Annotated in this window: 50 protein-coding genes (2 of these 50 only partly in view); 24 read left to right on the forward strand and 26 right to left on the reverse strand. The window is 59.4% G+C overall.

The window, feature by feature from the left end; all coding sequences use genetic code 11:
• The 5 genes from ftsZ to AC2FLO_RS08670 form a co-directional block, all read left to right on the forward strand.
• A protein-coding gene (gene ftsZ, locus AC2FLO_RS08650) for a cell division protein FtsZ (RefSeq protein WP_267363882.1) crosses the window boundary here: on the forward strand, positions 1-127 show its final stretch. 1478 nt of this gene lie to the left of the window's left edge; only the last 127 of its 1605 coding nucleotides appear in the window; the start codon falls outside the window, past its left edge; the stop codon is at positions 125-127.
• A gap of 213 nt (positions 128-340) precedes the next feature.
• Positions 341-1261: a UDP-3-O-acyl-N-acetylglucosamine deacetylase gene (lpxC, locus tag AC2FLO_RS08655; RefSeq protein ID WP_496752663.1), complete on the forward strand. Its 921-nt coding sequence runs from the start codon at positions 341-343 to the stop codon at positions 1259-1261.
• 126 nt (positions 1262-1387) lie between these two features.
• Positions 1388-2251, forward strand: coding sequence for an outer membrane protein assembly factor BamD (locus AC2FLO_RS08660; RefSeq protein ID WP_267363885.1), 864 nt, complete (start codon positions 1388-1390; stop codon positions 2249-2251).
• Between the two features lie 36 nt (positions 2252-2287).
• Positions 2288-3937: a DNA repair protein RecN gene (gene recN, locus AC2FLO_RS08665; protein ID WP_496752661.1), complete on the forward strand. Its 1650-nt coding sequence runs from the start codon at positions 2288-2290 to the stop codon at positions 3935-3937.
• Between the two features lie 99 nt (positions 3938-4036).
• Positions 4037-5722, forward strand: a complete 1686-nt coding sequence (locus AC2FLO_RS08670; RefSeq protein ID WP_496752660.1) for a chloride channel protein — start codon at positions 4037-4039, stop codon at positions 5720-5722.
• Between the two features lie 59 nt (positions 5723-5781).
• On the opposite strand, the gene AC2FLO_RS08675 is transcribed toward AC2FLO_RS08670, so the two are convergent.
• The 4 genes from AC2FLO_RS08675 to cobS all read right to left on the reverse strand — a co-directional run bounded on the left by AC2FLO_RS08675 (position 5782) and on the right by cobS (position 11045).
• A complete protein-coding gene (locus tag AC2FLO_RS08675; RefSeq protein ID WP_496752658.1) occupies positions 5782-6123 on the reverse strand; it encodes a DUF427 domain-containing protein in 342 nt (113 codons plus the stop codon).
• A 63-nt stretch (positions 6124-6186) separates the two neighbouring features.
• Positions 6187-7977 (reverse strand): aminopeptidase P family protein, encoded by a 1791-nt coding sequence (locus AC2FLO_RS08680; protein ID WP_496752656.1) that lies wholly within the window; start codon positions 7975-7977, stop codon positions 6187-6189.
• A gap of 81 nt (positions 7978-8058) precedes the next feature.
• Positions 8059-9936 carry a cobaltochelatase subunit CobT gene (cobT, locus tag AC2FLO_RS08685; protein ID WP_496752654.1) on the reverse strand — a complete coding sequence of 626 codons (1878 nt, stop codon included), beginning with the start codon at positions 9934-9936 and terminating at the stop codon, positions 8059-8061.
• A gap of 122 nt (positions 9937-10058) precedes the next feature.
• The gene (gene cobS, locus AC2FLO_RS08690; RefSeq protein WP_209504507.1) at positions 10059-11045 is read right to left on the reverse strand and encodes a cobaltochelatase subunit CobS; all 987 of its coding nucleotides are present in this window, start codon (positions 11043-11045) and stop codon (positions 10059-10061) included.
• A gap of 447 nt (positions 11046-11492) precedes the next feature.
• Here cobS and AC2FLO_RS08695 point away from each other — a divergent pair, with 447 nt between their 5' ends.
• On the forward strand, positions 11493-12383 hold the full coding sequence (locus AC2FLO_RS08695) for a Hint domain-containing protein (protein ID WP_496752651.1): 891 nt from the start codon (positions 11493-11495) through the stop codon (positions 12381-12383).
• A gap of 157 nt (positions 12384-12540) precedes the next feature.
• On the opposite strand, the gene AC2FLO_RS08700 is transcribed toward AC2FLO_RS08695, so the two are convergent.
• The 3 genes from AC2FLO_RS08700 to AC2FLO_RS08710 form a co-directional block, all read right to left on the reverse strand.
• Positions 12541-13329, reverse strand: a complete 789-nt coding sequence (locus AC2FLO_RS08700; protein ID WP_496752649.1) for a hypothetical protein — start codon at positions 13327-13329, stop codon at positions 12541-12543.
• Between the two features lie 101 nt (positions 13330-13430).
• Positions 13431-13979: an NYN domain-containing protein gene (locus AC2FLO_RS08705; protein ID WP_496752647.1), complete on the reverse strand. Its 549-nt coding sequence runs from the start codon at positions 13977-13979 to the stop codon at positions 13431-13433.
• Positions 13980-14111: 132 nt separating this feature from the next.
• Positions 14112-14738, reverse strand: a complete 627-nt coding sequence (locus AC2FLO_RS08710) for a DnaJ domain-containing protein (RefSeq protein WP_267365905.1) — start codon at positions 14736-14738, stop codon at positions 14112-14114.
• A 106-nt stretch (positions 14739-14844) separates the two neighbouring features.
• On the opposite strand from AC2FLO_RS08710, the gene AC2FLO_RS08715 reads away from it, so the two are divergent.
• Positions 14845-15099 carry a BolA family protein gene (locus AC2FLO_RS08715; RefSeq protein ID WP_267365906.1) on the forward strand — a complete coding sequence of 85 codons (255 nt, stop codon included), beginning with the start codon at positions 14845-14847 and terminating at the stop codon, positions 15097-15099.
• A 9-nt stretch (positions 15100-15108) separates the two neighbouring features.
• Here the strand turns inward: AC2FLO_RS08715 and AC2FLO_RS08720 are convergent, their stop codons facing one another.
• The 7 genes from AC2FLO_RS08720 to pepN all read right to left on the reverse strand — a co-directional run bounded on the left by AC2FLO_RS08720 (position 15109) and on the right by pepN (position 24222).
• On the reverse strand, positions 15109-16185 hold the full coding sequence (locus AC2FLO_RS08720; RefSeq protein ID WP_496752644.1) for a PLP-dependent cysteine synthase family protein: 1077 nt from the start codon (positions 16183-16185) through the stop codon (positions 15109-15111).
• A gap of 161 nt (positions 16186-16346) precedes the next feature.
• Positions 16347-16778: a DUF4177 domain-containing protein gene (locus tag AC2FLO_RS08725; protein WP_496752642.1), complete on the reverse strand. Its 432-nt coding sequence runs from the start codon at positions 16776-16778 to the stop codon at positions 16347-16349.
• A gap of 80 nt (positions 16779-16858) precedes the next feature.
• The gene (pepT, locus tag AC2FLO_RS08730; protein WP_496752640.1) at positions 16859-18115 is read right to left on the reverse strand and encodes a peptidase T; all 1257 of its coding nucleotides are present in this window, start codon (positions 18113-18115) and stop codon (positions 16859-16861) included.
• A 147-nt stretch (positions 18116-18262) separates the two neighbouring features.
• On the reverse strand, positions 18263-19774 hold the full coding sequence (gene gatB / locus AC2FLO_RS08735) for an Asp-tRNA(Asn)/Glu-tRNA(Gln) amidotransferase subunit GatB (protein WP_496752639.1): 1512 nt from the start codon (positions 19772-19774) through the stop codon (positions 18263-18265).
• 81 nt (positions 19775-19855) lie between these two features.
• Positions 19856-21115 carry a hypothetical protein gene (locus AC2FLO_RS08740; RefSeq protein WP_496752637.1) on the reverse strand — a complete coding sequence of 420 codons (1260 nt, stop codon included), beginning with the start codon at positions 21113-21115 and terminating at the stop codon, positions 19856-19858.
• 129 nt (positions 21116-21244) lie between these two features.
• A complete protein-coding gene (locus AC2FLO_RS08745; RefSeq protein WP_267364279.1) occupies positions 21245-21673 on the reverse strand; it encodes a hypothetical protein in 429 nt (142 codons plus the stop codon).
• Positions 21670-24222 carry an aminopeptidase N gene (gene pepN, locus AC2FLO_RS08750; RefSeq protein ID WP_496752635.1) on the reverse strand — a complete coding sequence of 851 codons (2553 nt, stop codon included), beginning with the start codon at positions 24220-24222 and terminating at the stop codon, positions 21670-21672. Before pepN ends, AC2FLO_RS08745 begins: the two co-directional genes overlap by 4 nt.
• A 207-nt stretch (positions 24223-24429) precedes the next feature.
• Between pepN and AC2FLO_RS08755 the strand changes: the two genes are divergently transcribed.
• The 3 genes from AC2FLO_RS08755 to AC2FLO_RS08765 all read left to right on the forward strand — a co-directional run bounded on the left by AC2FLO_RS08755 (position 24430) and on the right by AC2FLO_RS08765 (position 28050).
• A complete protein-coding gene (locus AC2FLO_RS08755; RefSeq protein WP_496752634.1) occupies positions 24430-26565 on the forward strand; it encodes a malate synthase G in 2136 nt (711 codons plus the stop codon).
• 57 nt (positions 26566-26622) lie between these two features.
• Entirely contained in the window at positions 26623-27048 is a 426-nt protein-coding gene (locus tag AC2FLO_RS08760; RefSeq protein ID WP_480481817.1) for a GlcG/HbpS family heme-binding protein, read from the forward strand.
• Between the two features lie 222 nt (positions 27049-27270).
• Positions 27271-28050, forward strand: a complete 780-nt coding sequence (locus AC2FLO_RS08765; RefSeq protein WP_267364284.1) for a gamma-glutamyl-gamma-aminobutyrate hydrolase family protein — start codon at positions 27271-27273, stop codon at positions 28048-28050.
• Positions 28051-28109: 59 nt separating this feature from the next.
• On the opposite strand, the gene AC2FLO_RS08770 is transcribed toward AC2FLO_RS08765, so the two are convergent.
• Together AC2FLO_RS08770 and AC2FLO_RS08775 are read right to left on the reverse strand one after the other, a co-directional pair.
• Positions 28110-30350 (reverse strand): xanthine dehydrogenase family protein molybdopterin-binding subunit, encoded by a 2241-nt coding sequence (locus AC2FLO_RS08770; protein WP_496752632.1) that lies wholly within the window; start codon positions 30348-30350, stop codon positions 28110-28112.
• Positions 30351-30353: 3 nt separating this feature from the next.
• Positions 30354-30818: a (2Fe-2S)-binding protein gene (locus AC2FLO_RS08775; RefSeq protein ID WP_480583107.1), complete on the reverse strand. Its 465-nt coding sequence runs from the start codon at positions 30816-30818 to the stop codon at positions 30354-30356.
• Between the two features lie 98 nt (positions 30819-30916).
• Between AC2FLO_RS08775 and AC2FLO_RS08780 the strand changes: the two genes are divergently transcribed.
• Complete coding sequence (locus tag AC2FLO_RS08780; RefSeq protein WP_496752630.1) at positions 30917-31495, forward strand: TetR/AcrR family transcriptional regulator; 579 nt, start codon at positions 30917-30919, stop codon at positions 31493-31495.
• Here AC2FLO_RS08780 and kynU read toward each other — a convergent pair.
• Positions 31488-32681, reverse strand: coding sequence for a kynureninase (gene kynU / locus AC2FLO_RS08785; protein WP_480583112.1), 1194 nt, complete (start codon positions 32679-32681; stop codon positions 31488-31490). The two genes, AC2FLO_RS08780 and kynU, sit on opposite strands and share 8 nt — an antisense overlap.
• 172 nt (positions 32682-32853) lie before the next feature.
• On the opposite strand from kynU, the gene AC2FLO_RS08790 reads away from it, so the two are divergent.
• From AC2FLO_RS08790 to AC2FLO_RS08815, 6 genes are all read left to right on the forward strand, one after another.
• Positions 32854-33303 (forward strand): methyltransferase family protein, encoded by a 450-nt coding sequence (locus AC2FLO_RS08790; RefSeq protein WP_496752628.1) that lies wholly within the window; start codon positions 32854-32856, stop codon positions 33301-33303.
• A gap of 129 nt (positions 33304-33432) precedes the next feature.
• Positions 33433-35004 carry a Re/Si-specific NAD(P)(+) transhydrogenase subunit alpha gene (locus AC2FLO_RS08795; protein ID WP_267364292.1) on the forward strand — a complete coding sequence of 524 codons (1572 nt, stop codon included), beginning with the start codon at positions 33433-33435 and terminating at the stop codon, positions 35002-35004.
• 13 nt (positions 35005-35017) lie between these two features.
• The gene (locus AC2FLO_RS08800; RefSeq protein WP_496752626.1) at positions 35018-36472 is read left to right on the forward strand and encodes an NAD(P)(+) transhydrogenase (Re/Si-specific) subunit beta; all 1455 of its coding nucleotides are present in this window, start codon (positions 35018-35020) and stop codon (positions 36470-36472) included.
• A 155-nt stretch (positions 36473-36627) separates the two neighbouring features.
• The gene (locus tag AC2FLO_RS08805; RefSeq protein WP_496752624.1) at positions 36628-36984 is read left to right on the forward strand and encodes a VOC family protein; all 357 of its coding nucleotides are present in this window, start codon (positions 36628-36630) and stop codon (positions 36982-36984) included.
• A 109-nt stretch (positions 36985-37093) separates the two neighbouring features.
• Positions 37094-38371 (forward strand): DUF3422 family protein, encoded by a 1278-nt coding sequence (locus AC2FLO_RS08810; protein ID WP_496752623.1) that lies wholly within the window; start codon positions 37094-37096, stop codon positions 38369-38371.
• Positions 38372-38478: 107 nt separating this feature from the next.
• Positions 38479-39576 carry an MFS transporter gene (locus AC2FLO_RS08815; RefSeq protein WP_496752622.1) on the forward strand — a complete coding sequence of 366 codons (1098 nt, stop codon included), beginning with the start codon at positions 38479-38481 and terminating at the stop codon, positions 39574-39576.
• Between the two features lie 6 nt (positions 39577-39582).
• On the opposite strand, the gene AC2FLO_RS08820 is transcribed toward AC2FLO_RS08815, so the two are convergent.
• From AC2FLO_RS08820 to AC2FLO_RS08830, 3 genes are all read right to left on the reverse strand, one after another.
• Positions 39583-40563 (reverse strand): ABC transporter permease, encoded by a 981-nt coding sequence (locus tag AC2FLO_RS08820; RefSeq protein WP_267366742.1) that lies wholly within the window; start codon positions 40561-40563, stop codon positions 39583-39585.
• Positions 40556-41563 (reverse strand): ABC transporter permease, encoded by a 1008-nt coding sequence (locus tag AC2FLO_RS08825; protein WP_209504480.1) that lies wholly within the window; start codon positions 41561-41563, stop codon positions 40556-40558. The genes AC2FLO_RS08820 and AC2FLO_RS08825 overlap by 8 nt, the downstream gene beginning before the upstream one ends.
• A 93-nt stretch (positions 41564-41656) precedes the next feature.
• Entirely contained in the window at positions 41657-43363 is a 1707-nt protein-coding gene (locus tag AC2FLO_RS08830) for a peptide ABC transporter substrate-binding protein (RefSeq protein WP_496752621.1), read from the reverse strand.
• Between the two features lie 285 nt (positions 43364-43648).
• Between AC2FLO_RS08830 and AC2FLO_RS08835 the strand changes: the two genes are divergently transcribed.
• Genes AC2FLO_RS08835 through AC2FLO_RS08855 form a run of 5 tightly spaced genes read left to right on the forward strand, consistent with a single transcriptional unit; the run spans position 43649 to position 50215 of the window.
• Positions 43649-45469 (forward strand): ABC transporter ATP-binding protein, encoded by a 1821-nt coding sequence (locus AC2FLO_RS08835; protein ID WP_496752619.1) that lies wholly within the window; start codon positions 43649-43651, stop codon positions 45467-45469.
• 4 nt (positions 45470-45473) lie between these two features.
• Positions 45474-46640 (forward strand): acetylornithine deacetylase, encoded by a 1167-nt coding sequence (argE, locus tag AC2FLO_RS08840; protein ID WP_496752618.1) that lies wholly within the window; start codon positions 45474-45476, stop codon positions 46638-46640.
• Between the two features lie 43 nt (positions 46641-46683).
• Complete coding sequence (locus tag AC2FLO_RS08845; RefSeq protein WP_496752617.1) at positions 46684-47850, forward strand: M20 aminoacylase family protein; 1167 nt, start codon at positions 46684-46686, stop codon at positions 47848-47850.
• A 15-nt stretch (positions 47851-47865) separates the two neighbouring features.
• Positions 47866-49029: a M20 aminoacylase family protein gene (locus tag AC2FLO_RS08850; protein ID WP_496752616.1), complete on the forward strand. Its 1164-nt coding sequence runs from the start codon at positions 47866-47868 to the stop codon at positions 49027-49029.
• A gap of 22 nt (positions 49030-49051) precedes the next feature.
• The gene (locus AC2FLO_RS08855; protein WP_496752614.1) at positions 49052-50215 is read left to right on the forward strand and encodes a M20 aminoacylase family protein; all 1164 of its coding nucleotides are present in this window, start codon (positions 49052-49054) and stop codon (positions 50213-50215) included.
• Positions 50216-50257: 42 nt separating this feature from the next.
• Here the strand turns inward: AC2FLO_RS08855 and AC2FLO_RS08860 are convergent, their stop codons facing one another.
• Both AC2FLO_RS08860 and moaA read right to left on the reverse strand, forming a co-directional pair.
• Positions 50258-51580, reverse strand: a complete 1323-nt coding sequence (locus AC2FLO_RS08860) for a 3-deoxy-D-manno-octulosonic acid transferase (RefSeq protein WP_496752612.1) — start codon at positions 51578-51580, stop codon at positions 50258-50260.
• Positions 51581-51583: 3 nt separating this feature from the next.
• Positions 51584-52591 carry a GTP 3',8-cyclase MoaA gene (gene moaA / locus AC2FLO_RS08865; protein ID WP_267362895.1) on the reverse strand — a complete coding sequence of 336 codons (1008 nt, stop codon included), beginning with the start codon at positions 52589-52591 and terminating at the stop codon, positions 51584-51586.
• Positions 52592-52681: 90 nt separating this feature from the next.
• Between moaA and AC2FLO_RS08870 the strand changes: the two genes are divergently transcribed.
• The gene (locus tag AC2FLO_RS08870) at positions 52682-53113 is read left to right on the forward strand and encodes a hypothetical protein (protein WP_496752610.1); all 432 of its coding nucleotides are present in this window, start codon (positions 52682-52684) and stop codon (positions 53111-53113) included.
• Here AC2FLO_RS08870 and AC2FLO_RS08875 read toward each other — a convergent pair.
• From AC2FLO_RS08875 to glmU, 4 genes are read right to left on the reverse strand one after another with little or no spacing between them, the layout of a single operon-like run.
• Positions 53101-53787 carry a DNA alkylation repair protein gene (locus tag AC2FLO_RS08875; RefSeq protein ID WP_496752608.1) on the reverse strand — a complete coding sequence of 229 codons (687 nt, stop codon included), beginning with the start codon at positions 53785-53787 and terminating at the stop codon, positions 53101-53103. The genes AC2FLO_RS08870 and AC2FLO_RS08875 overlap by 13 nt on opposite strands.
• The gene (locus tag AC2FLO_RS08880) at positions 53781-54335 is read right to left on the reverse strand and encodes a pyridoxamine 5'-phosphate oxidase family protein (protein ID WP_496752606.1); all 555 of its coding nucleotides are present in this window, start codon (positions 54333-54335) and stop codon (positions 53781-53783) included. Before AC2FLO_RS08880 ends, AC2FLO_RS08875 begins: the two co-directional genes overlap by 7 nt.
• Positions 54336-54338: 3 nt before the next feature.
• The gene (gene glmS, locus AC2FLO_RS08885; protein ID WP_496752604.1) at positions 54339-56162 is read right to left on the reverse strand and encodes a glutamine--fructose-6-phosphate transaminase (isomerizing); all 1824 of its coding nucleotides are present in this window, start codon (positions 56160-56162) and stop codon (positions 54339-54341) included.
• A gap of 3 nt (positions 56163-56165) precedes the next feature.
• The gene (glmU, locus tag AC2FLO_RS08890) at positions 56166-57518 is read right to left on the reverse strand and encodes a bifunctional UDP-N-acetylglucosamine diphosphorylase/glucosamine-1-phosphate N-acetyltransferase GlmU (protein WP_496752602.1); all 1353 of its coding nucleotides are present in this window, start codon (positions 57516-57518) and stop codon (positions 56166-56168) included.
• A 134-nt stretch (positions 57519-57652) separates the two neighbouring features.
• Here glmU and AC2FLO_RS08895 point away from each other — a divergent pair, with 134 nt between their 5' ends.
• Positions 57653-57671 carry the start of an HAD-IA family hydrolase gene (locus AC2FLO_RS08895; RefSeq protein WP_480583157.1) on the forward strand. 653 nt of this gene lie beyond the right edge of the window, so 19 of the gene's 672 nt are visible here — the first part of the coding sequence; it begins with the start codon at positions 57653-57655; the stop codon falls past the right edge of the window.

The raw sequence follows: 57671 nt of genomic DNA on the forward strand, positions 1-57671 counted from the left end.
GGCCCAACCGCCGCGTCAGCAGCCCGTTCTGCGCCAGTCCGAAGCCACGGCACCGATTCACGATGAGGCCGACCCGGATCAGGATCGTATCGAAATTCCGGCCTTCCTGCGCCGTCAGGCCAACTGATCGCGGTAACAAAATCCACTCATGGGGTCGCCATTTGGCGGCCCTAATTCGTTTTAAAACAGTGGCTTACGAATAGGTAAGCAGGGTTTTGCCGATCTGTTACATACATGTTTCATTCGGTTACAAAGAGTGAGTTGAGCCTTGACGCGGGCTTCCTTAACTGAGTGTCCAACACAGCCCCAGAAGGCTGGACACCACTCGCCGAGGCCCATTTTGCAACATACGCTCAAATCTCCGGTCACGTTTAAAGGCGTCGGGCTGCACAGCGGCAAGCCTGCGACCATGATCCTGAAACCGGCTGCAGCTGGTCATGGCATCTGGTTCAAACGGACGGATATCCATCTGGGCGATGCGATGATCCCGGCGATCTATCACGTGGTCGAACGGACCCCGCTTTGCACCCGTCTGGTGAATGACGCCGGGGTGTCGGTATCCACCATCGAACATATCATGGCCGCTCTGGCTGGGTGCGGTGTTCACAACGCACTGATTGAAATCGACGGCCCCGAAGTGCCGATCATGGACGGGTCTTCGATCGATTTCGTGCGCGGTATCATGGCCCGAGGCGTGCGCCGTCAGGCCAGCCCGGTGCTGGCCTATGAGGTGCTGAAGACCGTCACCGCCTCGCGTGAAGGGGCCAGCGCAAGCATCGCGCCCGCGGATGGGCTAATCATCGACTTTCACATCGATTTCGAAGACAGCGCAATCGGCAGCCAGACCAAGACACTGGATATGCGCAACGGGTCTTTCGCGCGCGAACTCAGCGATTGCCGCACGTTCTGCCGCCGCATTGATGTCGAAGCCATGCGCAAAAACGGGTTGGCCCTTGGCGGTACCCTGGATAACGCTGTGGTGGTGCAGGGCAGTGAGGTGCTGACACCGGGCGGGTTCCGCCGCGCCGACGAAGCCGTGCGCCACAAGATGCTGGATGCTCTGGGTGACCTCTACCTGGCAGGTGGGCCGATTCTGGGCCATTTCACGGGCGACAAGTCGGGTCATTCGCTGACCAACACATTGCTGCGCAATCTGTTTGAAACACCCGGTGCGGTGCGTCCGGTTCTGTGCACACCGGAACAGGCCGCGCGTCTGCCGGGGCAGGGCCTGATCGTAAACGAAATTCCCGAAGTCGCCTGATCAGATCAACTCTGACGACATTTGCGCCAGATGTTGCATAAGGCGTTTTGCACCGGAATTTTCTGTGCTAGACCATGGCTCAATTCGGGGCGAACCCTCTTAAGTAAGACGACAAGGATGGGCGGTATGGTTGGCAGCAAGGCGGCAGTCAGATTCGCAGGCGCGGTTCTTCTGGCAGCAGTTTTGACGGCATGTGGAAACGCAGGCGGCCTTTTTGGCAACAAGGGCGCGGACCGGGATCAGAATCTGGAAGGGTTCACACCAGAACAGATCTATACCCGTGGCGAATACGAACTGTCGCAGAATCGCTCGGATGACGCGGCCTGGTATTTCTCCGAGGTCGAGCGTCTGTATCCCTATTCCGACTGGGCCAAGCGCGCGCTGATCATGCAGGCGTTCTCATTCCATTCCGACAAGAACTACGAAGAAAGCCGGGCCGCGGCCCAGCGGTATATCGACTTCTATCCAACGGACGAAGATGCGGCCTATGCCCAGTATCTGCTGGCGCTCAGCTATTATGACCAGATTGACGAGGTCGGGCGCGATCAGGGGCTGACCTTTCAGGCGCTGCAATCGCTGCGCACCGTGATCGAGGTTTATCCCGACAGCGAATATGCCACCTCGGCAGTGTTGAAATTCGATCTGGCCTTTGACCATCTGGCCGGCAAAGAGATGGAGATCGGACGATACTACCTGCGTCAGGATCACTTTGTCGCCGCCATCAACCGCTTCCGCGTCGTGGTCGAGGATTTCCAGACCACATCCCACACCGCCGAAGCGCTTTATCGTCTGGTCGAGGCTTATCTGTCCCTCGGCCTGCTGGACGAGGCGCAAACCGCTGGTGCCATCCTTGGCTACAACTACCAATCTTCGGAATGGTATGACGATGCCTACAAGCTGCTGACCTCACGCGGGCTCCAGCTCAAGAGCCGTGGCAACAACTGGCTCAGCACGATCTATCGTCAGACCATCAAGGGTGAGTGGTTGTAATCGCCATGGCATTAGGCTTGGGACGCTGAAGACCCGATGCTGCGCGCCCTTGATATCCGCGACATGCTGATCATCGACCGGCTGGAACTCAGTTTTCAGCCGGGCCTGAATGCGTTGACCGGCGAAACCGGCGCGGGCAAATCGATCCTTCTGGATTCTCTGGGGTTTGTTCTGGGCTGGCGCGGGCGGGCCGAACTGGTGCGACAGGGTGCGGCGCAGGGCGAGGTTGTGGCCGAGTTCGAGCTTTCCGCCGATCATCCCGCACATGCGATTTTGGCCGAAGCGGGCTTGCCGGGCGGGGATGAGCTGATCCTGCGCCGGATCAACACCGCCGAGGGGCGCAAGACCGCCTGGGTCAATGACCGTCGCTGCTCGGGCGATGTGCTGCGGGCGCTATCGGGAACCCTGATCGAACTGCATGGCCAGCATGATGACCGCGGGTTGCTGAACCCGCGTGGCCACCGGGCCATGCTGGACGATTTCGCCGGGGTTTCGGACCGGCTGACATCCGTTCGTACCGCCTGGACCGACATGTCACGCGCCCGCAAGGCACTGGCCGAGACCGAGGCCGCTCTGGCTGCCGTCCGAAGTGAGGAAGATTTCCTGCGCCACGCGGTTGCCGAGCTGGATCAGCTTGATCCTCAGCCCGGTGAGGATGCCGAACTTGATGCCCGTCGCCGCATGATGCAGGGGGCCGAGCGTATCCGCGATGATGTCGCCCGCGCCTATGCCATGCTGACCGGGGACGGTGCCGAAGGGGCGATGTCCGACGCTATCCGCTGGCTGGAAGGTGTGTCCGGCAACGCAGGTGGTCAGCTGGACGAACCGATTGCCGCGCTGGGGCGCGCGATGATTGAACTGGGCGAGGCGCAGGATGGCGTGAACACCTGCCTTCAGGCGCTGGACTTCAACCCCTCGGAACTGGAACAGGCCGAGGAACGCCTGTTTGCCATCCGCGCACTGGCTCGCAAACACGACGTGGCCCCGGATGATCTGGGCGCGTTTGCCGACACTCTGCGCACCCGCCTCAACCAGTTGGAAGCAGGCGACGCCGACCTGGCGGACAGACGTGCCGCCGTGGAGGCGGCACAAAAGGCTTATGATAATGCCGCCACCGACCTCAGCGCGGCCCGCGCAGCTGCTGCAGGGCGGCTGGACGCTGCCGTCATGGCGGAACTGGCCCCGCTCAAGATGGAACGCGCTGTGTTCCGGACCGAACTCACCCCGGCTGAACCCGGCCCCGAAGGGACCGACGCGGTGGCCTTTTCCGTGGCCACCAACCCGGGCGCGCCTGCGGGGCCGCTGAACAAGATCGCCTCGGGGGGTGAACTCAGCCGCTTCCTGCTGGCGCTCAAAGTGTGCCTGTCGGGCGATGACAGCGCCCGCACGATGATCTTTGACGAGATTGACCGCGGCGTGGGCGGGGCCACTGCCGACGCGGTCGGGCGCAGGCTGGCGTCATTGGCACAGGGCGGGCAGGTGCTGGTTGTCACCCATTCCCCGCAGGTCGCTGCCCGTGCGGCGCATCACTGGCGGGTGCAGAAACAGGTCACGGACGGGCAAACCCTGTCCACCGTCATCCCTCTGGCCCAACCCGACCGGGTGGACGAGATTGCGCGCATGGTGGCGGGCGACACCATCACGGACGAGGCCCGCGCCGCCGCCCGGGCCCTGCTGCAGGCCTGATGCGCCCGTGGCACGAATTGGCTTCACACTGTCGCTATCTCACTTTTATTAGGGTGCTCCGTGGCTTACTAAGGGTTACGTGATGATCCCCGAGGGCCAATGACCCAGTCGACCCGCACCGTTCTGCGCAACCAGTTCAATCAGGCTCTGGCCGCGATCAAGGATGCGTGGCGGGTGATGCTGCGCCGGGGACCAAGCCAGATCCAGTTCTGGTTCATCGCGCTGGTCATCGGTATTGCCGCCGGTTTCATGGCGCTTGGGTTCCGCAAGGCCATCCGCGCGTTGCAGGCCTATCTCTATGACACCGACGACGTTCTGCTGCTGCACAGCCATGCCGAGAAACTGCCGTGGTTCATGATCCTGATCATCCCGATCATCGGTGGGCTGGTTGTGGGTCTGATCCTGAACCGGTTTACCAATGACGGGCGCGTCAGGTCCGTCGCTGATGTGATCGAAGGGTCCGCCATCACCGACGGGCGGGTCGAGGTCAAGGCCGGAATTGCCTCGTTCTTTGCCTCGCTGATCACGCTCAGTTCGGGCGGGTCAACGGGCCGCGAAGGCCCCGTGGTGCATATGGCCGGGGTGATTTCCACCTGGGTAAGCAACCGCATCCATGCCGACGGGATCACGGGCCGCGACTTACTGGGCTGTGCTGTCGCCGCCGCCGTATCAGCCAGCTTCAACGCCCCCATCGCCGGGGCCCTGTTCGCGCTCGAGGTCGTGCTGCGCCACTTCGCCGTGCATGCCTTTGCCCCGATCGTCATCGCCTCGGTCGCTGGAACGGTGATCAACCGGTTGGAATATGGCGACGTTACCGAGTTCACGCTGGAAACGCCCGGATCGCTGCAATTTTATGTCGAACTTCCCGCCTTCCTGATCCTCGGCCTGATCTGCGGCTTTGTCGCGCTGCTGTTGATGCGGTCGATCTTCTTTGCTGAAGATATCGGCAGCCATATCCAGAACCGCCTGTCCATTCCGGGCTGGCTGCGCCCGGCCGTGTCCGGCGGGATGCTGGGGCTAATGGCGATCTGGTTCCCGCATATCATCGGTGTCGGCTATCAGACCACGATCCGCGCCCTGACCGGTGATCTGGTGCTGACTACCGCGATCCTGTTTGCGGTGACCAAGACAGTGGCTGTGGCGATCACCATGGGCGGGCGCATGGGGGGCGGGGTGTTTTCACCGTCCCTGATGATCGGCGCGCTGACCGGGCTGGCGTTCGGACTGATCGCCACTGGGCTGCTGCCGGATGTGTCCGGCACGCATACGCTTTATGCCTTTGCCGGAATGGGCGCGGTGGCTGCTGCCGTTCTGGGTGCCCCGATCTCGACCACTCTGATCGTCTTTGAACTGACCGGAGACTGGCAGATCGGCCTTGCCGTGATGGTGACTGTATCCATATCCACCGCATTGGCGTCGCGCCTTGTGGACCGGTCGTTCTTCCTGACCCAGCTGGAACGCCGCGATGTCCACCTGGCCGCCGGGCCGCAGGCTTATCTGCTGGCGATGCTGCGCGCCGGGGCGGTGATGCGCCCCATCGGGGATGACCGCTCAATCACTGCGGACGAGGCGCGCGCCCTGATCGAACAGGGCCTGTGCATTCAGGCCAGCGCCACGCTTGAGGCCGCGATGCCTTATTTCGACCGCGATGACATACCCTGCATTCCGGTTATCGTTCTGGAACAGGACGGGTCCGAGACACCCGTCGGCGCGCTCTACCATGTCGACGCGCTCAAGGCGTACAACCGGGCCCTTGCAGCCACCGCGGCCGAGGAACATTCATAAGGCTCCCGCGACCGGGACAAGCGTTCCCGAAGCCTCCGCTGAAACCCTGTCCGGCTCCTTTAGATCTGCTCCACCTTCACCGAGTCTACCGGATAAAACGCCAGATACCCCTTGATCTCGGCCAAGGCGGAAATCGGGTCCTCATAGCTCCAGACCGCGTTTTCGGTCACCGAGGATTTGTTGACGATGGAAAAATGCGTCGCGTCACCCTTGCCGGCGCAATTCGTCACCTTGTCGGTCTGGTCCAGAAACGCCATCGCAACATCGCCGCGCGGAAAGTAAATCACCGGAGCTTTGTCGCCTTCGTGCAGTTCCAGCGCGTTGTTCGTTTCGCCCAGAATCGCACCGCCCGAACGGACAGTCCATTTGCCCGGTGCTTTTTGGATCGTGATCTCAGTCATCTCTGGTCCTTCCGTCGACGTATTGGGGCCTCTCCTCTGCCCGTTCTATGTAACAGGCGGGTGTCAGATCGGCGCAGTTGCGGCATCCAACCACAGTTGCGCGTCATGTCCCAGCCTTGGGCGGATTTTTTCCGCGACGTCGCGATGATAGGCGTTCAGCCAGCCGCGCTCGTCAGGCGTCAACATATCCACCATGATCAGCCTGCGGTCAATTGGCACAAATGTCAGGGTGCGCCAGCACAGCATCGCGCGTTCCGCATCGCCACCGGGCAGGGCCGGGGCTTCTTCCACAACCACAAGGTTTTCGATGCGGATGCCAAAGGCCCCTTCGCGGTAATATCCCGGCTCATTCGACAGGATCATGCCGGGTTGCAGCGGGACATGGCTGACCTTCGACAGGCGCTGAGGCCCCTCATGCACGCTCAGATAGGCCCCGACGCCGTGTCCGACACCATGGTTGAAATCCTGCCCCGCCGCCCATAGCGGCGTGCGGGCCACGCATTCGATATCGCGCCCGGCCAGCCCTGCGGGCCAGCGCAGCATCGACATGGCAATCATGCCCTTCAGCACGCGGGTGAAGCAGGTCTTTTCCTCCGCCCCGACAGAGCCGATGGCAAGCGTCCGCGTGATATCGGTGGTGCCATCCAGATATTGTCCGCCACTGTCCAGCACCAGCAGATGACCGTCCTGCAACCGGCTGTCGGTCTCGTCCGTCACGCGGTAATGCATGATCGCGCCGTTCGGACCCGTCCCGGCAATGGTATCGAACGAGATATCCTGCAACACATTGTCCCTACGGCGGTTTTCTTCCAGCCGCGTGACCACCTGCGTCTCGGACAGGCTGCCGGGGGGCTGTGCGTCCAGCCAGCACAGGGTTTCGACCACCGCCACCGCATCGCGCAAATGCGCCTCGGCGCTGCCCGCGATTTCGGCCGCGTTCTTGCAGGCCTTGGGCAGGGCACAGGGGTCGCCGCCATCCACCATGGCATCGCCCAACGCGTCCGCCACGATCTGCGGCACCGTGCTCAGGTCCACCTGTACCATACCGTCCAGCGCTGCCACCGCGTCCAGAAACTCCGTAGGGTGGCGCACCGTCACCTTCGGGTCCAGATGATCCTGCACGTTCAACAGTTTTGCCGCAGCCATGAACAGATCGACCCGGCCATCGTCATGCAGGATCGCAAACCCGTGGGCCACCGGATTATAGGCGATATCCGACCCCCGAATGTTCAGCAGCCACATGATCGAATCCGGCAATGTAATCACAGCGGCCTTTCGTCCGGCCTGCCGCAGGTCTGCGGCCAGTCGGGTAATCTTGCTGTCAGCGGTTTCGCCCGCAAACTCGATCGGATGCGCCTTGACCGCCTGCATCGGCGGTTCAGGCTGATCCACCCAAATGCGGTCCACCAGATTGTCGCAGCGCACCAGTTCGATGCCTGTGCCCTCAAGCTCGCCAAGCGTGGACGAGATTTGCCCTGCCGCGTGCAACCACGGATCAAAGCCCACCTTACCACCACCGGGCAACTGCGCTTTCAGCCATGTACTCAGGCTGATGTCAGGCCACGGCACCGGCGTGAACACATCCGCAACCTGCGCCTTGACCTGCGTGCGATACCGCCCGTCAATGAACACACCGGCCATGCCGGTCAGCGCAGCACAGAACCCGGCCGATCCCGTAAATCCGGTCAACCAGGCCAGACGCTCATCCCGCGGGGCCACATACTCGCCCTGATGCGCATCCGCGCGCGGGATCAGAAACCCGTCCAACCCTTCGCGCGCCAGCTCCGCGCGCAACGCAGCCAGACGCGGCGGCCCCTGCTCGGGCCGCGCGGTCACCTCAAAGGATTGGAACATACTACACCTCCCTCAGCCGGGCGGTCGATATCGCCGCCTTTTCATCTTTTGGGAAATACTCCCGCCGGAGGCAAGGCCAGCTTAGCCGACCTTCTTCATCCCCATCACCCGCGCCCGCGCGCGCGGATCACTGTCGAACAGGGCCGCCAGTTGTTCCGTCATCGCACCGGCCAGCTGTTCCACATCGGTGATCGTCACCGCACGGTCGTAATACCGGGTCACATCATGACCGATGCCAATCGCCAGCAGCTCGACCATCTTGCGCTTCTCCACCATGGCAATCACATCGCGCAGGTGCTTTTCCAGATAGTTGGCGGGGTTCACGCTCAAGGTTGAATCATCAACCGGAGCCCCATCCGAAATCACCATCAGAATCTTGCGCTGCTCGCGCCGCGCGATCATCCGGCGATGCGCCCATTCCAGCGCCTCACCGTCAATGTTTTCCTTCAGCAGGCCCTCTTTCATCATCAGGCCCAGATTGGGCCGCGCCCGCCGCCACGGCGCATCGGCGCCCTTGTAGATGATGTGGCGCAGGTCGTTCAGACGGCCAGGTTGCTGCGGGCGGCCATCGTTCAGCCATGCCTCGCGCGCCTGACCGCCTTTCCACGCCCGCGTGGTAAAGCCCAATATCTCGACCTTCACATTGCAGCGTTCCAGCGTACGCGCCAGAACATCGGCACAGATGGCCGCGATCGAGATCGGACGCCCCCGCATCGACCCCGAATTGTCCAGCAGCAGCGTCACCACCGTGTCGCGGAACTCGGTGTCTTTTTCGACCTTGAAACTCAGCGGAGTGGTGGGGTTCGCGACCACACGTGCCAATCGGCCCGCGTCCAGAATGCCTTCCTCGCGGTCGAACTCCCAGCTGCGGTTCTGCTGCGCCTGCAACCGACGTTGCAGCTTGTTGGCCAAACGGCTCACTGCGCCTTTCAGCGGTTCAAGCTGCTGATCCAAATAGGCCCGCAGACGTTCCAGCTCGGCCGGTTCCGCCAAATCCTCAGCGGCAATCTCTTCATCATGCGTGCTCAGATAGACCTTGTAATCCGGGTCGGCCTCGGATGCGGGCGGCGGGGCAGGCGGCTCCAGCGGCGCTTCGCCATCAGGCATCTCGGCCTCGTCACCAAGCTCATCCTCGGCCATCTCGTCCATCGAGACCTGCGCCTGAGATTGATCCTGCTGCTCTTCCTGCGTCTGCTCAGGCGTCGCATCCGCGTCCTGCTCGTCCTGATCATCCTGACCGGTGCTGTCGGGATCGGGTTGTTCCTCGGCGTCGTCCTCGGCCTGATCCTCCTGCTCGTCGTCCAACTCGTCGGGGTCATCACCCAGCTGGTCGCCATAGCCCAGATCCTTGATCATCTGGCGCGCGAATTTGGCAAACTCCGCCTGATCCGACAGCACGTCATCAAGGTTCTCCAACACGCCACCGGCCTGTTCCTCGATGAACCCGCGCCACAGGTTCATGATGTTCTCGGCCGCAGGCGGCAGATCGCGCCCGGTGGCCAGATGCCGGATCAGATATCCCGCCGCCACCGACAAGGGCGCATCGGCAGGCTGCTTGCACTGGTCATATCCGCGCCGAATCGCCTCATGCCCGATCTTGACGTCGATATTGCTGGCAGTGCCGGGCATGTCCCGCGCGCCCATCGCCTCGCAACGCGCCGTTTCCATCGCCTCGTACAAGTCCCGCGCCATATCCCCCGGAGGCGCATAGCGCGCATGGGTTGCGTCATCATGATACCGGCGCTGCAACGCCAAAGCGTCCGCCGTGCCGCGCGCAAGCAGAACCTCTTCCCGCGTCATACGCCGAGACACCTGCGGCAGCCGCATCGACTCGCCCGACAGGCCCGACGGATCGACGGTGTACGAGATGTTCAGCTCAGGATCATCGGCCATGACCTTGGTGGCCTCGGCCAAGGCCTTCTTGAAGGGATCGGCAGGGTTGTCGTTCTTCTGTGCCATGTCCTTAAGCCCTCATCAAAGTGACCTGCCCGGCGCGGAAAACAGTAACGGATCCGACTTCATCTGGCCAAAAAATATCCCCGCCGGAGGCATTGCGCCCGGAACGGGCGCAATCCGGGCGCTTAGCCCAAGCTCGCACTCGCCGCGCTTTCCGGCAATTCCTCGTCAAAACAGCGCTGATAGAACTCGGCCACGGTCTGACGTTCCAACTCGTCGCATTTGTTCAGGAACGACAGGCGGAAAGCATAGCCCACGTTGCGGAAGATCTCGGCATTCTGCGCCCAGTTGATCACGGTTCGCGGGCTCATGACGGTGGACAGATCGCCATTCATAAAGGCGGTCCGGGTCAGGTCGGCCACGGTGACCATCTGGCTGACGGTTTTGCGGCCCTCGGCGGTGTTGTAATGCGGCGCCTTCGACAGCACGATCATCGTCTCGGCGTCATGGCTCAGATAGTTCAGGGTCGAGACCAGCGACCAGCGGTCCATCTGCGCCTGGTTGATCTGCTGCGTGCCGTGATACAGGCCCGTGGTATCGCCCAAACCCACGGTGTTTGCGGTGGCAAACAGGCGGAAACACGGGTTCGGCGTGATGATCTCATTCTGGTCCAGCAGGGTCAGTTTACCGTCATGTTCCAGCACCCGCTGGATCACGAACATCACATCCGCACGGCCCGCGTCATATTCGTCGAACACGATGGCGACGGGGTTGCGCAGGGCCCAGGGCAGAATGCCCTCGTGGAATTCGGTCACCTGCTTGCCGTCGCGCAGTTTGATCGCGTCCTTGCCGATCAGGTCGATCCGGCTGATGTGGCTGTCCAGGTTCACGCGCACGGCGGGCCAGTTCAGACGGGCGGCGACCTGCTCGATATGGGTCGATTTGCCGGTGCCGTGATAGCCCTGAATCATCACTCGGCGATTATGGGCAAAACCTGCCAGGATCGCCAATGTCGTCTCGGGGTCAAACTTGTAGGTCGGGTCGATGACGGGCACTCGGTCGGTGGCTTCGGCAAACCCTTTGACCTTCATATCCGTCTCAATGCCAAATACGTCACGGACCGAGATATCTTCGGTGGGTTTTGCGTTTACATCGATCGATCCGTCAGCCATTCGCCTTGTCCTTATCCTTTGGCCCGTATTGCCGGGTTTGAACCCGTGTGTGGTGCAACATATTGCGGGCAAGGGCAAGGGAAAGCCGCCCGCTCGGAAAGGTGAGCAGGTTTTTCTTTCAAACTGGCCCTATTGACGCGCGGGTGATCCTCAACTGCGACGGGTACAAGGCACAGATCACGCTGGGCTCCTCAATGACAGCGCGGCCTGATCGGATGCAGATGCCGAACCATGTGTCCGAAATGCTGCATGCAGGTGGGCATTCGGCAAACTATATGTTGTGTAAAGTGACCTTATCAGACATATAAAATGGTCTTATGGGGCGTTTTATTAGTGATCGGGTGTTGGTGACGCAGGAATGCCAAGCGCAGGCCCTTCCGGGATGTTGCTCTGTGTCGAATGACAGGTCGACTTTGGAAATTGCCCGCAAAGCCGAGGTGAATCCCGGTGGCATTTAACGCTCTTCTCCACACCGTCAATACGACGGGTCAGAACGATCTCATTGTCCAGAACACGACGCAACCCGCGATCATCAGCGGGTCGATGGTGTCGTTTGACGGCGGCGCGACCTTCCAACCCTACACCTATCTTGGCCAAGGAAACTATCGCGGAACCGGGGAATCCGGAGAGTTTATTCAGGTCGGTGGGCAGATCTACGCCTGGGATGCCAATAACCCAACCGGTCCGATGACCACGGGCAACTGGAAGATCACCCCGAATGATCTGAACCCAACCGATCCGCCCTGTTTTGTTTCGGGCACCCTGATCGAAACGGATTGCGGCCCGCGCCCGGTCGAGGATTTGGCTGTGGGCGACCGGGTTTGCGTGGCCGGTGGGACCACGCTGCCCATCGAATGGATCGGCAAACGAACACTCAGCGCGCAAATCCTGCGCATCCGGCCCCAATACAACCCGGTTTGCATCCGGCGCGATGCGTTGGGTAAGGGTCTTCCCGACAGGGATCTTTACCTTTCTCCGCAACACCGCGTTGTGCTGGGGGGCTGGCGGGCCGAGCTTTATTTTGGTGCACCAAGCGTGTTCTGCGCGGCCATTCATCTGGTCAACGGTGATACCATCCGGCAGGTGACGACGGATGAGGCGGTGACATACTACCATATCGCCTGCGCCGAACATGTGATCCTTACCTCGCACGGTCTGCAAAGCGAAAGCCTGTTTCCGGGCGACATGGCGCTGAAATCGCTGCACCGCGACGATGTCGAGGAACTGCGCGCGCTCTTTCCGGGGTTGCTTTCAGACGCAGGACCGCCCCCCCAAACGCGCCTAAGCTGCCTGACCGGGCGCGAGGCACGCGCGTTGCGAGACGTTTTCGCAGATTAGTCCCGCGTTGCGGAAATCGTGGCGCCACTGATAGGCGCGCGTGCCCTGACCATACCTCGCTGTTGGACGCTATGGTGCAGTAGTTGCTAATCAGGGACCAATCAAACATGGATTGACGTCTTCATCCGCCGGGGATCACACCGGCATGGCACAGGTTTCAAGACCCGCTCATCCCACCCATTGCCCAATCGGCATGGGTCTCGATAACACTGGCCACGGACAGTGCCTTTTCCGCGATATCCTTCGGAGTGTCCTCGGCGAACGCGATGCGGGTCATCCTGTCGTGCATCGCTTCCGAGGTGTAAAACTCAAAGGCCCGCGTATTGCCGGGGCTGTTCCAGAATGCGGTAATCCAGATCGAGTCCCGCCCCGGAATACAATATGCACACCAATCGCGCCACAGACGCAGCACCAATTCGGTATCCGGGCTTGCGGCGACCTGTTCGAACAGCGACTCCAGCGGCCATCCTGCCAGGGCGAAAATGCAAAGCGTATCGTCAAGACAGCCGCGTTCCCGTGCCATCTCGCGTTTCAGATATGCACGCTGGAACCGGTCCAGAACCTGCCATTCCTCGGGTGACCAGTTCTCTGGGTTGCCGGTTTCATACCGGTTCAGGCTCACCTCCAGCCCAACGCTGGCGGGGTCTTCGTCCACGGCCAGAATCTCAAGGATCCGGGGCAGCAGGTAACCCCATGTGTCGCGGGCTATCCCCGCAGGATCACAAGCGGCAAAGAACCAGTCCTGAACGTAATGCAGGGGAAGCTCGGCAATGGGCGGCGTGAAGAAATCGGCCTCAATGTCGGCGTCCATGCAGCAGCCCTTACAAACCTCGATACTGGTCGGCTTTGGATAGGTGAAAACCCTGTAGGCTTCGCTGACGATGTCAGAAAACGGATGATCCGGCGGGATCTTGGCTTTTGGCGGTTTCTGCTCTTTGCGTGCCACGGTGCTTGCATCCAACACGGTTATTTCGGGGCAGGGGCCCGTCGGTATCACTCCTGAACGCTACGAAACCCGGATCGTTGCGTAAAGCTGTGGACGCGTGGTCAAAGCGAAAACCAAAGCTCGTCCTTGCGAAAACCACCTTTCACAAGGCGATCCGCTTTCAACACATCCGGAAACTCGTCCTCCCAGTCACGGAACCTGTCATTTGTCACGATACGCGCCCTGCTGTCCCGCGCCGCCTGCAAGATCAATGGGTCTGCCGGCGTGCCTTTGGGCGCAACCATGACCCGCTTGGCCCGCAAGCCCAGGGCGCGGCTCAGCGCCCGGTCGTTCATGTATTCCCCTTCAACCTTGTACCCGACATTCGCATCGAACACGACGCCCGGTTTGAACCCGGCTTGCTTCAGACTGGCCAGAACCTGCCGCAACGTCGCCAGATCCGGGGCGCCGTCTTTCCAGTGCATCACGTTCGAACCGTCCACGATGATCCACGTGCTGGCCCTGCGCCAGTCGAACCATGCCCGGATCAGAAGGATCGTACTGGCGAACACACAAAGCAGGGACAAAAGGAACAGCCAGTCCATCTCGGTTGGATAGAACTGCGCCACGACCAGCCCGCAAAGCGAGGCAAGCAACAGTAAGAAAGGCATACGCACAGTGGATGCTCCGGGAAAAGCTCTGGTTCTATTCCCTGCCACTATCGCGGGAATTGAAACAGGTTTCCAGACAGCATCCTCACAATCGTTTCAAACTGTGTAAACAACTGGCGATTGAAGGCGGCCTTACTTGAAATTCCGGCTGTCCTTGATCTGGTCCCAGGCCCAGACGACCTCTTGCAACTGCTCTTCCTGCGACCGGTCGCCGCCGTTCATGTCCGGGTGCAACACCTTGATCAGCTTCTTGTACGCTTTGCGCACTTCGGTCTTTGACCAGCTGTCATTGGCCTCCAGAATCTCGATCGCGCGGCGTTCAGTAGGGGGCAGGCGACGTCCACCACCACCCGAGGTGCGCCCCTTGTTCTGCGTGCTGTTGGCGCCCAGAACCTGATGCGGGTCCTCAATGCCCAGACGGGCCCAGGCGCGCGCCTCCGGGTCTCCCATCGGCTTGGTCTCACGTTCCCAAACCTTGTCCTTCGAGCGTTGCGCGTTCAGCTCGGCCTCGGTGGTGCCGTCGAAGAAATTCCATTTCTGGTTATACTCGCGCACGTGCTGCTGGCAGAACCAGAAATAGTCATCCAGCACATCCGGTGCCTTGGGAGCGCGGAACTTGCCCGGCTCGTCACACCCGTCGTGATCGCAGATCCGGACCGAGGTCTCGGACGCGCCCGACATGCCCCGGCGCCCACGCGGGTTCTTTTTCTTGGCGCTGGAAACGGACATATCGAATCCGAAGGGGTCTGATTTCGCCATGCTCTATCCTCACGAACGCATCTTTTCGACTCGGAGGCAGCAGTTTAGTCTAAGCAGCCGAAAGTAGAAGAGGGGAGCGGCAAAAATTTTGCCGCTGAGCAAAAAAATGAGCGTGACCGACGAAATCCGAACCTGCCTGCAAGCCGCCTTTGACCCGCATGAACTTGACGTGATCGATGACAGCGAAAGCCATCGCGGCCATGCAGGCCACAGGGAAGGCGGCGAAAGCCATTTCAACGTCCGCATCCGCGCCGCCGCATTCGCCGGTCAATCCCGTGTCGCCCGCCACCGGGCCGTGCACAAGGCGCTGGGCGACATCGTGCCCCGCATCCACGCGCTGGCCCTGGATATCGGAACCTGACGCTGCGCCCTATTCTGCGCTCATCTGCGCGGATGGGGTCGAGGCCGAGATCGCATATTCCTCATCCGTCATGACGTCTTCGATCCCCTCGAACAGAGGCGTCGACAGGTAACGCTCGCCCGTATCCGGCAGCATCACCAGCATGACCGATCCCGGCGCTGCGGTTTCGGCCAGTTTCATCGCCACCGCAAAGGTCGACCCGCCCGAGATCCCGGTGAATATCCCCTCTTCCGAGGCAAGGCGGCGCGACCACTCAATCCCTTGCGGCCCTGGAATAGGGACCAGCTGGTCGTAATAGGAATTGTCGATGGCTTCCTGAAGGACCCATGGAATGAAATCCGGTGTCCAACCCTGAATCGGGTGCGGCTCGAAATTGGGGTGGCTTTCGGTGGGCTGGTGATCGTCGTTGCGCGTATTCACATAGCCTGACGACACGATGGCGGCATTAGCCGGTTCGGTCAGGATGATTTTCGTATCGGGCCGCTCTTTGCGCAACATGCGTGACACTCCGGCGACCGTGCCGCCGGTGCCATAGCCCGTCACCCAGTAATCCAGCTGCTTGCCTTCGAAATCCGCAAGGATTTCCCGCGCGGTCGTATTCTCGTGAATATCGGCATTGGCGGCAGTCTCGAACTGGCTGGCCAGAAACCACCCGTTTTCCTCGGCCAGTTCCTTGGCCTTGGTATACATGCCGAACCCCTTTTGTGCCTTGGGGGTCAGAACAACCTTCGCGCCCAGAAAGCGCATCAGCTTGCGCCGCTCGACCGAAAAGCTTTCGGCCATCGTCACGACCAGCGGATATCCCTTGGCCGCACAGACCATGGCAAGCCCGATCCCGGTATTGCCCGACGTCGCCTCGACAACCGTCTGGCCGGGTTTCAGCCGCCCATCCCGTTCTGCCGCCTCGATGATGTTTAGCGCCAGCCTGTCCTTGACCGACCCCGCCGGATTGAACGCTTCGAACTTCACATAAACGGTCACATGTTCCGGCGCGATCCGGTTGACCCGGATACAGGGCGTATCGCCGACTGTATCAAGGATGCTGTCATACAGGCGTGCCCGCCCCTGTGTCCGCCGAATACCCATTTCAAAGTCCCTCCCGGTTGTCCGGCTAACATGCCACAGATTTCGCTGGGTTGATAAGCACATATCGCGCCCGCAGCGCCAAACCTGCCCGCAGGACAGCTGCTCAATCTCCGGTCGACAGCGTGTTTCAGGTGTGACCGCGGGTCAAACCTTGATCCGTCTCAGGCGTCTTTCTTGTCGCCCGCGGTATCCGTATCCTGGTCAACCTGTTCCCGGCTTTTCAACGACAAGGGCGGCTCATTCGCGTCTTCCGAAATTGGTTTCGGCGCGGCCACCACACCGGGGCCGCGGATCGGTTGGGCCAACGGGGTGTCGTCAAACTCGGGCACGTCTCCGATCACCGACGCATCGACTTCCTCGGCCACGACCCGCCGAAACACCAGCACATTGCGCCAGTTTGTGGTCGATCCGGTCAGGCCCGAGCGTTCCTCGCTGGGCAGCAGCTCGGCGCGCTGGTATTCCCAGCCGTCCTGCGCCATCTGGTTCAGAACCTGTTCGACCGAGACCGCAAAGCGGCCCTCGGCCGTTTTCACGCCCTTGGCTTTCACGCCCTTTTGCGGCGCGGGGACGACCTTGTATTCAAAAAGCTGCATCAAGTGTTCCTAAATACCTGTTCGCGCCAACTTACCACGCTGACCCCCGGGTGAAAGAGCCGTCGCCCGACCGGCGGTTATCAGCCCTGATTATTGCCGCCAGCCTGTGCCGCCTTGGTCACAACCGACAGACACAGCTCGGTCGCCACTGCCATGTCCTGTACCGAAATCCACTCCAGCGGCCCGTGAATGCACTGCATTCCGGTGAACAGGTTGGGGCAGGGGGTACCGAACTCGGTCAGGCGCGACCCGTCGGTGCCGCCGCGGATCGGCACCGACAGCGGCTCGATCCCCAGCTCGCGACAGGCGTCACGCGCCAGATCAACCGGTGTCATGTCGTTTTCCAGCCAATAGCGCATGTTCCGGTATTGGTGGCTGATGTCGCAGGTGATGGTCGCACGCGGTTCCGTGGCCTGCACCGCGGCACAGACCTGCCGTACGATGTCACGTTGCGCCTCAAGTCCCTCCATCTCGAAATCGCGCAGGATCAGCTTGATTTCCATCTCGGACGATCCACCGCTCATGTCGGTGACATGAATGAACCCGTCGCGGCCATCGGTTGTTTCGGGTGTCATGGTGGCCTGCGGCAAGGTCTGCACGATCTTCGCCGCCAGATGGGCTGCGTTCACCATCTTGTCCTTGGCCAGTCCGGGGTGGATTGATACCCCCTCGATCCGGATCACGGCACGGTCGGCCGAAAAGCTTTCATATTCGATCTCGCCCACTTCGGCACCGTCCAGAGTATAGGCGAAATCCGCCCCCAGATCCTTGGGCAGCTGTTCGGTAACGCCGCGCCCGATCTCTTCATCCGGGGTAAAGGCAATGCGGATAGGCCCGTGCGGGATATCCGGGTTTTCGATCAGATGCCGGGCCACAGTCATCAGGATCGACACCCCGGCCTTGTCATCCGCGCCCAGCAGGGTGGTGCCCGATGCCGTGATCAGATCATGTCCGATCTTTTCGGCCAGATAGGGGTTTTCGTCCGGGGACAGCACCAGATCCGGGTCGTCCGGAAATGAAATGTCGCCACCGTTGTACCCCTTGATCACCCGCGGCTTGACGCCCGTTGCATTGAACTGGGGGGCCGTATCCACATGCGCCAGAAAGCCTACCGTCGGGCCGGGTGCGGTGCCGGGGATGGTCGCGATGACCACGCTGTCACCTGTCAGCGTCACATCGCTGGCGCCGATCTCGGTCAGTTCCTGCTTCAGCAGGTTCAGCATGTCGAACTGTATCTGTGTGCTCGGCGTGGTCGCCGAGGTCTCGTCGCTCTGACTGCTGATCGCCGCGTAACGCACCAGCCGATCTTCGAGTTCCTGATCAAATCTGTTCTGCATGATACCTCACCTCTCTGGGTCGGAAGAAAGGGTGCAATCACAGGCGAAGTCAAGCCGATGAGCTGACCCCATTTCTTAAGAAATCGTGGAAATCTCATTGTACAAACCTGACAGTTGCCACTGGCAGGCTTGTACAAATTGTAAGGTTCAGGAACTCAGCTTCTTGCTGACCAAATCGTTAACGGCCTTCGGGTTGGCCTTGCCGCCGGTCGCTTTCATCACCTGACCCACGAACCACCCCGCCAGTTTCGGGTTCACCTTGGCCTTCTCGACCTGTGCCGGATTGGCCGCGATGATCTCGTCCAAAGCGGCCTCGATCGCGCCGGTGTCGGTGACCTGTTTCATTCCGCGATCCTCGACGATCTGCGCCGGATCACCGCCTTCGGTATAGACGATTTCAAACAGGTCCTTGGCGATCTTGCCCGAGATAGCATCAGAGGAAATCAGGTCGATGATCCCACCCAGCTGCGCCGGTGATACGGGCGACTCGGTGATGTCGTGGTCTTCTTTCTTCAGACGACCGAACAGTTCGTTGATCACCCAGTTTGCGGCCAGCTTGCCATTGCGACCCTGCGCGACCTCTTCGAAATAGGCCGCCGATTCCACTTCGGCAGTCAGCACCGAAGCGTCATAGTCGGTCAGGCCGAACTTACTGATAAAGCGCGCTTTTTTGTCGTCAGGCAGCTCTGGCAGATGGGCGGCGATATCGTCCACCCATGCCTGCTCGATCTCCAGCGGCAGCAGGTCGGGATCGGGGAAATAGCGGTAATCATGCGCTTCTTCCTTGGACCGCATCGACCGGGTTTCGCCCTTGTCCGGATCATACAGGCGGGTTTCCTGCTCGACCTTGCCACCGGCTTCGACGATGGCGATCTGGCGGCGGGCCTCGACCTCAATGGCCTGCTGGATGAACCGCATCGAGTTCATGTTCTTGATCTCGCAACGGGTGCCCAGATGCGAAAAGTCCTGTGTTTCCTGATATTTTTCATAAGCACCCGGCAAACAGATCGAGACGTTCACATCCGCCCGCAGGTTGCCGTTCTGCATGTTGCCGTCGCAGGTGCCCAAATAGCGCATGATCTGGCGCAGCTTGGCGATATAGGCTGCGGCCTCTTCCGGGCCGCGAATATCAGGGCGGCTGACGATCTCCATCAGGCAGACACCGGTCCGGTTCAGATCGACAAAAGACATGTGCGGGTCCATGTCGTGGATCGATTTGCCGGCGTCCTGCTCCATGTGGATACGTTCAATCCGCACCATGCGCGCAGTGCCGTCACCCATCTCGACCAGAACCTCGCCTTCGCCCACAATGGGATGATAAAGCTGGGAAATCTGGTAACCTTGCGGCAGATCAGGGTAGAAATAGTTCTTGCGGTCAAAGGCCGATTTCAGATTGATACCCGCCTTCAGGCCCAGCCCGGTGCGCACCGCCTGTTCCACGCAGAACTCGTTGATCACCGGCAGCATTCCCGGCATCGCCGCATCCACGAAAGCCACGTTCGAGTTCGGCTCGGCCCCGAATTTGGTGGACGCGCCCGAGAACAGCTTGGCATTGGATGAGACCTGCGCATGCACCTCCATCCCGATTACCAGTTCCCAATCGTGCTTGGCCCCGGCAATGGTTTTGGGTTTGGGCATTTCGTATGTCAGGTCGAGCATGGCGCGCCTCATTTCCGCAGAAGTCTAAGCCTGCGTATTAGGCCCGGCAGGGCCTAGGGGCAAGGGGGAATCCTGACGCGTTCAGTTCTTGGAAAACTGCAGACCGGACGGTGTGAAGGTCACATCCTTGCCGCTGCGCAGTTCGTCCCGGAACAAATCCGAGATGGCGCGCAGTGCGTCGCGCTGACCTCGCGCAGCAAACCGCTCGGGCGAGTTGATGCGGACCGAGTTGTTGAACCCGTTGGCGGCATGGGCCCAGATCAGGGGGTGAAGCTCGGTCAGGTGATCGCGGATCAGCCAGTTTGCGGTGTCGCGCATCTGAGCGCGGACATTGTCTGCCTTTTCGTTCAGCCCGTGACCATTCTGAATGGTGATTGCACAATAGGCCGACAACATATTGATCATCTGCTGGTCAGGGCGCAGACCGACGATATCGCGCAATCCTTCAAGGAAATACTTGACATCGACCTGCGCGCAGGCCTCTTCGTCCAAAGCGATGGCATCGAATTGCACCCACGTATATCCACCAGCGCCCCAGATATCCTGTGTCCGGACGGCATTGCGCAATGCCTGCAATTCCAGTTCTGCGTAGCTGCCGAACCACCGGGGCAAAAGATGGCTGCCCATCGCGCGCATGTGACGCTGATTGCGCGGATCCAGCGTGATCAGACGCTCGTACTCATCGGCAACGCGGGCGTTTGATTTGCGCTGCCCGGCCAACAGGGCACAACCGGCGGCCGCAATCAGAGGGCTGTCCGGTGCACCCGCCTTGCATTTGGGCAGGATAGCAGCGGCCCGGTCGAAATGAGCGGCACAGCGCGACCTGTGCAAGGGTGGAAGGGTCGTGTCCGCGGCATTCCCGCGCCAGGCCCAGGCCAGGTCGATATGGGCCAGCGCCACAACGGCAGCGATCATCGGATCACCAGGATTGTCTGACAACTCGCCTTCCAGTTCCGAAATGCCGCCCAACAAATCGTAATCGGATATGGCCTTGCCGTCCGACAGCGCATGTTCCGCAGCCAGAACCACGTCAGATCTGGCCCCGAACGCCAAAAGATCGGCAATCGGCATACCATCCGATACGGCGGCACGATCCTGATCCGCTGCACGCATTTCATCGGACAACTCGGTCCAGCGATCCTGTCTGGCCAGATAGCGCCCATGTTCGATTGTGGAATGTCCAATCAGATTGTCGCAATTCGACGTTGCAACAGGAATGTTGAGCTGCCCATGTTCAGGCAGGGCAGCGGCCAGCGCAGATTTCGTTGCGCACAGATCTTCTGAGGCGTCCGTGGGATTGGATATGGGCTGGGCAAACAGCGCCCTTAACGACCGAAACATGGTAAAACTCAAAACTGTAAAAACACTTAACTGAGTCTGAAGTCTGGCGAGGTATCAGGCTCCATTCAAGTAATTTGCTTAATAAACTTTGTTTTTTGTGTCCAATGCGCCCTTAGATCACGCAGTGTTTCAGAAAACAGTGAAATGATGACGGTTTACGCGAAAACCTGCCTGTTTCAGAATGGTTTCCAGATCCCGATGCGGCGGCAGAGACTCATCTGGCAGCCGGATTCGTTTCCCGGATTTCAGGACGATGGATACGCGAACGGAAAAGTCCCACCGGGTGTCAAAACGGAAATGGTCGATATCCCGCATCGGGATATCTCCCTTACGATTGCCGGTGAACCAGCGCACCGCATCCCGGTCCAGATGCACGCCAGCGCTGGTATTCTGGATCACGTCCCAGATTGCGGGGAGAGTGGCAAGAGACAGCAGGCCAACAACCCACCAAGCCGCGTCGAACAGGATGACCAGCGCCAGCAGGGCCGCGTAGACACTGGCCAGAATGACCAGTGTTCGTGTGTTCCGGTTGCGGCGGGTAAAGCTGTAGGGTGTCATGCGCCGAGGATGCGGGATACCATTTCCGTCGTGTCGCGCGACAGGTTCGGTGTTTCTGCAATGCGAGAAAGCTGCGCGCGCATCTGGCCCTGACGCTCGGCGTCGTACCGTTTCCAGGTCTGAAAAGCTGAACACATCCGTGCCGTGGTTTGCGGGTTCACAGGATCAAGGCGGATCAGCCAATCGGCCAGCAGGCTGTACCCGGCACCATCCGGCTGGTGGAACCCTGCGTGGTTCATCGCCAAGGCCCCCATGACAGTGCGGAACCGGTTCGGGTTCTTCCAGTTGAAATCGGGATGCCCGGTCAATGCCTTTGCCGTTTCCGGTGTCGCCTCGGGGGCGGCCATGGTCACCTGCAAGCCAAACCATTTGTCCATGACCAGCCGGTCATGATGCCATTGGTCATAGAAGGCGGTCAGCTGGGCCTCGCCCTTGCGGGCGCGCAACAGGCAGGACAGGGCTGTCAGTTGCAGGGTCATGTTATCCGCTTTGGTATATACAGCGGCCGCCATTGCCCCTCCGTCCAGACGAGAGGTCAGCGCCAATGCCGCGCTGCCAAGGGCGCGTTTGCCGGATTGCTCCGCATCCGGGCTGTAGGGGCCATCCACCAACGCCTCGCTGTGCAGTCGGGGCAGCAGATCCTGCACGTGCTGTGCCGTGGCCTGCCGCAGCGTTTCGACCGCCGACCAGATTGCCATCGGATCGGGCGTCTGGCCGCGTTCATGCAACGCCGCAGCCAGTTCGGATTGCGTCGGCAGCCCAAGCATCAAGGCGCGATAGGCCGGGTCCAGCGTGTCGTCGCGCAGCACGGCCAGCAGCCCGTCATTGTAATCGGCGTCCGGGGTTGCCTCGTCCAAGATCATCCGCAGCAAGGTGTTTTGCGCCAGCGATCTGCCAGCCTGCCAGCGGTTGAACGGATCTGTGTCATGCGCCAGCAGAAACGCGCGTTCGGCGTTTGACTGATCGTGTTCCAGAATGACCGGTGCCGAGAAATCGCGCAGGATCGAGGCTGTGGGCCTTGTCGCAAGCCCGGTGAACTGAAAACTCTGCTCGGCCTCTGTCAGTTCCAGCACTTCGGTCGCGCGGACCTCATCCCCGTTTGACCCCAGCAGGCCAACGGCGACTGGGATCACCTGGGGCAGCTTCTCTGCCTGACCCGGTGTGGGATCGGTGCGCTGTTTCAGCGTCAGGGTATAGGTCCCGTCGGCCCAATCTTCAGATACGGTCAAACGCGGTGTGCCCGACTGGCTGTACCAGCGTTTGAACTGGGTCAGGTCGCGGCCCGTGGTGTCTTCGAACACTTTCAGCCAATCCTCGATCGTGCAGGCCTGCCCGTCATGGCGGTCAAAATAGAGGTCCAGCGCCTTTGCATAGGCCTCATCCCCGACCAGCCGTTTTAGCATGCCAATGACTTCGGCACCTTTTTCGTAAACGGTGGCCGTGTAGAAATTGTTGATCTCCTGAAAGCTTTCGGGCCGGACCGGGTGCGAGAGCGGGCCGTTATCCTCGGGGAATTGCCGCGCGCGCAGGTCGATGGCGTCGTGAATGCGTTTCACAAGGCCCGAGCGCATGTCGGATGTGAACTGTGCATCGCGGAAGACGGTCAGACCTTCTTTCAGACACAGCTGGAACCAGTCGCGGCAGGTGATGCGGTTGCCTGTCCAGTTGTGGAAATACTCATGCGCGATGATCGCCTCGATCCGTTCGAAATTGGCATCGGTCGAGGTTTCAGGACTGGCCAGAACAGCCGAAGAGTTAAAGATGTTCAGCCCCTTGTTTTCCATCGCGCCCATGTTGAAGTCATCGACGGCGACGATGTTGAAGACGTCCAGATCGTATTCCCGGCCATAGACATCTTCGTCCCATTTCATGGACTTCTTCAGCGCCTCCATACCGAAGGCGCACTTGCCTTCATCCCCCGGACGCACCCACAGGTTCAACTCAACATCCCGGCCTGATCTGGTGGTGAACCGATCAGGATGGGCCACAAGTTCCCCAGCGACAAGCGCAAACAGATAGGCAGGCTTGGGCCACGGGTCGGTCCATTCGGCCCATCCTTCGCCCTTGCCCGAGGGGTTGCCGTTCGACAGAAGAACCGGCAGGTCGCCATTGATACGCACGGTAAAGGTGGACATGACATCGGGGCGATCCGGATAATATGTGATCTTGCGGAAACCTTCCGCCTCGCACTGGGTGCAATACATGCCGTTCGACATATAAAGCCCCTCCAACGCCGTGTTGTTGCCCGGATCGATCTCAACTTCGGCTTCCCAGAGGAACGGGGTGTCGGGAACATGGACGGTCAGGCCCTTGTCCGTGACATCAGGCGAAACTTCGGTTCCGTTGATGGACGCGCGGATCAGGTTCAGATCCTCGCCGTGCAGAAAAAAGGTGCGATCGGTCGCGTCGGGGTTTGGACGAATCGCGATACGCGACGTGACTCGAGTGGCATGTGCAGACAGATCGAAGGTCAGGTGCACGCTGTCCAGCAGATAACCAAACGGAGTGTAGTCTTTCAGGAAGATCGTGGTGGGGGCAGCGTCGCGCATGGGGGCCTCGCATCGGTTCGTGTCTGGCGCGACGTTAGGGGCATCGTTCCAGAGCTGCAACTGGCCCCCGCCATTCCCTTGATGTTTTTGAAACAGCTTCCGTTCGATCCGAATAACCCAAACGCTAAGTCGAAAGTTGCCTATCGGAAACTTTCGGCCTAAGTCACTTACGCATACAATGGCACACAATCGCAGGAGAGCAGGAAGATGAGTGGCAGACAAACCCTGAGCGGGCTGCAGATCGATCCAATACTGGCAGAGTTTATCGAGACGCAGGCATTGCCGGGTACGGGTGTGTCGGCACAGGATTTCTGGGCGGGTCTGGCGCGACTGGTGTCTGAACTGGGGCCGAAGAACCGCGCGCTTCTGGCCAAGCGGGCCGAGATACAAGGGCACATCGATGGCTGGCATATTGCGCGCAAGGGTCAGAGCAATGATCCCACTGACTATCAGGCTTTTCTAAAGGAAATTGGTTATCTGGTCGAGGAAGGCGACGGGTTTCAGATCGACACGACGCATGTCGACCCCGAGATTGCGCTGACGCCGGGTCCGCAGCTGGTTGTGCCGATAACCAACGCGCGCTTTGCGCTGAACGCGGCGAATGCGCGATGGGGCAGCCTGTATGATGCGCTTTATGGCACCGATGCGATAGGCGATCTGCCAACAGGCGGTGGGTATGATGCGGCGCGCGGTGCACGGGTGATTGCATGGGCGAAAGCTTTTCTGGATGACGCTGTTCCTCTGGCTGGTGGGTCTTGGGTCGACGTGTCGGGACTGCATGTCGAAGAAGGTGTTCTTTCCCCAGCACTGGCAAACCCTGCTCAATTTGTTGGTTTCGGTGGCGCGGCAGACAAGCCGGATTTTGTGCTTCTGAAAAACAATGGCCTGCATATTCAGATCATGATCGATCCGACTGGCGCTATCGGTGCCACTGATCGCGCAGGTATCGCCGATGTCCGGCTGGAATCCGCCCTTTCAACGATTATGGACTGCGAGGACTCGGTCGCTTGTGTTGATGCGGCAGACAAGGTCGTGGCCTATGGCAACTGGCTGGGCCTGATGAAGGGCGATCTGACCGAAGACGTCACCAAGGGCGACACCAAATTTACCCGCAAACTGGTAGAAGATCTGACCTTCACCACACCGACAGGTGAGCAGGCGACCCTGAAAGGTCGTTCGCTGATGCTGGTGCGGAATGTCGGCCACTTGATGACGAACCCGGCCGTTCTGGACGCCGAAGGGCGCGAGATAGGCGAGGGGCTGATGGACGCGCTCTGCACCACTCTGATCGCAATGCATGACCTGCAACGGGATGGGGGTAACTCGGTCGAAGGGTCGGTCTACGTGGTGAAGCCCAAGATGCACGGTCCGGAAGAGGTTGCCTTTGCGGTTGAGATTTTCGACATGGTCGAAGACATCCTTGGCCTGCCGCGCAACACCGTGAAGCTGGGCATCATGGATGAGGAACGCCGTACCTCGGTCAACCTCAAAGAATGTATCCGCGCCGCGAAGTCGCGCGTCGCCTTCATCAATACCGGTTTCCTAGATCGCACGGGGGATGAGATTCATACCTCGATGGAGGCTGGGCCGATGCTGCCCAAGGGCGAGATCAAGAACACGCCCTGGATTGCGTCTTATGAAGACCGAAATGTCGATATCGGTTTGGCCTGCGGCCTGAAAGGCAAGGCGCAGATCGGCAAAGGCATGTGGGCGATGCCGGACCGGATGGGCGATATGCTGGAGCAAAAGATTAGCCATCCGCAATCTGGCGCCACCTGCGCCTGGGTGCCGTCGCCCACAGCTGCGACGCTGCACGCCACACATTACCACAAGGTCAACGTACTGGCCCGTCAGGACGAGATCGCAGCGGCGGGTGCCCGAGGTACGCTTTACGATTTGCTGACCATTCCCCTGCTAGGGGGCCGCAATCTTGGTGACGCGGAAATCTCGCGCGAGGTCGAGAATAATGCACAAGGCATTCTGGGCTATGTAGTGCGTTGGGTCGATCAGGGCGTGGGATGTTCCAAAGTCCCCGACATCAACGACATCGGGTTGATGGAAGACCGTGCGACCTGCCGGATTTCGTCTCAGGCGCTGGCCAATTGGTTGCATCACGGCATTGTCGACGAAGCGCAGGTGATGGCTGCGATGCAGAAAATGGCGGCTGTCGTGGATCGCCAGAATGCAAGTGATCCGGGTTATGTCCCGATGGCGCCGGGCTTTAACGGAATTGCATTTCAGGCGGCTTGTGACCTTGTGTTCAAAGGCCGTGTGCAGCCCTCGGGCTACACCGAGCCGGTCCTGCACGCGCGCCGTCTGGAATTGAAGGCGGCCACAGCGTAATACAAAGGGGGCGATCCGTCCCCTTTCTTCTTTCGACATGCAGACACAGGAATGCACATGGAAGTTTCCCTTCGCAAAGCCCGCACCATTATCCGCAAAGCGCTTGAGAAAGGCCGCGAGATGGAGCTGAAGCCACTTTCGGTGGTTGTTCTGGACGCAGGCGGCCACGTCATCGCGTTCGAGCGTGAGGATGATGCAGCACCGGGCCGCTTTGCGATCGCGCATGGCAAGGCATATGGCTCTGTCATGCTGGGCATGGCGGGCACGGCACAGATGCAACGGGCCGAGGCGCAAGCCTACTTTATGGCGGCGGTAAACGGAGTGTATGGCGGGCAGGTCGTACCAGTTCCGGGCGGGGTCTTGCTGCGGGGTCGAAAAGGGGACGTGATCGGTGCCGTAGGGGTGACCGGCGACACGTCAGAAAACGATGCTGCCGTTGCGATGGCGGGAATTGAGGCCGCCGGGTTGGACGGCGAGATTTAAGTCCGACCATTGAGAGCATCTCCGTCAAAGCAATGACTTGGCGCATGTTTCCGACTTGAAGTTTTAGGCGGGGAAAACGAGCCGTGACTTGACTGATCGCGGGGGGGTATTTGTGCACCCCTGAACACGTCCCTGCGCTGTCACGCAGGAGGTGTATTCTTGCACGACTGTGAAGCTGCGGTTAGCTTCCTTTTCAAGGGGATGAATAACAAGGAAAGCGGAATGTCTCGACCCGTTGTTGGTATTATCGGCAACTCATACCTCATGAACGATCAATACCCGACCCATGCAGGGGGGACGATGAATTCGGACGCTGTGGCGAACGTATCGGGATGTTTGCCGCTGCTGATCCCCGCCGATCCCCGTTATGTGTCGGTTGAGGAGTTGCTGGAAGTTTGCGACGGCTTTCTTCTGACCGGCGGTCGCCCCAATGTGCATCCCGAAGAATATGGTGAACCTGCAACCGAGGCGCATGGAGAGTTTGACCGCGCGCGTGACGCGATCACCCTGCCGCTGGTTCGGGCCTGTGTGGAACGGGGTCAGCCGTTTCTGGGCATATGCCGCGGATTTCAAGAGGTCAACGTGGCCATGGGCGGAACACTCTATCCGGAAATTCGCGATCTGCCGGGGCGGATGAACCACCGGATGCCGCCCGATGGTACACTTGAGGAAAAATTTGCGCTGCGCCACGTGGTGAAACTGACGGAAAACGGTGTGTTCCACGACTTGTTTGGTGCGCAGGAGGTCATGACAAACACGCTGCACGGGCAGGGGATCAAGTGCATCGGACAGCGTGTGGTGATCGATGGGCATGCGCCGGATGGAACGCCCGAGGCGATCTACATCAAGGACGCGCCCGGATTTACGCTGTCCGTGCAATGGCATCCCGAATGGGATGCGATCAACGACCCGGTTTCACGCCCCTTGTTCGAAGCCTTCGGCATGGCTGTGCGGGGATGGGCGGCGGGGATTGCCTGTCAGGCAGTTCAGAAAACAGCCTGACTTGGGCACCGGACCGTGCGGGCGCGCGACGGACCGGTGCAGGGGAAGGTAAATGGCAATCAGACCAGCAGGTTGAACTGATTGACCAGCGGCAGGCTGCGCGCGCGTTTTCCCGTCAAATCAAACAGGGCGTTGCCCAGTGCGGGCATCGAGGGGGGCGTGCCGGGCTCACCAGCGCCGCCCATATGGCGGTTGGTTTCCAGAACGCGCACCTCGACTTGTGGCGCAGTATGCATACGAAGGGCGTCATAGTCGGGAAAGTTGAACTGCTCAACTTCCCCGTCGGTAAAGGTGATCGCGCCGAAACACGCGGCCGACAGGCCGTACATCATGCCGCCAAACATCTGTGCCTTGACGTTTTCCGGATCCAGCGCCAGCCCCATGTCGCAGGCGATCCAGGCCTTGTGGATGCGGATGGCACCGTCTTCGTCGACCACTTCGATAACCTGAGCCACCGGAGTGCCGAAGCTGTAGGTGAAGGCCACGCCACGGCCTACACCGTCAGGTGTTTTTCCGGTCCAGTTGGACATTTCCCTGACCGCCTCCAGACATCCTGCAGATGGGGCATGTTCGGTTCTCATCAGTTCTAGCCGGAAGTCCAGCGGGTCGCGCCCTGCGGCATGGGCCAATTCGTCCATGAAGGTCTCGTGGAAAAAGCCGTTGTGGCTGTTGCCGACCGAACGCCAGAAGCCCACCGGGACAGCCAGATCAGCGACGTGGCCGCTCATCCGGTAGTTTGGCACGGCGTAAGGCTGGTTGAAGAACCCTTCGACCAGCACTTTGTCGGGTCCGCCTCCGGGGAAGCCGGTGTAACGCTCGACCGCCTGTTGCGTGCAGGACTGCGCTGCAACCTTGCCGTCAATAAGAACGGCCTTGCCGTCCTGAACAGCGCCGCGCATCCGGGCGATGGCGCCGGGGCGGAAGTAGTCGTGACGCATGTCTTCTTCGCGGCTCCAAGTTGTCTGGACCGGTGTGCCAGGCATGGCCATGGCGACCTTGGTGGCGATTTCTCCGAAATCCAGTTCGCCCCGGCGGCCAAACCCACCCCCCAGATAGGTGGTGTGAATCTGAACAGCCTCAGTGTCCAGATTTGCGGTATTCGCAGCGCGAAAACGGATCAGCGTCGGGGCCTGATTGCCGCACCACAGTTCCAGAGCGTTTCCGGTATAGAGCGCGGTGGCATTCATCGGCTCCATCGTGGCGTGCGCCAGATAGGGCACTTGGTATTCGGCAGTGACCTCGGTTGCGCCATCCGGCGTCACGCTGACATCGCCTTCATCGCGCATGGTCGAGTTCGGCGCTTCGTCAAACGCCTCTGCAATCTTTGAGAATATGCCATCGGTATCAGGTGGATATGGCGCATCGCCCCAGTCGATCTCAACAGCCTCAACCGCCTGATTGGCCAGCCATGTGTTGTTCGCGATCACGGCAACACCTGTGCCCAGATCAACAACCTTTTCGACCCCGGGCATGGATATTGCACCACTGTCGTCAAAGCTGTTCATCGCGCCGCCCAGTTTGGGGTTCATGCGCACGGCAGCAAATTTCATACCGGGCAGGCGAACATCGATACCGAACTCGGCAGTGCCTGTCACTTTACCCACCATGTCCAGTCGCGGTTGTGTCCGTCCCAGATAACGCCATTCGGACGGGTCTCGCAAAGGTACCTCGACGGGTTCCAGTCCGGCCGCTTCCACTGCAAGATCGGTATAAGCGATCTTGTCACCGTTTGGCGTGATGACATGGCATGATGATGTTTTCAAGTCCGAGGGGTCGATACCCAACCGATCAGCGGCGGCGCGTTTCAGCGTTTCACGGGCCGAAGCACCGGCTTGCCGCATCCTCTCGAACCCGTCCTTCATCGAGGTGGAGCCGCCTGTGACTTGCAGGCTAAGGGCCTTGCCAAGAACCCCCAGTGCTTCACCTAAGTTGTGCTGGAAGTCCGAGATGTCGTAGCCCTTGTTTGGCAGTCCCTCGCCCATCATGGCTGAGTTGTAATAGGCGGCGGCTGCCGGACCATGCAGAACGGTGATCTGATCCAGATCGACATCCAGTTCTTCGGCGATCAGCGCGGCCCACGTGGTTTTCACGCCCTGTCCCATCTCGGCACGGGGCGCGAACAGGGTGATGCCATTCTGATCGATCAGTACGAAGGGGTTCAGGGCCGCTTCACCCTCTTTCGGTTTCAGCGGGTTGGGGGCAGGGCGGGTGACATAATACGCGCCAAAGGCGACGCCACCGACGATCGCGGCCGAGCCGATCAGGAACGTGCGGCGGATAATTTTGCCAACAGAAGCCATCTCTTACGCCTCCTTCAACTTGGAGGCTGCGTCGTGGATCGCGGCCCGGATGCGGGGGTAGGTGCCACAGCGGCACAGGTTTCCCTGCATCGCCTCATCGATCTCTGCGTCCGTGGGCGCAGGGTTTTCCGCAAGCAGGGCAGCGGCCTGCATGATCTGGCCCGACTGGCAATAGCCACATTGCGCCACCTGATGGTCAGCCCAGGATTTCTGGATCGTAGCCAGTGCTTCTGGCGTGCCGACGCCTTCGATTGTGGTCACGTCACCCCAGACATCCGACAGCGCCACTTGGCACGAACGTACCGCCTCGCCATCGATATGAACCGTACAGGCGCCGCAAGCGGCGACGCCACAGCCAAACTTGGTGCCGGTCAGGCCAACCTCATCCCTCAGAACCCAAAGCAGGGGGACATCATCTGGCAGGTCGATCTGATGAGGGGTTCCGTTAATCTTCAGGGCCGTCGCCATGGCGCACCTTTTGTAACTGTGGCAGGTTCTGACATAATGGTTGCAAAGTGTCAGTCTGTCAATTGACAAATTAAACAAAAAATGTCAGAGATTTGCGCATGAAAGATACGAGTGACGAATCCCGGCAGAAAGCGATCCTAGCATCTGCTTTTCAGGCCTTTTCCGCATACGGGTTCCGCAAGACCTCGATGGATGACATTGCGCGCGGTGCGGGGATGTCACGGCCAGCGGTTTATCTGTATTACAGGAACAAGGAAGCGATCGTTCGCAAGCTGACCGAACGGCATTACGAGGAAAAGACCGCAGCGGTGGCCGAGGCGCTGAACGGTAAAGGCTCGGTTTCGGACATTGCCAGAAAGGCGATCCACGCCCAGACCGAGGGCATGGCTGCGGTTTTGGCGTCGCCGCATGGGCTTGAGATGCTGGACACGACCAAATCCATGGCCATCGATATTGTTGAGCGGGGCGAAGGTGAACTAACCGCGCTTTATGCCGAATGGCTGAGGCGAGAGCAGGGTGCTGGCCGCGTTCGTCTGTTCGACACGCCTGAAGAAACGGCGAAAACACTTACGGTCACGCTGAAGGGGATCAAGCTGACTGCGTCAGACGCCGAGGAATTTGAAAGGCGCACCAACCAGTTGGCGGCCCTGATCGGGGCCGGGCTGGAAATCAGGTAACGCGCTGCCGGGTTTTGTACTCGGGCGTGTCCCAAAGCTTGTTCTGCATGACATCCGCCAGAATCCCGACTGCACGCTCGACATCGCTTTCATCGATATACAGCGGCGTGAAACCAAACCGCATTGTGTCAGGTGCGCGGAAATCTCCGACGACACCACGCGCGATCAGCGCTTGCATCGCGGCATAGCCTTCCTTGAAGCGGAATGAAACCTGACTGCCACGCTGCTCGGGCGCGCGCGGACTGTCCAATTGCAAGTCTGGGCAGGTCGCCTCGACCTGACGAATGAAAAGCTCGGTCAATTCAATGGATTTGGCGCGCACATCCGCCATGTCGGCCATATCCCAGATGTCCATGGCCGCCGACAGCGCGGTCATTTGGATGATCGGAGGTGTTCCCACGCGCATACGCTCAATCCCGCGTCCGGGGCGATAGTCCAGGTCAAAGGCAAAGGGCGCTTCGTGCCCCAGCCAGCCGGACAGGGCCGGGCGCACACTATCTGCAAGTCGGGGCGCAACATAAATGAACGCGGGCGCACCAGGGCCGCCATTGAGGTATTTATAAGTACACCCGACTGCGAAATCTGCATTGCACCCTGCAAGGTCAACGGGGATGGCCCCTGCGGAATGCGCCAGATCCCAAACCGTCACGACTCCGTTGGCGTGGGCCAGTTCCGTCAGTGCCTTCATGTCGTGCATCCGGCCCGTGCGATAATCCACTTCGGTCAGCATCAGGACTGCGACTTCTTCGGTGATTGCATCTGCGACGTCCTGCGGGTCGACGACGCGCAGTTCGTATGGGCTCCCGAGGGATCGCAGCAGGCCATCGACCATGTACAGGTCTGACGGAAAGTTCCCATTGTCGGAAAGCACAACCTTGCGGGCCGGGTTCAGTTCAAGGGCAGAGGACACGGCCTGATAAACCTTGATCGACAGGGTATCGCCGGTCACGACGCTGCCTGGCTCGGCTCCGATCAGGCGGCCAATTCGATCTCCAAGCCCTGTGGGAAGGCCCATCCAACCGGCTTTGTTCCAGCCGGTGATCAGCATTTGCCCCCATTCCTCGGTCAGCATGTTCTGCACACGAGACGCAGCCGTTTTAGGCAGCGGGCCCAAAGAGTTGCCGTCCAGATAAATCACGCCCTCGGGCAGGTCGAACATGGCTTTGGTTGCTACAAAATCGGTCATGAAGGCTCACTCACTTGTGTGGTCGTCTTTTGTTGCATTTGGGGTAGCCGATCCTGACATGTCTGTCTATCGATGCGACATACTGGTCTTTTGCCAATCTGGCCGAAAAACGGTAGGACGTCGGTCAGAAGCGACATATACCCGACACCGTCGTCGTTCATGAGGGCTTAGAATGCGCTGGATAGATGTACCGCCAGTTTGGTTGATCGCTTTTGCGGTGCTGGCATGGGCACAAGCCAGATACATGGCGCTGGGCCTGTCACTTGAGAACGGCCTGACCGACCTTCTCAGTGGAGTTCTGATCGGCGGTGGCGTTCTGATGGCCATTCTGGCCATTGTCGAGTTTCGCCGCCACAAAACAACCGTCATTCCCCATGAGACACCGACCGCGATGGTGCAAACGGGCATCTACAAACGCAGTCGAAACCCGATCTACGTCGGGGACGTACTGATTCTTGCGGGTTTGATTCTGCGGTTTGACGCCGTGTTGTCACTGGTTTTGGTTCCGGTCTTCGTCTGGGTGCTAGAGCGCCGGTTTATCCTGCCGGAAGAAGACCGCCTGCGCCGGCAGTTCCGCACGGATTTCGCACGCTATGAACGCAAGACGCGGCGTTGGATCTAAGGTGGCTGATTTTGTGATGTCACGTAAAAAATGCTGCGCTTGCGAAATAATGTTGCGCAGGATACATCTTTGCTTAACAAAGAATACCGACCACCCGCTCGGACAGAGTAAAAATTAGGGGGACTGCCAGTGAAGATAGGCACGCCAAAGGAAATACTGGACGGTGAGAACCGGGTTGCAATGACGCCCGACTCGGCCGTGCAATTGCAGAAACTGGGCTATGAGTGCCTGATCGAGAAAGGCGCGGGCGCGGCTGCCGGTTTTTCGGATGCCGCATACGAGGCCGTAGGCGTTGAGGTGGTCAAGACCGCAGCGTCGCTGTGGAAGACCGCGGATATCATTGCCAAGGTTCGTATCCCGACTGAGGCCGAACTGAAACGGTTGACCAAGGGCAAGACCCTGATTTCGTTCTTCAATCCTGCGGGCAACGAAGAAGGAATGGAACTGGCCAAATCCAAGGGCGCCAACGTGATCGCCATGGAGATGGTGCCACGCATCTCGCGCGCGCAGAAGATGGACGCGCTGTCGTCGATGGCAAATATCGCAGGCTATCGCGCCGTGATCGAAGCAGGCAACAACTTTGGCCGTTTCTTCACCGGTCAGGTGACCGCCGCCGGTAAAGTTCCTCCTGCCAAGGTGCTGATCGTTGGGGCCGGTGTGGCCGGTCTGGCCGCAATCGGGACGTCCACGTCGCTGGGCGCGATCACCTACGCGTTCGACGTGCGCCCTGAAGTGGCCGAACAGGTCGAATCGATGGGGGCTGAGTTCGTCTATCTGGACTTCGAGGAAGAGCAGCAGGACGGCGCGGCCACAGGCGGGTATGCCTCGGTCCAGTCGGAAGAATTCCGCAACGCGCAGCTGGCCAAGTTCCGCGAACTTGCACCCGAGATGGACATTGTTATCACCACCGCCCTGATCCCCAACCGTCCGGCGCCCAAGCTGTGGCTCGAGGATATGGTCAAGGCGATGAAGCCGGGTTCGGTCATCATCGACCTTGCAGCCGAGCGTGGCGGTAACGTCGAAGGCACCGTGCCGGATGAGAAAGTTGTCACCAACAATGGCGTGACCATAATCGGTTATACCGACTTCCCCAGCCGGATGGCGGCACAATCCTCGTCGCTTTATGCCACCAACATCCGTCACATGATGACAGACCTGACGCCCGAAAAGGACGGTCAGATCAATCACAACATGGAAGACGATGTGATCCGCGGCGCGACCGTGACGCATGAAGGTGAAATCACCTTTCCGCCACCGCCGCCCAAGATTCAGGCGATTGCGGCGCAGAAAAAGCCCGAGGTCAAGGAACTGACCCCGGAAGAGAAAAAGGCGCAGGAGATTGCGGCCTTCAAGGCACAGACCAAGCAGCAGTTTACATTGTTGGGTGTTGGTGGCGCGCTGATGCTGCTGGTGGGGCTGGTTGCCCCGGCCAGCTTCATGCAGCATTTCATCGTCTTCGTGCTGGCCATATTCGTGGGCTTCCAGGTGATCTGGAATGTCTCGCACAGCCTGCATACGCCGCTGATGGCGATCACCAACGCGATCTCGTCGATCATCATCGTTGGGGCCTTGATGCAGATCGGATCGGGGTCGTTCCTGGTCATTCTGCTGGCGGCACTGTCCGTCTTCATGGCCGGGATCAACATCTTCGGCGGCTTCCTCGTAACCCGGCGCATGCTCGCCATGTTCCAGAAATCTTAAGGAGGCCGGGCACATGGAATTTGGCTTCACCACTGCCGCCTACGTCGTTGCGGCTGTTCTGTTCATCCTTTCCCTTGGCGGGTTGTCGAACCAGGAAAGCGCCAAGCGCGCGGTCTGGTACGGCATCGTCGGTATGGCGCTGGCGGTCTTTGCCACGCTGGTTGGCCCCGGTTCGGGGCTGTGGCTGCTGTCGATCCTGCTGATCATTGGCGGCGGTCTGATCGGTCAATACGTGGCGCAGCGCGTCCAGATGACCGAGATGCCGCAGCTGGTCGCCGCGATGCATTCACTGGTCGGTCTGGCGGCTGTGTTCGTCGGCTTCAACGCGCATTTTGAAATCGGCAACGTGGCACAAGTCATGGCAATTGTGGATACGGCGAAAGAGGCGGATCTGCATGATCTGGGCACCTTTGCCAAACTGATCGCCAAGAAGACGCCGGCCGAACTGGCAATCCTGCATGTGGAACTGTTCCTTGGCATCTTTATTGGTGCGATCACCTTTACCGGCTCGGTCGTGGCCTATGGCAAGTTGGCGGGTAAGTTGACTTCGGCGGCGACCAAGCTGCCCGGTGGTCATGCGCTGAACGCGGCGGCAGCGGGTCTCTCGCTGATCTGTCTGATCTGGTACACTGCGTCTGGCGGGCTGTTGCCGCTGATCCTGATGACCCTGGCGGCGCTGTTCATCGGTTATCATCTGATCATGGGCATCGGTGGCGCGGACATGCCGGTGGTTGTGTCGATGCTGAACAGCTATTCGGGCTGGGCCGCCGCGGCGATTGGTTTCTCGCTTGGCAATGACCTGCTGATCGTGGTCGGTGCGCTGGTGGGCTCGTCGGGTGCGATCCTGTCCTACATCATGTGCAAGGCGATGAACCGTCACTTTGTCAGCGTGATCCTGGGCGGATTTGGCGGCACTTCTGGTCCGCAGATGGAAGTTGAAGGCGAGCAGGTGGCCATCGAGGCGGATGGCGTTGCTGCTGCCCTGAACGATGCCGACAGCGTGATCATCATCCCCGGCTATGGGATGGCGGTTGCGCAGGCACAGCAATCGGTCAGTGAACTGGTCCGTAAGCTGCGCGCCAAGGGTAAAGAGGTACGTTTTGCGATCCACCCGGTCGCGGGTCGTTTGCCGGGCCATATGAACGTGCTGCTGGCCGAGGCGAAGGTGCCCTATGACATCGTTCTGGAAATGGACGAGATCAATGACGACTTCCAGGATACGGATGTGGCCATCGTTATCGGCTCGAACGACATCGTGAACCCTGCGGCGCAGGAAGATCCCAACAGCCCCATTGCCGGTATGCCGGTTCTGGAATGCTGGAAGGCCAAGCAGGTCTTCGTGTCAAAACGTGGTCAGGGTACGGGGTATTCGGGTATCGAAAACCCGCTGTTCTTCAAGGAAAATACCCGCATGTTCTATGGCGACGCCAAAGCATCGCTGGACAAGCTGCTGCCGATGATCGAGTGATTAACCGGTTTGATCCAATTGCTAAGGGCGCCTTTGGGCGCCCTTTTCTTTTTTTGTGCTGTTGGGGGCTTTGCCCCCAAACCCCCAGGATATTTATGCCCAGATGAAGCAGGCGGGTTGTGATATACTCGATGCACGTGTGGTAGGAGCGAAACATGCAGAAAGTGAACGGTATTGGGGGCGTATTCTTTCGGGCCAGTGATCCCGAGGCATTGAGCCGTTGGTACGAAGAACATCTGGGCGTAAACCACTATGATCCGGTGCCCTGGAAGCAGCGCGAAGGGTATACGGTGTTTGCGCCGTTCGCGCAGGACACCGAGTATTTCGGAAACCCGGATCAGCAATGGATGATCAATTTTCGGGTCGACGATCTGGGCGCGATGATACAGCAGCTTGAAGCTGCCGGAATCGCTGTTGAGACCCGCCCCGACTGGGACAGTGAGATCGGAAAGTTCGCGCGACTTCATGATCCGGAAGGAAATTCGATCGAGCTGTGGCAGCCAAATCAATGAGATAGTCGGTTTGTATACCTTTGTATTCGTGTAAGTATATGAAATAAAATAACAATTGATGTCTCCGAGTTGTGACGTATAGTGCGGACACCGCTATCGGAGCCTCGGAATGACGCCAATCGATGATCACCCGCTGCGCTATGCGCTGGCCAATGAACTTCATGCCCGCCCGTTTCCGGCCGCCGATACGCCGTGCACGGTCGCCTTTCTTGCGATTAAGAAGCCTGAAGCAGCCGTCGCTCGGGACCGCAGTCAGGATATTGCGCATCTGATCGATCTGCTTGACCGACATGGGGCGCAACATCCGCAGCCGGGGGCCACGCATTATGCCGGGCAGATAGGACGCCATTGGCTGAAATGGGAGCAGCACACAGAGTTTGTCACCTATACGGCGATTGTGCCGAACGTCAGCGGCCGTCCCTTCAACCCGGCTGATTTCGAAGTGTTTCCCCCAGATTGGCTGATGGCCAGCCCGGGCCAGAGGATCACGTCGCTGCTGATGCGGGTGGTGCCGCGCCCGGAAGATGTGGCTGTAAAGGTCGCTCTGGCTGATTGGTTCGAACCTGAAAGTCTGGCGGTGTCGCGGGTGTTGGATGCTTCGGCGATTTGCGCCAGTGATTTCCGCATCGACCCGGCTGGTCACATGCGTTTTGCCCTGTTCGTGACCGAAGGCACGGGCACGCGCCGCACAGGGCGTATTATCCAGCGGCTGTGCGAGATCGAGACATACAAGGCGATGTCGATGCTTGGCTTTGCCCGCGTCAAACAATTGGCCCCCCGGATCGAGGAACTGGACGCCCAGCTGGCGAAGCTGATGGTTGAAATGACGGATGACACCACACCACCAGAAGCGCTGTTACCTCAATTGCTGGCCACATCGACCGAGCTCGAGACCATTTCGGCCCGCAGTTCGTTCCGATTTGGGGCAACCGGCGCTTACGAGGCGCTGGTGAACCAGCGGATCGATGTCCTGCGCGAGGAAAGGTTCGAAGGCGGCCAAAGCTTTGCCGATTTCATGATGCGCCGTTATGACCCTGCGATCCGTACCGTGAAATCAACCGAACGCCGCCTGCAGGCGCTGTCTGACCGGGCCATCCGTGCGGGTGAGTTGTTGCGCACAAGGGTGGACGTCGAGCGGAGTGCACAAAATCAGGCCCTGTTGGAAAGCATGGATCGTCGGGCCGATCTTGCCTTGCGCTTGCAACACACGGTCGAGGGGCTTTCTGTAGTGGCCATCAGTTATTACGCGGTCTCACTTGTTGGCTATCTTCTGTATCCGTTGACGGCCACCGGTATAAGCAAGGGAATGCTGACGGCGGCGGCGACGATCCCGGTTGTAGCGGGCGTATGGTTCGCCGTTCGGCGTATCCGCAAACGCCTGGGTTAAGCCGCAATTGCCAATTTGCGCCCAACCTGTAGAACGGGTAGGGCGGGCAGACAGCACGAGGTTCTCTGTTGATTGGCGTTTTCTCGGCATGGCGGGCAGTTGCCGCCATGTTCCTCCTGAACGGGGCCTTGTTTGGTATCTGGGCTTCGCGCATTCCGGCCGTGCGCGACCGGTTGGAGCTGTCCCATGACGCGTTGGGTTACGGGTTGTTGTTCATGGCGGCCGGGGCTGTCTGTTCGTTTCCGGTCACGGGGCGGTTGACGGATCGGTATGGTGCAGTCGCGGTAACCCGGATAGTGGCTGTTCTGTACACGCTGTCGCTGGTTCTGCTTGCTGTTGCTGGCGGGTTTTGGGCGCTGGCGTTTTGTTTGTTTGTTTTCGGCGCGTTCCACGGATCGATGGATGTGGCAATGAATGCCTGGGCCGCCGAAGTCGAGCAGGCATATGACAAACCCGTAATGTCGTCATTCCACGCCATGTGGAGCCTTGGGGCCGGTCTTGGCGCGCTCAGCGGGTATGTGGCAGTTCAGATGGGGCTGACGGTTCTGGTGCACTTCCTAGTGGCGGGTGGCGCGGTTGTCGCCTTCGCGCTGGCCTCGTCGTGGGTGCGCTGGACGTCGAAACGGTCCGAGCGGTCGCAAAGCTCGGTTTTTGCTTTGCCCTCGGGTGCGCTGATACTGGTCGGATTCGCGGCCATGTGTGGTGCATTGGGTGAAGGCGCCGTCGCAGACTGGAGCGCGATTTTCCTGCGAGACGTTTCCGGTGCGCCCGAAAGTGTTGCCGCACTGGGCTATGCCGTGTTTTCCGTGACGATGGTGGCGTTTCGCCTTGCAGGCGCGATTGTCATTATGCGGTTTGGTCCTGTCGCCACGGCTCGATTCGGCGGAATCTGCGCGGTACTGGGCGTTTTCGCTGTGGTTTCTTCGGTCGCGCCCTTGCCCGCATTGGCGGGGTTTGCGCTGATGGGCATAGGGTATGCGGTGATCATGCCGCTGGCGTTCAGCCGTGCTGCCAGCGATCCGCTTGTCCCGCCGGGGCAAGCCATCGCAAGTGTCGCTACGCTGGGATATGGCGGGCTGTTGATTGGGCCGCCGCTGATCGGCTTCTTGGCGGAACTGTTCGGCCTGCGTCTGGCGTTCGCCGTGCTATTGCCATTGGCCGTTCTGATCGTGCTGTTGGCCGGCGCGCTGAAGCGCGCCGACTAACTTGTTTCAGCGTCCGCGAATGCGGGGATCCAGCGCGTCGCGCAGACCATCACCCAGATAGTTGACGCTCAGCACAGTCAGCGAGATTGCCAGCCCGGGCCAGAATACACGCTCGGGGTATTGCTGAAGATAGTCGACACCATCAAACAACAGGCGGCCCCATGTCGGGAAGTCGGGCGGGAAGCCCAACCCAAGGAAGGACAGCGCGCTTTCGGTGATGATCGCTGTGGCAATCCCCAGTGTTGCCGACACCATGATCGGCGAAAGAACGTTCGGCAGGATATGCCGCGTGATGATCTGGCTGTTGCTGGTGCCGATGGAGCGTGCGGCCAGAACGAATTCACGTTCCTTGATGGCCAGCACGTCACCGCGCACGATCCGTGCAGTCGGCATCCATGAGGTGATGCCGATGGCGCAGACGATCAGGATGAAAATCCCGCGCTCCAGCCCAAAAGCCGCTGACAGGGGCTCGCGGAACAGAAGCATCATGACCAGCAGCAAAGGCAGCAGGGGCAGGGCCAGAAACAGGTCGGTCAGGCGCATCAGCGGCCCATCGAGCCGCCTGAAGAATCCCGCCAGAACGCCGATGAACGAACCCAGAAACAGCGCCAGCAACATCGCGGTTATGCCAACCGAGACTGAGGTTTGACCACCCGACATCATGCGCGCAAGAATGTCGCGACCCAATTGGTCGGTGCCAAAGGGATGCGCCCAACTGGGCCCCTGATTGCGCGACCGGATATCGATCTGGGTTGGATCAATGCTCCACAGATACGGGCCCAGATAGACACCGGCAACGATGATGATAAACAGGATCGCCCCGACCATTGCGCCTTTGTGGGTCTTGAACTGATCCCAAACATCGCGCCATTGGCTGCGGGGAGGGGTGGCCAGTTCTTCCATCACGTCGGCTGTCGGCAAGGCGGTTGAGGCTGGTGCAAGTCCTTCGTCCGGGACCAGCGTATCGGTACGATCATGATCAGTCATATCGAATCCTCGGGTCCAGAATGCCATAAAGTACGTCAGCGATCAGGTTGAACAAGACGATCAGTACGGCGAAAATAAAGGTCAGGGTTTGCACCATCGGCAGATCATTGGCCTGAATCGCGCCGATCAGCAACTGCCCGATTCCGTTCACCTTGAACACCTGCTCGGTGATGATGGCGCCACCAAAGATGGACGGAATACCCAGCGCGATCACGGTGACCACCGGGATCATCGAGTTTCGCAGGACGTGAACCATGACCACGGTATATTCGCTGAGACCCTTGGCGCGGGCGGTGCGAACGTAATCCTGATTGAGGTTATCCAGCATGGACGCGCGCATGAACCGGCTGAGTTGTGCGGTGATCTGCAAGGCCAGAACCATGACCGGCATGATCATCTGTTTGAGCTGCACAACAAAGCTGTCCCAGCTGTTGACCACCAGCGTGGTGTCATAGATCGACGGGAACCAGCCCAGCTGGACTGAAAAGATCACGATTACCAGCACGCCCGAAAAGAAGGGTGGAACGGAAAAGCCGACCATCGACACGAAAGTACCCATCTGGTCGAACCAGGAATACTGACGGTAGGCCGAATAGATGCCGATGGGCAGCGCGATCAGGATGGCGACCACATAGGCGGTGCCGACAACCCACAGGGTCTGCGGGATACGCTGAACGACGATGTCCATGACCGGCGAGCGTGTCTGCCAGGAAATCACGCGCAGGTCGCCTTCGGAGAAAGTTGTGCCGAATACAGAATCGACCAATACCTGCGGTTCTATCCAGAAGAACTGCACGATCCATTTCCAGAACCGGATATGCATCGGCTGGCCGAGGCCAAGCGCCTCGCGCATCTTCTCTTTGACTTCCGGGGGAACGGTGAGTGGAACCTGTGCCATCGGGTCGCCAGGGGCAAGTTCGAGCAGCAGGAAGATGACGAGGCTGATGAACAGCAGTGTGGGCACCGCCAACACCAGTCGTCTGATTGTAAAGTTGAGCATTCAAAGGCGCCTTTGTTGATGCGTCTTCTTGTTGGAGCGGCCTGCAAATGACCGCGCCCCGAAGATCGGGGCGCGGCTTGGCAGGTTTAACGCTTAGGACCCGGTCTTGCGGTACCAGTCTGCTGCATTCCACAGCTCGCTGTCCCAAACATTCAGGATCACGCCACCCAGGGTGTTTGCGTGCGCTGACAGACGGCCACGGTGCACCAGCGGGATCATGCCGCCGTTTTCAACCATGATGTCGTTCAGACGACGGGCGATTTTCGCACGCTCTTCCGCACCAGCGGTTTCGGCCAGCTGACCATGCAGCTTGTCGAATTCTTCGTTGCAGAAGCGGCTGATGTTCTCACCCTGCCACTGCGATTCCGGCTTGGGTGCCTTGTCGCACAGGCCGTTGCCCAGATAGGACTGCGGGTCGGTGCCGTTGAAGGTGTTGGCGTACATTTCAACGTCCGCATAGAACTTCTGGAACGTGTCGGGCGAACCCGGGTCACCGCCGAAGAAGACCGATGCGTTGATGTTGCGCAGCTCGGTTTCGATACCGATCTGGCTCCACCATTCCTTGATTAGCGCTTGGAAGTCCTGACGGACGGCGTTGGTCGACGTCTGGTATACGATCTTCAGCGGAACGCCGTCTTTTTCACGAACGCCGTCGCCATCAGAGTCTACGATACCCGCGTCATCCAGCAGTCTCTTCGCACCTTCGATGTCCTGCGTGTCACAGGAAAAGGTGTCCGAATTCACGGCAGCCGGGGCCGGAACCCAGTTACAGGTGACCTGACCGGCCTGACCATAGCCAATTTCCACCAGCAGCGGACGGTCGATTGCCAGAGACATCGCCTTGTAAACCGCAGGATCCTTCAGGAACGGATGCGGGTGCGCAGCAGTCGAACGCTCGCCTTCCGGCAGATCGGGCGACGGGTTGGTCTGGTTCAGCATGATGCGCTCGACTAGCGGGCCGAAGCCTGCGACCGGAGTGCCCTTGCCACCTTCCTGCATCTGCTGGATCACCTCAGGTGCCAGCTGCAGGTTCCAAGCATAGTCAAATTCGCCGGTTTCCATCACCGCGCGGCCCGCCGCTGTCGCATCGCCGCCACCTTTGAAGGTCAGCGTCGCAAAGGCAGGTTTTGCCGGATCACGGTAGTTGTCGTTTGCCTTCATGGTGATCACGTCGTTCGGCTTGAACTCGGTGACGACAAATGGGCCGGTGCCGATCGGGTTAAAGTTCTGCTCGGTGCATTCGGGGGCCTTCGCGCCCAGGCAGTCAGCGAACTGTGCGGCCTGAATGATTGGGCTTTCACCGCCGACAAACGGACCATAAGGGAACGGGGTCGGTGCATCGAACGTGACCTTTACGGTCAGATCGTCCACGGCTTCGACCGATGTGACACCTTCGAATTTGGTCACCTGCGCGCAGCCACCTTCGGGGTGCATGCAGTAGTCTGCGGTGAATTTCACGTCCGCAGAAGTGAACGGACTACCATCAGACCAGGTGATTCCCGGTGCGATTTTCCAAGTGATCGAGGTCAGATCTTCGCTGACACCACCGTTTTCAACGGTTGGAATTTCCGATGCCAGATAAGGCACCATGTTGCCGTCCTGATCGTAGCGGGCGAGCGGTTCGATCACCAGCGAAGCCGACTCCACATCCTTGGTGCCACCCGAAAGGAACGGGTTCAGGATCGACGGTGCCTGCCAGTAAATGATGCTGACATTGCCGTCCGATCCGCGCTCGGCAAAGGCCATCGGGGCCATCGCTGTGCTTGCAATCGCACCAAGCAAAAGGGTTTTGATTTTCATAAGTTACTCCCAAGTTGGACACGTTCGTGTCTCGATTATCTCCGCAAGGCCTGCGGGTTTGGCGTTGCCGCCCCAAGGTAAGGTTCTGATCAACAAAGATAATAGCGCTAACGATTTCGGTCTGCGCCGCCTCCCCAGGTCGGTTACATGGCGTATCGAAACAGAACCTGAGAAAAATGCAAGTAGTGCCGTCGCGAAAATGTGTAATGGGTTTGACTTTTCCCGGCGGCCCGCCTTAGCGTTCGGAATTCAGAAAAAGAATACCGTCGTCAAGGGAGCGCGCGCGTGCTGGATCAGCCTATTGCACAGATTAAAAAACTGCGGGTGGAGTTTCAGACGAAGGATGGCCCCGTTGTCGGTGTTGAGGATGTCTCGTTCGAGGTCAAACCAGGTGAAACCGTTTGTATCGTTGGCGAATCGGGGTCTGGAAAATCGGTGTCGTCGCTGTCGCTGATGCGGTTGGTCGAGTTCGGTGGGGGTGAAATCGCGGGTGGTGAACTTCTGTTTGATCGCCGCGATGGGGGCAAGATGGACCTGTCCAAAGCCGATCCGGATCTGATGAAACAGATTCGCGGCAACGAGATCGGGATGATTTTTCAGGAGCCGATGACGGCGCTTAATCCGGTTTTTACCGTTGGTCGCCAGTTGACCGAAGGCCTGCGCATCCACAAGCAGATGTCAAAGGCGCAGGCCGAGGACCGGGCGCTTGAGTTGCTGCGCCAGGTTCGCATCCCCGAGCCCGAGCGTCGTCTGAAACAATACCCGCACGAGCTGTCGGGCGGGATGCGCCAGCGTGTCGTCATCGCGATGGCCATGGCCTGCGAACCCCGCCTGCTGATCGCCGATGAACCAACCACAGCGCTGGACGTGACCATTCAGGCCGAGATCCTGGCCCTGATGGATCGCCTCAAGCGCGAAACCGGAACTGCGGTGATGTTCATCACCCACGACATGGCCGTGGTTGCCCAGATGGCTGACCGTGTTGTTGTCATGTATCGCGGCAACAAGGTCGAAGAGGGGACCGTCAAGGAAATCTTTGAAAACCCGCAGCATGATTACACCAAGGCCCTTTTGGCCGCAGTACCGAAACTGGGTGAAATGCAGGGCAAGTCGGCACCTGAACCGATGAAGTTGCTGGGTGTCGAGGGGCAGAAAATTGCGCCCATCCCCGGAACCGAAGAAGTTTTGTTGACCGTAAAGAACCTGACCACGCGGTTTCCTGTCAAAGGTGGTCTTCTGCGGCGCACGATCTCGAACGTTCATGCGGTCGAGGATGTGTCATTCACACTGAACAAAGGTCAGACACTCAGCCTTGTGGGTGAATCCGGGTGCGGAAAGTCCTCGGCCGGGCGTTCGATCCTGCGGCTGGTCGAGCCGATGGCGGGCGAGGTCAATCTGGACGGTGTCGATATCATGAAGCTGGACCCGTCCGGCCTGCGCAAGGCGCGGCTGGACATGCAGATGATCTTTCAGGACCCGTTCGCCTCGCTGAACCCACAGATGCAGCTGGTCGATCAGGTTGCCGAGCCGATGCGCAACTATGGCGTGGCGTCGGGATCCGAATTGCAGGACCGCGTCGCGCAATTGTTCGACAAGGTGCAGCTGCCGCGCAGCTTCATGCGTCGTTTCCCGCATGAAATGTCCGGGGGACAGCGTCAGCGGATCGCGATTGCCCGCGCACTGGCCCTGAACCCCAAGCTGATCATCGCGGATGAGGCGGTCTCGGCCCTCGACGTGTCGGTTCAGGCGCAGGTTCTGAACCTGATGATGGAGCTGCAGTCCGATCTGGGGCTGTCCTATCTGTTCATCAGCCATGACATGGCCGTGGTTGAACGTGTCAGCCACTATGTCGGCGTTATGTATCTGGGCCGCATTGTGGAACTGGGCCCGCGTGCACGTGTGTTTGAAAACCCGCAACACCCCTATACGCAGGCATTGATGAAGGCAGTTCCAATTGCTGATCCGAACAAGCGAAAGACTGAAAAAGACCTGAACTTCAAACCGATCCCGTCACCGATCCATCCTGTCGATTACAAACCGGAACCCTCGCAATATCAAGAGGTTGAACCGGGTCACTTTATCCTGACTACAGACAGTGGGTACTGACACGATGGCCAAGCGCCTGACGCCGCTTGAGATCATGACCAAGCTGATCTCATTCCCAACCGTGAGTCGTGACACCAACCTGCCGTTGGTCGGCTGGGTGGAAGAATACCTGCAAAGCCATGGGATCACGTCGCACCGCTGGCCTGATCCGGATCAGCCGCATAAGGCGGCGATCTTTGCGCATGTCGGTCCCTTGGAAGAAGGCGCAGTTGTGCTGTCCGGGCACACGGATGTCGTACCGGTTGACGGGCAACCCTGGGACACCGACCCCTTCACCGTGACCGAGGAGGACGGCAAATATTTCGGGCGCGGCACCTGTGACATGAAGGGATTTGATGCGCTTGCCATCTGGGCGCTGGTCGAGGCGCATTACGCAAGTGTGAAACGACCGCTCCAACTTGCGCTGAGTTTTGATGAGGAAGTCGGGTGTACCGGGGCGCCGCCGATGATCGAGGCGATGCAGGGCGTTCTCCCCAAAGGCTCGGCGGTGGTTGTGGGCGAGCCATCGATGATGCAGGCGGTGACGGGTCACAAGGGTGGGTTCGGCTTTGACACCCATATGGTCGGGTTCGAAGTTCACAGCTCGATCATGCACACAGGCGTCAACGCCATCATGGCGGCGGCCCCGTTGATCGACTGGGCCAACCAACAGAACGCGCGAAACATGGCGGCGCAACCCAGTACCGTTGCTGCCGTGTTCGATCCACCCTGGACAACCTGCCACGTCGGTATGATTGAAGGCGGAACAGCCCATAACATTACCGCCAAAGACTGCCGGTTCATGATGGATTTCCGGACTGTGCCCGATGAAACGCAGGCTCAATGGCGCGATGCCTATTTCGAACAGGTTCGGCAAGTTGAGGCTCAGATGCAGGCCGTTCACCCGGATACCCGCATCGAACTGACTGAAAACTTCGCGATTCCGGGGTTGATCCCGGAAGAGGATGGTGAAGCCGAAGCTCTGGTACGCGCCCTGACCGGAGACAACGCAAGCCATGTGGTCAGTTACGGGACCGAGGCAGGTCAGTTTCAGGAGGCCGGGTATTCTGCCGTGATATGCGGACCCGGAGACATAGCGCAGGCCCATCAGCCGAATGAGTTCATTACGATTGAACAATTCGAAGCCGGTCATAAATTCATGCAGCGATTGGTTGAAAAACTATGCGCCTAGCCCGGTCTAAAATGGTGCCAGCGGTTGAGAGGGAGGTCTTGAGATGCCCGTAAAAAACAGACTTGCAGAAATGCATGGCGAGATCACCGAATGGCGTCGCCACCTGCACGCCCATCCGGAGCTGATGTATGACGTCCATGAAACTGCGGCGTTTGTCGCTGCCCGTCTGAAAGAATTTGGAGTGGACGAGATCACTCCGGGCGTTGGCAAAACGGGCGTTGTCGGGGTGATCAAAGGGCGCACGGATACGCAGGGGCGCGTCATCGGCCTGCGTGCAGACATGGACGCGCTTCCGATTGAAGAGGCGACAGGGCTGGACTATGCCTCGACCGTGTCGGGCAAGATGCACGCCTGTGGACATGACGGGCATACTTCGATGCTGCTTGGGGCCGCGCAGTACCTTTCCGAAACGCGCAATTTCGATGGCACCGTAGTTCTGATCTTCCAGCCTGCCGAGGAAGGCGGGGCCGGCGGTCTGGCCATGTGTCAGGACGGGTTGATGGACCGCTGGGGCATTCACGAGGTCTATGGCATGCACAATATGCCCGGTCTTCCGGTGGGAGAGTTCGCAATTCGACCCGGTGCGTTGCTGGCCTCGTCCGATGAGTTTGAAATCACCGTCACTGGCAAGGGCGGACACGCCGCTGCGCCGCATGAGGCGGTGGATACGACACTGGTGGCCTCGCACATCGTTGTTGCCTTGCAATCAGTGGTGTCCCGGACCGTTGACCCGATCAAGCGAGTTGTCCTCACCGTTGGGACGTTTGTGACGGACAGCGTAGCGTCGAACGTGATCGCTCATACGGTTCGTTTGCAGGGAACCGTGCGGACACTTGACCCCGAGTATCGCACAATCGCCGAAGAACGCGTGCGCCGGATCGCCGAGGATACGGCCTCGGCCTTTGGCGCGAAGGCGGAGGTTATCTGGACACCGGGATACCCGGTGACAGTGAATTCCGAGGCCGAAACAGGCTATGCGGCCGAGGCGGCAGCTGCGGTTGCGGGCAAGGTCAATGACAGCACGGACCCGATCATGCCGTCCGAAGATTTTGCCTATATGCTTGAAGAACGCCCCGGCGCGTACATCTTTATCGGGAACGGGGATACGGCCATGTGCCACCACCCGCTATACAACTTTGACGACGACGCGATCCCCGCCGGTTGCAGCTGGTTTGCCGAGCTTGTGGAACGACGATTGGCTGTCGCATGAAACAGGGAGAATGACATGCCGATCAAGAACCGTCTCGCAGAGATGCATGATGAGATCACCGCGTGGCGGCGTGACATTCACCAACACCCGGAAATTCTGTACGACACCCACCGCACCAGTGCGCTGGTTGCGGAAAAGCTGAACGAGTTTGGTTGCGACGAGGTCGTGACCGGCATCGGTCGCACCGGAGTCGTCGGGGTCATTCGCGGCAAAAGCGATACGCGGGGCCGTGTGATTGGCTTGCGCGCCGATATGGACGCCCTGCCGATGCAGGAACAGACCGGGTTGGACTATGCCTCAGAAATACCGAATGCGATGCATGCATGCGGTCATGACGGGCATACTGCGATGGTTTTGGGGGCCGCCAAGTATTTGGCGGAAACCCGCAATTTTGATGGCACGGCAATTGTGATCTTTCAGCCTGCCGAAGAAGGTGGGAATGGCGCCGAGGCCATGTGCAAGGACGGTCTGATGGATCGGTTCGGCATTCAGGAAGTCTATGCGATGCACAATGTGCCGGGTGTTCCTACCGGGCAGTTTGCCATTCGTTCGGGCCCGTTGCTGGCAGCGGCGGACGAGTTTGACATCCATCTTGAAGGGCGCGGCGGCCACGCGGCAAAACCTCATCAGACGATTGATACAACGGTGATGCTGTCGCAGCTGATCGTGGCGTTGCAGACGATCGTGTCGCGCAACGCGGATCCGATTTTGCAGGCCGTGCTGTCTGTGACCTCGGTCGAGACGTCCTCGAAAGCGTTCAACGTGATCCCGCAATCGGCACGGATACGCGGCACCGTTCGGACCCATTCCAACGAGTTGCGCGACCTGATCGAACAACGGCTGAAGGGAGTCTCGGAAGGGACCGCCGCAACATTTGGCGGGTCCGTGAACGTCACCTATACGCGCGGTGTTCCGGTGACGATCAATGCCGAAGCCCAGACGGGATATGCAGCAGAGGCTGCGGTGTCGGTCGGGGGCAGTTGCATTGAAGCGCCGATGGTGATGGGGGGCGAGGATTTCTCGTTCATGCTGGAAGAGAGGCCCGGTGCATTCATCGTTTTGGGCAACGGTGACAGTGCCGGGTTGCACCACCCCGAATACAATTTCAATGACGAGATCATCCCCATTGGATGCTCGTGGTTTGCGGAAATGGTCGAGCGCCGGATGCCGGCGGCTTGACCTGAATCAGGAGAGAAAAGACATGCCAGTCAAGAACCGCTTTGCCGAATTGCAGAATGAAATCACGGAATGGCGAAGGGATCTGCACGAAAATCCAGAGATCCTGTTTGAGACCCACCGCACCAGCGCGAAGGTGGCCGAGAAGCTGAAGGGGTTCGGATGCGATGAGGTTGTGACCGGTATCGGACGTACCGGCGTTGTGGGGGTGATCAAAGGCAAGTCGGACAGCAAGGGAAAGGTGATCGGCCTGCGCGCAGATATGGATGCATTGCCGATACATGAGGCAACGGGGTTGGACTATGCCTCGAAAACGCCGGGTGCGATGCATGCCTGTGGTCATGACGGGCACACCGCGATGTTGCTGGGGGCGGCAAAGTACCTGTCGGAAACCCGCAACTTTGACGGCACCGTTGTCGTGATCTTCCAACCTGCTGAGGAAGGTGGTGGCGGTGGCCGCGAAATGTGCGAAGACGGCATGATGGACCGCTGGAACATTCAGGAAGTCTACGGCATGCATAACTGGCCGGGACAGCCTGTCGGCAAGTTCGCAATCCGACCGGGGTCGTTCTTTGCGGCAACCGATCAGTTCGACATCACCTTTGAGGGTCGCGGCGGACATGCGGCCAAACCGCATGAGACCGTGGATACCACAGTACTGGCAGCGCAGGCTGTCCTAATGCTGCAAACGATTTCTTCGCGCAATGCCGACCCGATTGATCAGGTTGTGGTGTCAGTGACATCGTTCGAGACGTCATCCAAGGCGTTCAATGTGATCCCTCAGACCGTGCAGATCAAAGGCACGGTGCGCACCATGAGCAAGGGCATGCGGGATCTGGCTGAAAAGCGGATCAACGAGATTTGCAACGGTGTTGCGGCCACGTTTGGCGGCACCGCTGACGTGACCTATATTCGTGGATATCCGGTGATGGTGAACAGCGACGAGCAAACAGAGTTTGCGGCGGATGTGGCCCGGTCGGTGTCCGGTGATTGCGACGAGGCACCTTTGGTCATGGGGGGCGAAGATTTTGCCTTCATGCTGGAGGAACGCCCAGGCGCTTATATTCTTGTGGGCAACGGTGACACCGCAATGGTTCATCACCCGGAATACAATTTCAACGACGAAGCCATTCCGGCCGGATGCAGCTGGTGGGCGGAGATTGTTGAACAGCGGATGCCAGCCGCCTGATGGAGAGTGTGGGGGCTCTGCCCCCACCCCCCCGGGATACTTCTAGCCAGATGAAGCGGGATCCTCTGCTTGCAGATCAAGCACCGTGCAGAGGGTTTCGACGACGGCATCCAAGGCGGTCGATTGCGTGATGACGCAGGATTGTGCAGCCGTTCTGGCGGCTTGGAGGGCATTCTGGTCCGACAGCCAATGTGAAACGGCCTCAGAGAGGTCAGCGGATGTCTGGACCTCGACAGCGCCCTTGGCGTCGATCAGCGGGGCAAAGGTTTCTGCAAAGTTGAAATACCCCGGGCCGGTGATCACTGCGGCCCCGGCCTGTGCCGGTTCAAATGGGTTGTGTCCGCCAATATCTTTCAGTGATCCCCCAAGGAAAACGATCGGGCAAAGCGCGTACCAGGTTCCGGTTTCGCCCAGTGTATCGGCAACATACACGTGCGTCGTATCTGTGATCGGTGCGTTTTTTGACCGGAAGGACGCCTTGAACCCGGCGTTGTTCAGAAGTTCTGCAACCTCACCGCGTCGTTCGGGGTGGCGTGGGATCAGTAGCAGCAGAAGGTCGGGCCAATGCTGCAACAATGCCTTGTGGGCTGCCAGAACGCTGTCTTCTTCTCCGGCATGGGTGGAACTGGCGATCCAGACCGGTCTGGCGGCTAATTGCGCGCGAATGTCATCCAGCGTGTTCTGGTCCACAGGCAGAGGATCGGACATGGCCTTGAGGTTGGTGCCGGGCTGCACGCGTTGGGCAGGGGCACCCATGGCAATCAGGTCGGCAGCTGTTTTGTCGTTTTGCGTCAGGAACAGGCGAAACTTATTCAGAATAAACCTTGCCGTTTTAGGGCGCTTCTTCCATCCGGCGACAGATTTGTCCGACAATCGAGCATTCAGCAGAGCCAGTGGAATGTCGCGCCCTGCGCTTTCGACAATCAGCCGCGGCCAGATCTCGCTTTCGACGAAGATCCCGGCATCGGGTTGCCAATGGTCCAGAAAGCGTTGGACCGAGTTGGCTGTGTCAAGCGGCGGGTACTGGTGCCGGGTGCGGGGCGGCAAGCGCTTTTCGATCAGGGCCGCTGAGGTTGGCGTGCCTGAGGTGATCAGAAACTCGGATTTGGGAAGGCAGGTGCCCAGCCGATTGATCAGAGTGAGGACCGACAGGCTTTCGCCGACGCTGGCGGCGTGGAACCAGATCAACTGCCCTGCGGGGCGGGTCTGACTGGCATGGCCAAGACGCTCGAGCTGGCGGTCGGCTGCTACGCCCGCAGCCTCAAGTTTCTTTCGGACGGTTCTCCAGACCAGAGGTGCGGCCAGAGAGATCAGGGCGCAGTACAGGTAGTACAGCGCTGTGGGTCGGTCTTGGTGATCCGGCATGTATCAGCCGCCTGTATGGCTCATATGGCGGCTCATCCGGCCATCGACGGACTGGCGGGAATAGTCGAAGTCGTGACCTTTTGGTTTCAGGTTGATCGCCGCGCGGATGGCATCTTCAAGCGGCTGTTCTGTATCGGGGTGATCCCGCAATGCGCCGCGCAGATCCGCCATGTCCTCCTGCCCAAGACACATATAAAGCTCGCCAGTACAGGTCAGGCGCACTCGGTTGCAGCTTTCGCAGAAATTGTGGGACAGGGGCGTGATGAAGCCGATCTTCTGACCGGTTTCTTCCAGCCTGATATAGCGGGCCGGGCCGCCAGTGCGTTCGGCCAGATCCGTGATTGTGTAATGGTTTTCGTACTCTTTGCGCACGTCCTTGAGCGACCAGTACTGGTCCAGGCGATCCTCGTTGCCGATATCGCCCATCGGCATGACCTCGATCCAGGTCAGGTCCATGTCGCGCTCGGCGCACCATTCAGTGATCTTGGGCAATTCGGGTTCGTTGAACCCCTTGAGCGCAACAGCGTTGATCTTGATCCGCAGCCCTGCCTTTTGCGCCGCGTCAATGCCGTTCAGTACCTGTTTGAGGCGGCCCCAGCGTGTGACTTTAGCAAATTTGTCGTCATCCAGAGTATCCAGGGATACATTCACACGGCGCACACCGGCGGCATAAAGATCTTCGGAGAAGCGATGCAATTGCGAACCGTTTGTCGTCAGCGTCAGCTCTTTCAACGCACCGCTGTCCAAGTGGCGAGTCATGGCGTTGAAGAAAGTCATGATATTGCGACGAACCAATGGCTCACCGCCGGTAATGCGCAGTTTCTCAACGCCCATTCTTACAAAGGTCGAGCACATGCGATCCAGCTCTTCCAGCGTAAGAAGGTCTTTCTTGGGCAGAAAGGTCATGTTTTCGGACATGCAGTAGACGCAACGAAAATCACAGCGGTCCGTAACGGAGACGCGGAGATATGTGATGGCGCGGGCAAACGGGTCGATGAGCGGAGCAGACATGCGACATAGGTAAAGCTGTAACCTGCCTGCGACAAGTGCGAACTGCGCTTTGCACTGGATAACGCCAGCATGGGATTGTAGTTTCCGGGCATGAAAAAGACATTTGTATTTCTATGCGTTGTTTTGACCGGGTGCGATACTGTCCGGGCAACTACGGAACGTGTGTTCGGGTCCGGGGGTGAGGCGGCTGAGGCCGTATCGGATGTCGAAACTGCGCCGGTTGTCGCTGAGGAGGTTCTTCAGCCCGAACCGGTTGCGGCACGCCCCAGTTGGGTCGGGGCCAAAACAACCATTGCCGGGCTTGGTGATCCGACCACACCAGGACGCTGGATGCAGACGCCGCTGGTCGATAGCGAGGTAACGGCGCGGGTTGTTGTGCCCAGAACCGGCGCGCAGGCCTATATCACTCTGGTTCCTGCCGCAGGCTCGGAAAGTAGCGGCAGTCGCTTGTCGCTGGATGCCATGCGGGCCCTTCTGGTGCCATTAGACGAACTGGTCGAAGTCGCGGTTTATGCCGACTGACTTTTCAGGTATTTGGCTGCTTCGCGGCGGGCAAACGGCTTCATGGCATCACCATGTCTGTCCAAAAACGCGATCACGCGTTCGGGGTCGTGTTTGGACAGTTCCCGCAGCCACCAGGCGATTGATTTCTGAATGAACCAGTCGCGGTCCGGGACATATCCGGCGGCCCAGCCGAGGATACGGTCGCGGCGTTGCAGGTCTTCGGGCTTGGGGTGGTTCTGTTTGGTCCAGGGCAGCGTTGCGACAAGGGCGGCGCGCCGGGTCCACATGTGATCGGACTGTGTCCACTGTTCGACGGCGTCCAACCTCTCGGGGTCGGTCATCAGTCGTTTTTGCATCGCCATGCAGGCATGATCGGCGACGGCCCAGGCGTCAAAGTCCGGTAGCCAGCTTTGAAGCAGGTCCCAAACCTGATCGTCGGGCCGGATGCGGGCCTGGGTCAGAAGCTTGGCCGCGGCAAGGCGCCCTTCGTGGATATCGGTTTGCCACAGCGCCCTGGCCAGCGCCACGCGTTTGTTCACATCCAGCTCTTGCCGCCATGTTTTGGTCAGATCGTTGAGAACCGGATTGGCAACACCCAGATAGACGCGATCCGCCTTGTGATAACTGGCCATCTGACCCGCACGTTCGGGGTCGGTATGGGCTTTGATCTGATCAAGAAAAGGGGTCAGCATTGGGGGCAGACCGGAACGCCTGTCGGTTCGCCGTCAATCGTCTGGCTGTTCTTTTCGGCCCAATAAGACCGGATGTCGCCGTCCGTCTTGCCATCGACCCATTTCTGCATCGTGTCGCGGTCGGACTGGAATTCCATGAATGGCACTGCATACCCGCAAGAGGTCTGAACCATTTCGATCGACTGGTCGTAGATCTGTCGCGCGCTGCGGTGGTTGGGGAAAAGATTGGCCAGTTCATCCCAGCCCTCATCTCTGACGTGCAGAGTGCGGGCTGTGCCATATGTGCGCAGGATCAGTGGGCGTGTGGTGAAGGAGCACCACATCAGTGTCATCCTGTTGACCTGCATCAGATGCCCCGCCGTCTCGTTGCCGCTGCCAGTCAGGTTCATCCAGACGATGCGGTTTGGCCCCAGCACCCGCAGCGAGTCCATACCTTTGGGCGAGATATTGACCTTTCCCTCGGTCCCGGCGGTGCCGACGAAGAACATATGCTGATCTTCGATGAACTTTTGATGCGCGTCATCAAGCTGGGGAAACTGTTTGGACATGGGTCACTCTACCGTCACTGATTTTGCCAGATTGCGCGGCTGGTCTACATCCGTCCCTTTGGCTACAGCTGTGTGATAGGCCAGCAACTGTGCGGGAACCGAATAAAGGATCGGCGCAAGACTGGTGTGAACATGCGGCATCCGGATCGTGCTCCAGACTCCGTCTCCGGCCTCGTCAATTCCATCATCATCAGACACAAGGATCACTTTGCCCTTGCGCGCCATCACTTCCTGCATGTTTGACACGGTCTTGTCGAACACCGTGTCACGGGGCGCCATGACAACCACGGGCATATGTTTGTCGATCAGGGCGATGGGGCCATGTTTCAACTCTCCTGACGCATAGCCTTCGGCGTGGATATAGCTGATTTCCTTGAGCTTCAGCGCCCCTTCCATTGCCAGCGGATACATCAGGCCACGGCCCAGGAACAGAACGTCGCGCGCCTCGGACAGGCGTTGGGCTGCTTTGCGGATCGCCCGGTTCTGATCCAGTGCCGTGTTCAGCACGGTCGGCAATCCGCGCAGCGCAGCGGCATGATCGGCGATTTCCTCATCCGTCAGGGTGCCGCGATCTGTCGCCGCCTTGAGCGCCAGCATCAGCAAAACGCTTAGTTGACAGGTGAAGGCTTTGGTCGAAGCCACACCGATTTCAACGCCAGCATGGATCGGCAGGGCGATATCGCTTTCCCGAGCAATCGAACTTTCAGGAACATTGACGACAGAAACGATCTTGTCCGCCTTGCCCTCGCAATAGCGCAGCGCTGCCAGGGTGTCGGCGGTTTCTCCTGACTGGCTGACAAACAGCGCCAGTGTGCGACCCGTGATCGGAGGTTCGCGGTAGCGAAACTCGCTGGCGATATCGACCTCGACCGGCATCTTGGCCAGTTGTTCGAACCAGTATTTCGCGGTCAGGCAGGCGTAAAACGCGGTGCCGCAGGCGACCATGGTCAGACGGTCCAGCTTGCTGAAATCCAGCTCGGCGTCGGGGAACACCACTCGATCACCGCCCGTGGGCAGGTAGGATCGGATGGCCTCGGCCACGACGATAGGCTGCTCAGCGATTTCCTTGGCCATGAAATGCTTGTGCTCGCCCTTGTCCGCGCGCGCATGATCCAGCTTGATCTTGCGCTTTTCCCGGTTGGCCAGTTCACCGGCTTCGTTGCGGATTTCCAGCGATGTTCGGGTCAGAACCGCGCGGTCGCCTTCCTCAAGATAAGTGATCTGGTTGGTTAGCGGCGCAAGGGCAATGGCGTCCGAGCCCACATACATCTCACCATCGCCGTGGCCGATGGCCAGGGGTGATCCTTTGCGGGCCGCTACAATCAGGTCGTCCTCACCATCGAAAAGGAATGCAAGGGCGAAAGCACCTTCCAACTTGTCGATGGTCTTGAAAGCGGCCTCGATCGGGGACATGCCTGTGTTGAGGTGATGTTCCGTCATCAGCGCGACGGTTTCAGTGTCGGTTTCGGTCTTGAAGGCCACGCCGTGTTTGGCCAGTTCCGCCCTCAGGTCGCGGTAGTTTTCGACAATACCGTTGTGAACCACGGCCACCGGGCCCGCCTTGTGGGGATGCGCGTTGTTGACGGAAGGCGCACCATGTGTGGCCCATCGGGTGTGACCAATGCCGGATTTACCGGGCAGCGGATCATGCACCAACAGATCGCTGAGGTTGACCAGTTTGCCGACCGCACGCCGACGACCCAGGACACCGTCATTAACGGTTGCAATCCCGGCGCTGTCATAGCCGCGATATTCCAGCCGTTTCAGGGCTTCTACCAGTATGGGAGCCGCTTCATGCTGCCCCAAGACACCTACAATTCCACACATATCTCAGGCCTCGTTATCGCGGCGAGCCTTCTTCGCCTTCAACATATCAAACAGTTTTCGCGCGTAGCCGGGTTTGTTTTCCTGCTTGGCGCGCGCCACGGCCAACGCCTCGGGCGCTACGTCTTTGGTCACCACGGTGCCTGTCGCTGTCATTGCGCCATCGCCCACAGTGACTGGGGCCACGAGCATGGTGTTGGAGCCGATAAAGACATTCGCACCAATGTTGGTTTTGTGCTTCATCACGCCATCATAGTTGCAGGTGATTGTTCCTGCGCCGATATTCGTCGCAGCACCCACTGATGCGTCACCGATATAGCTGAGGTGGTTGACCTTCGCGCCTTCGGCGATTTCTGCATTCTTGATCTCGACGAAATTGCCAACCCGCGTGTTTTCGGCCAGTTCCGCGCCGGGGCGTAGCCGCGCGTAAGGGCCGACAATGGCGCCGCGACTGACATGGCACCCTTCCAGATGGGAAAAGGCCCGGATAGTCGCACCGCTTTCGATGGTCACTCCGGGGCCGAAGACCACGTTGGGTTCGATTACTGTGTCACGCCCAATCACAGTGTCTGCGGACAAGTATACCGTATCCGGTGCCATTAATGTGACACCTATATCCAGCAGTTCTTCCCGCGCGCGCGCCTGAAACACCGCGTCGGCGGCGGCTAGATCAGCGCGTGAGTTCACGCCCAGCGTCTGGGCCTCGTCACAGGCGATGGCGGTTACGTTCAGACCGCGGTTGCGGGCGATCTGAACTACGTCTGTCAGATAGTATTCGCCTGAGGCATTGTTGTTTTCAACGGCATCAATCAGCGAAAAAAGCAACCGGGCATTACAAGCTAAAAGGCCCGAGTTGCAAAATGTTATGGCGCGCTCTTCATCTGATGCGTCTTTGAATTCGACAATGCGTTCCAACGTGTCGCCATTCATGACCAACCGGCCATAGCGGGCCGGATCAGCCGCATCGAACCCAAGGATGACCAGGTCATTTCGGGATCGAGCCTCGACCATCCGTTCCAGCGTGTCGGGTTGTAAAAACGGGGTGTCGCCGTAAAGAACCACGATATCACCGTCGAACCCGTCCAGTGCTGTCCTGGCCTGACCGACCGCATGGGCCGTACCCAACTGTTCTTCCTGAACGGCTATCCGGGCATCGTCGTCTTCGTCCTGAGCAACCTTTGCTACTGCCTCGGACCCGTGGCCAGTAACGATCACCGTACGTTCGGGCGACAGGACAGACCCGGCGCGCATCGCGTGAACAAGCATCGGAGCCTGAGCGATGGGATGCAGGACTTTGGGAAGATCCGAATTCATCCTGGTGCCTTTTCCGGCGGCAAGGATGACAAGGGCAATGGTCATGAAATCGTTTTCTCTTTGTGTTTTGTTGTCGACCGTTTTATCCGCTGAGGGCAAAGGCGCAAGCTGTTCGGCCATCAAACAAGATTGCCGATTGAAACAGGACACGGCGAAAACCTGCCGAAACAGGAGGCAACATGCGGACCGTCATCTTCG

It is taken from the genome of Ruegeria sp. TASC047 (assembly GCF_059612445.1).

What these genes read in the sequence shown, in the direction of transcription:
- AC2FLO_RS08660 (WP_267363885.1), top strand. Translation starts at nt 1,388, where the DNA reads ATGGTTGGCAGCAAGGCGGCAGTCAGATTCGCAGGCGCGGTTCTTCTG.
- recN (WP_496752661.1), top strand. Translation starts at nt 2,288, where the DNA reads ATGCTGCGCGCCCTTGATATCCGCGACATGCTGATCATCGACCGGCTG.
- AC2FLO_RS08670 (WP_496752660.1), top strand. Translation starts at nt 4,037, where the DNA reads ATGACCCAGTCGACCCGCACCGTTCTGCGCAACCAGTTCAATCAGGCT.
- AC2FLO_RS08675 (WP_496752658.1), bottom strand. Translation starts at nt 6,123, where the DNA reads ATGACTGAGATCACGATCCAAAAAGCACCGGGCAAATGGACTGTCCGT.
- AC2FLO_RS08680 (WP_496752656.1), bottom strand. Translation starts at nt 7,977, where the DNA reads ATGTTCCAATCCTTTGAGGTGACCGCGCGGCCCGAGCAGGGGCCGCCG.
- cobT (WP_496752654.1), bottom strand. Translation starts at nt 9,936, where the DNA reads ATGGCACAGAAGAACGACAACCCTGCCGATCCCTTCAAGAAGGCCTTG.
- cobS (WP_209504507.1), bottom strand. Translation starts at nt 11,045, where the DNA reads ATGGCTGACGGATCGATCGATGTAAACGCAAAACCCACCGAAGATATC.
- AC2FLO_RS08705 (WP_496752647.1), bottom strand. Translation starts at nt 13,979, where the DNA reads ATGCCTTTCTTACTGTTGCTTGCCTCGCTTTGCGGGCTGGTCGTGGCG.
- AC2FLO_RS08710 (WP_267365905.1), bottom strand. Translation starts at nt 14,738, where the DNA reads ATGGCGAAATCAGACCCCTTCGGATTCGATATGTCCGTTTCCAGCGCC.
- AC2FLO_RS08715 (WP_267365906.1), top strand. Translation starts at nt 14,845, where the DNA reads ATGAGCGTGACCGACGAAATCCGAACCTGCCTGCAAGCCGCCTTTGAC.
- AC2FLO_RS08720 (WP_496752644.1), bottom strand. Translation starts at nt 16,185, where the DNA reads ATGGGTATTCGGCGGACACAGGGGCGGGCACGCCTGTATGACAGCATC.
- AC2FLO_RS08725 (WP_496752642.1), bottom strand. Translation starts at nt 16,778, where the DNA reads ATGCAGCTTTTTGAATACAAGGTCGTCCCCGCGCCGCAAAAGGGCGTG.
- pepT (WP_496752640.1), bottom strand. Translation starts at nt 18,115, where the DNA reads ATGCAGAACAGATTTGATCAGGAACTCGAAGATCGGCTGGTGCGTTAC.
- gatB (WP_496752639.1), bottom strand. Translation starts at nt 19,774, where the DNA reads ATGCTCGACCTGACATACGAAATGCCCAAACCCAAAACCATTGCCGGG.
- AC2FLO_RS08740 (WP_496752637.1), bottom strand. Translation starts at nt 21,115, where the DNA reads ATGTTTCGGTCGTTAAGGGCGCTGTTTGCCCAGCCCATATCCAATCCC.
- AC2FLO_RS08745 (WP_267364279.1), bottom strand. Translation starts at nt 21,673, where the DNA reads ATGACACCCTACAGCTTTACCCGCCGCAACCGGAACACACGAACACTG.
- pepN (WP_496752635.1), bottom strand. Translation starts at nt 24,222, where the DNA reads ATGCGCGACGCTGCCCCCACCACGATCTTCCTGAAAGACTACACTCCG.
- AC2FLO_RS08755 (WP_496752634.1), top strand. Translation starts at nt 24,430, where the DNA reads ATGAGTGGCAGACAAACCCTGAGCGGGCTGCAGATCGATCCAATACTG.
- AC2FLO_RS08760 (WP_480481817.1), top strand. Translation starts at nt 26,623, where the DNA reads ATGGAAGTTTCCCTTCGCAAAGCCCGCACCATTATCCGCAAAGCGCTT.
- AC2FLO_RS08765 (WP_267364284.1), top strand. Translation starts at nt 27,271, where the DNA reads ATGTCTCGACCCGTTGTTGGTATTATCGGCAACTCATACCTCATGAAC.
- AC2FLO_RS08770 (WP_496752632.1), bottom strand. Translation starts at nt 30,350, where the DNA reads ATGGCTTCTGTTGGCAAAATTATCCGCCGCACGTTCCTGATCGGCTCG.
- AC2FLO_RS08775 (WP_480583107.1), bottom strand. Translation starts at nt 30,818, where the DNA reads ATGGCGACGGCCCTGAAGATTAACGGAACCCCTCATCAGATCGACCTG.
- AC2FLO_RS08780 (WP_496752630.1), top strand. Translation starts at nt 30,917, where the DNA reads ATGAAAGATACGAGTGACGAATCCCGGCAGAAAGCGATCCTAGCATCT.
- kynU (WP_480583112.1), bottom strand. Translation starts at nt 32,681, where the DNA reads ATGACCGATTTTGTAGCAACCAAAGCCATGTTCGACCTGCCCGAGGGC.
- AC2FLO_RS08790 (WP_496752628.1), top strand. Translation starts at nt 32,854, where the DNA reads ATGCGCTGGATAGATGTACCGCCAGTTTGGTTGATCGCTTTTGCGGTG.
- AC2FLO_RS08800 (WP_496752626.1), top strand. Translation starts at nt 35,018, where the DNA reads ATGGAATTTGGCTTCACCACTGCCGCCTACGTCGTTGCGGCTGTTCTG.
- AC2FLO_RS08805 (WP_496752624.1), top strand. Translation starts at nt 36,628, where the DNA reads ATGCAGAAAGTGAACGGTATTGGGGGCGTATTCTTTCGGGCCAGTGAT.
- AC2FLO_RS08810 (WP_496752623.1), top strand. Translation starts at nt 37,094, where the DNA reads ATGACGCCAATCGATGATCACCCGCTGCGCTATGCGCTGGCCAATGAA.
- AC2FLO_RS08815 (WP_496752622.1), top strand. Translation starts at nt 38,479, where the DNA reads ATGTTCCTCCTGAACGGGGCCTTGTTTGGTATCTGGGCTTCGCGCATT.
- AC2FLO_RS08820 (WP_267366742.1), bottom strand. Translation starts at nt 40,563, where the DNA reads ATGACTGATCATGATCGTACCGATACGCTGGTCCCGGACGAAGGACTT.
- AC2FLO_RS08825 (WP_209504480.1), bottom strand. Translation starts at nt 41,563, where the DNA reads ATGCTCAACTTTACAATCAGACGACTGGTGTTGGCGGTGCCCACACTG.
- AC2FLO_RS08830 (WP_496752621.1), bottom strand. Translation starts at nt 43,363, where the DNA reads ATGAAAATCAAAACCCTTTTGCTTGGTGCGATTGCAAGCACAGCGATG.
- argE (WP_496752618.1), top strand. Translation starts at nt 45,474, where the DNA reads ATGGCCAAGCGCCTGACGCCGCTTGAGATCATGACCAAGCTGATCTCA.
- AC2FLO_RS08845 (WP_496752617.1), top strand. Translation starts at nt 46,684, where the DNA reads ATGCCCGTAAAAAACAGACTTGCAGAAATGCATGGCGAGATCACCGAA.
- AC2FLO_RS08850 (WP_496752616.1), top strand. Translation starts at nt 47,866, where the DNA reads ATGCCGATCAAGAACCGTCTCGCAGAGATGCATGATGAGATCACCGCG.
- AC2FLO_RS08855 (WP_496752614.1), top strand. Translation starts at nt 49,052, where the DNA reads ATGCCAGTCAAGAACCGCTTTGCCGAATTGCAGAATGAAATCACGGAA.
- AC2FLO_RS08860 (WP_496752612.1), bottom strand. Translation starts at nt 51,580, where the DNA reads ATGCCGGATCACCAAGACCGACCCACAGCGCTGTACTACCTGTACTGC.
- moaA (WP_267362895.1), bottom strand. Translation starts at nt 52,591, where the DNA reads ATGTCTGCTCCGCTCATCGACCCGTTTGCCCGCGCCATCACATATCTC.
- AC2FLO_RS08870 (WP_496752610.1), top strand. Translation starts at nt 52,682, where the DNA reads ATGAAAAAGACATTTGTATTTCTATGCGTTGTTTTGACCGGGTGCGAT.
- AC2FLO_RS08875 (WP_496752608.1), bottom strand. Translation starts at nt 53,787, where the DNA reads ATGCTGACCCCTTTTCTTGATCAGATCAAAGCCCATACCGACCCCGAA.
- AC2FLO_RS08880 (WP_496752606.1), bottom strand. Translation starts at nt 54,335, where the DNA reads ATGTCCAAACAGTTTCCCCAGCTTGATGACGCGCATCAAAAGTTCATC.
- glmS (WP_496752604.1), bottom strand. Translation starts at nt 56,162, where the DNA reads ATGTGTGGAATTGTAGGTGTCTTGGGGCAGCATGAAGCGGCTCCCATA.
- glmU (WP_496752602.1), bottom strand. Translation starts at nt 57,518, where the DNA reads ATGACCATTGCCCTTGTCATCCTTGCCGCCGGAAAAGGCACCAGGATG.